Annotated in this window: 63 protein-coding genes (2 of these 63 only partly in view); 24 read left to right on the plus strand and 39 right to left on the minus strand. The window is 47.6% G+C overall.

The window, feature by feature from the left end; genetic code table 11:
• The 3 genes in view from gspN to gspL are tightly spaced (each overlapping or abutting the next) and all read right to left on the minus strand, a layout consistent with a single transcriptional unit that may run on beyond the window.
• Nucleotides 1-618 carry the 5' portion of a type II secretion system protein N gene (gene gspN / locus Q320_RS0113300; protein WP_027469408.1) on the minus strand. 123 nt of this gene lie to the left of the window's left edge, so the window shows 618 of its 741 coding nt (coding positions 1-618); its start codon is at nt 616-618; the stop codon falls past the left edge of the window.
• Nucleotides 615-1091 (minus strand): type II secretion system protein M, encoded by a 477-nt coding sequence (locus tag Q320_RS0113305; RefSeq protein WP_035853735.1) that lies wholly within the window; start codon nt 1089-1091, stop codon nt 615-617. Before Q320_RS0113305 ends, gspN begins: the two co-directional genes overlap by 4 nt.
• Nucleotides 1088-2161 carry a type II secretion system protein GspL gene (gspL, locus tag Q320_RS0113310; RefSeq protein ID WP_027469410.1) on the minus strand — a complete coding sequence of 358 codons (1074 nt, stop codon included), beginning with the start codon at nt 2159-2161 and terminating at the stop codon, nt 1088-1090. Before gspL ends, Q320_RS0113305 begins: the two co-directional genes overlap by 4 nt.
• Nucleotides 2162-2787: 626 nt before the next feature.
• On the opposite strand from gspL, the gene Q320_RS0113315 reads away from it, so the two are divergent.
• The gene (locus tag Q320_RS0113315) at nt 2788-3354 is read left to right on the plus strand and encodes a hypothetical protein (RefSeq protein ID WP_027469411.1); all 567 of its coding nucleotides are present in this window, start codon (nt 2788-2790) and stop codon (nt 3352-3354) included.
• Here the strand turns inward: Q320_RS0113315 and Q320_RS0113320 are convergent.
• The 3 genes from Q320_RS0113320 to Q320_RS19860 form a co-directional block, all read right to left on the minus strand.
• Nucleotides 3351-4550 carry an MFS transporter gene (locus Q320_RS0113320; protein WP_027469412.1) on the minus strand — a complete coding sequence of 400 codons (1200 nt, stop codon included), beginning with the start codon at nt 4548-4550 and terminating at the stop codon, nt 3351-3353. The genes Q320_RS0113315 and Q320_RS0113320 overlap by 4 nt on opposite strands.
• Before the next feature lie 161 nt (nt 4551-4711).
• A complete protein-coding gene (locus Q320_RS0113325; protein ID WP_027469413.1) occupies nt 4712-5689 on the minus strand; it encodes a sulfite exporter TauE/SafE family protein in 978 nt (325 codons plus the stop codon).
• A gap of 143 nt (nt 5690-5832) precedes the next feature.
• Nucleotides 5833-6450: a hypothetical protein gene (locus tag Q320_RS19860; protein WP_051534740.1), complete on the minus strand. Its 618-nt coding sequence runs from the start codon at nt 6448-6450 to the stop codon at nt 5833-5835.
• A 245-nt stretch (nt 6451-6695) separates the two neighbouring features.
• Between Q320_RS19860 and Q320_RS0113340 the strand changes: the two genes are divergently transcribed.
• From Q320_RS0113340 to Q320_RS0113365, 6 genes are all read left to right on the plus strand, one after another.
• Nucleotides 6696-7238, plus strand: a complete 543-nt coding sequence (locus tag Q320_RS0113340; RefSeq protein ID WP_027469414.1) for a GbsR/MarR family transcriptional regulator — start codon at nt 6696-6698, stop codon at nt 7236-7238.
• Between the two features lie 118 nt (nt 7239-7356).
• Nucleotides 7357-7752, plus strand: coding sequence for a thiol-disulfide oxidoreductase DCC family protein (locus Q320_RS19865; protein WP_035853737.1), 396 nt, complete (start codon nt 7357-7359; stop codon nt 7750-7752).
• Between the two features lie 164 nt (nt 7753-7916).
• Nucleotides 7917-8180, plus strand: a complete 264-nt coding sequence (locus Q320_RS0113350; RefSeq protein WP_027469415.1) for a hypothetical protein — start codon at nt 7917-7919, stop codon at nt 8178-8180.
• A gap of 8 nt (nt 8181-8188) precedes the next feature.
• Nucleotides 8189-9424: an SDR family oxidoreductase gene (locus tag Q320_RS0113355; RefSeq protein WP_027469416.1), complete on the plus strand. Its 1236-nt coding sequence runs from the start codon at nt 8189-8191 to the stop codon at nt 9422-9424.
• Nucleotides 9425-9480: 56 nt separating this feature from the next.
• Nucleotides 9481-9948 carry a DUF2269 family protein gene (locus Q320_RS0113360; RefSeq protein WP_027469417.1) on the plus strand — a complete coding sequence of 156 codons (468 nt, stop codon included), beginning with the start codon at nt 9481-9483 and terminating at the stop codon, nt 9946-9948.
• A gap of 66 nt (nt 9949-10014) precedes the next feature.
• A complete protein-coding gene (locus tag Q320_RS0113365; protein WP_051534741.1) occupies nt 10015-10938 on the plus strand; it encodes a TIGR01777 family oxidoreductase in 924 nt (307 codons plus the stop codon).
• Nucleotides 10939-10983: 45 nt separating this feature from the next.
• Here the strand turns inward: Q320_RS0113365 and Q320_RS0113370 are convergent, their stop codons facing one another.
• On the minus strand, nt 10984-11583 hold the full coding sequence (locus Q320_RS0113370; protein WP_027469419.1) for a short chain dehydrogenase: 600 nt from the start codon (nt 11581-11583) through the stop codon (nt 10984-10986).
• A 98-nt stretch (nt 11584-11681) separates the two neighbouring features.
• Here Q320_RS0113370 and Q320_RS0113375 point away from each other — a divergent pair, with 98 nt between their 5' ends.
• Nucleotides 11682-12587 carry a LysR family transcriptional regulator gene (locus Q320_RS0113375; protein ID WP_035853741.1) on the plus strand — a complete coding sequence of 302 codons (906 nt, stop codon included), beginning with the start codon at nt 11682-11684 and terminating at the stop codon, nt 12585-12587.
• On the opposite strand, the gene Q320_RS19870 is transcribed toward Q320_RS0113375, so the two are convergent.
• From Q320_RS19870 to Q320_RS0113405, 6 genes are all read right to left on the minus strand, one after another.
• Complete coding sequence (locus Q320_RS19870) at nt 12584-13201, minus strand: 3'-5' exonuclease (protein WP_051534742.1); 618 nt, start codon at nt 13199-13201, stop codon at nt 12584-12586. The genes Q320_RS0113375 and Q320_RS19870 overlap by 4 nt on opposite strands.
• Nucleotides 13202-13512: 311 nt before the next feature.
• Entirely contained in the window at nt 13513-15003 is a 1491-nt protein-coding gene (locus Q320_RS0113385; RefSeq protein ID WP_027469421.1) for a carboxypeptidase M32, read from the minus strand.
• 219 nt (nt 15004-15222) lie between these two features.
• Complete coding sequence (locus Q320_RS0113390; RefSeq protein WP_027469422.1) at nt 15223-15879, minus strand: DsbA family protein; 657 nt, start codon at nt 15877-15879, stop codon at nt 15223-15225.
• Nucleotides 15876-16310 carry a disulfide bond formation protein B gene (locus tag Q320_RS0113395; protein ID WP_027469423.1) on the minus strand — a complete coding sequence of 145 codons (435 nt, stop codon included), beginning with the start codon at nt 16308-16310 and terminating at the stop codon, nt 15876-15878. Before Q320_RS0113395 ends, Q320_RS0113390 begins: the two co-directional genes overlap by 4 nt.
• 148 nt (nt 16311-16458) lie before the next feature.
• Nucleotides 16459-16764: a hypothetical protein gene (locus Q320_RS0113400; protein WP_156939069.1), complete on the minus strand. Its 306-nt coding sequence runs from the start codon at nt 16762-16764 to the stop codon at nt 16459-16461.
• A 225-nt stretch (nt 16765-16989) separates the two neighbouring features.
• Nucleotides 16990-17442 carry a multidrug/biocide efflux PACE transporter gene (locus Q320_RS0113405; protein WP_035853743.1) on the minus strand — a complete coding sequence of 151 codons (453 nt, stop codon included), beginning with the start codon at nt 17440-17442 and terminating at the stop codon, nt 16990-16992.
• 89 nt (nt 17443-17531) lie between these two features.
• Here Q320_RS0113405 and Q320_RS0113410 point away from each other — a divergent pair, with 89 nt between their 5' ends.
• The gene (locus tag Q320_RS0113410; protein WP_027469426.1) at nt 17532-18404 is read left to right on the plus strand and encodes a LysR family transcriptional regulator; all 873 of its coding nucleotides are present in this window, start codon (nt 17532-17534) and stop codon (nt 18402-18404) included.
• Nucleotides 18405-18488: 84 nt separating this feature from the next.
• On the opposite strand, the gene Q320_RS0113415 is transcribed toward Q320_RS0113410, so the two are convergent.
• Nucleotides 18489-19670 (minus strand): glycoside hydrolase family 18 protein, encoded by a 1182-nt coding sequence (locus Q320_RS0113415; protein ID WP_245591019.1) that lies wholly within the window; start codon nt 19668-19670, stop codon nt 18489-18491.
• 271 nt (nt 19671-19941) lie between these two features.
• On the opposite strand from Q320_RS0113415, the gene hpf reads away from it, so the two are divergent.
• Together hpf and Q320_RS0113425 are read left to right on the plus strand one after the other, a co-directional pair.
• The gene (hpf, locus tag Q320_RS0113420; protein WP_027469428.1) at nt 19942-20229 is read left to right on the plus strand and encodes a ribosome hibernation-promoting factor, HPF/YfiA family; all 288 of its coding nucleotides are present in this window, start codon (nt 19942-19944) and stop codon (nt 20227-20229) included.
• Nucleotides 20230-20544: 315 nt separating this feature from the next.
• Nucleotides 20545-22071 carry a Fic family protein gene (locus Q320_RS0113425; RefSeq protein WP_027469429.1) on the plus strand — a complete coding sequence of 509 codons (1527 nt, stop codon included), beginning with the start codon at nt 20545-20547 and terminating at the stop codon, nt 22069-22071.
• 22 nt (nt 22072-22093) lie between these two features.
• On the opposite strand, the gene Q320_RS0113430 is transcribed toward Q320_RS0113425, so the two are convergent.
• From Q320_RS0113430 to Q320_RS20975, 4 genes are all read right to left on the minus strand, one after another.
• Entirely contained in the window at nt 22094-22750 is a 657-nt protein-coding gene (locus Q320_RS0113430; RefSeq protein WP_027469430.1) for a DUF3226 domain-containing protein, read from the minus strand.
• Nucleotides 22750-23907: an AAA family ATPase gene (locus Q320_RS0113435; RefSeq protein WP_027469431.1), complete on the minus strand. Its 1158-nt coding sequence runs from the start codon at nt 23905-23907 to the stop codon at nt 22750-22752. Before Q320_RS0113435 ends, Q320_RS0113430 begins: the two co-directional genes overlap by 1 nt.
• A gap of 196 nt (nt 23908-24103) precedes the next feature.
• Nucleotides 24104-25678 (minus strand): glutamine-hydrolyzing GMP synthase, encoded by a 1575-nt coding sequence (gene guaA / locus Q320_RS0113440; RefSeq protein ID WP_027469432.1) that lies wholly within the window; start codon nt 25676-25678, stop codon nt 24104-24106.
• A gap of 361 nt (nt 25679-26039) precedes the next feature.
• On the minus strand, nt 26040-26897 hold the full coding sequence (locus Q320_RS20975; RefSeq protein WP_051534743.1) for an alpha/beta hydrolase family protein: 858 nt from the start codon (nt 26895-26897) through the stop codon (nt 26040-26042).
• Between the two features lie 185 nt (nt 26898-27082).
• Between Q320_RS20975 and Q320_RS0113450 the strand changes: the two genes are divergently transcribed.
• The 5 genes from Q320_RS0113450 to Q320_RS0113470 are packed head-to-tail and all read left to right on the plus strand — an operon-like array spanning nt 27083 to nt 30467.
• Entirely contained in the window at nt 27083-27628 is a 546-nt protein-coding gene (locus tag Q320_RS0113450) for a chorismate--pyruvate lyase family protein (protein WP_051534744.1), read from the plus strand.
• The gene (locus Q320_RS0113455; RefSeq protein WP_051534745.1) at nt 27629-28078 is read left to right on the plus strand and encodes a GNAT family N-acetyltransferase; all 450 of its coding nucleotides are present in this window, start codon (nt 27629-27631) and stop codon (nt 28076-28078) included.
• A gap of 6 nt (nt 28079-28084) precedes the next feature.
• A complete protein-coding gene (ubiA, locus tag Q320_RS0113460) occupies nt 28085-28951 on the plus strand; it encodes a 4-hydroxybenzoate octaprenyltransferase (RefSeq protein WP_027469435.1) in 867 nt (288 codons plus the stop codon).
• Nucleotides 28948-29790 (plus strand): hypothetical protein, encoded by an 843-nt coding sequence (locus Q320_RS0113465; RefSeq protein ID WP_027469436.1) that lies wholly within the window; start codon nt 28948-28950, stop codon nt 29788-29790. The genes ubiA and Q320_RS0113465 overlap by 4 nt, the downstream gene beginning before the upstream one ends.
• 20 nt (nt 29791-29810) lie before the next feature.
• On the plus strand, nt 29811-30467 hold the full coding sequence (locus tag Q320_RS0113470) for a glutathione S-transferase N-terminal domain-containing protein (protein WP_051534746.1): 657 nt from the start codon (nt 29811-29813) through the stop codon (nt 30465-30467).
• A gap of 198 nt (nt 30468-30665) precedes the next feature.
• Here Q320_RS0113470 and Q320_RS19880 read toward each other — a convergent pair whose 3' ends face one another.
• On the minus strand, nt 30666-32174 hold the full coding sequence (locus tag Q320_RS19880) for a S41 family peptidase (RefSeq protein WP_051534747.1): 1509 nt from the start codon (nt 32172-32174) through the stop codon (nt 30666-30668).
• 187 nt (nt 32175-32361) lie between these two features.
• Between Q320_RS19880 and Q320_RS19885 the strand changes: the two genes are divergently transcribed.
• Both Q320_RS19885 and ppk2 read left to right on the plus strand, forming a co-directional pair.
• Nucleotides 32362-32796, plus strand: coding sequence for a glutathione binding-like protein (locus Q320_RS19885; protein WP_051534748.1), 435 nt, complete (start codon nt 32362-32364; stop codon nt 32794-32796).
• 100 nt (nt 32797-32896) lie between these two features.
• The gene (gene ppk2 / locus Q320_RS0113485; protein WP_051534749.1) at nt 32897-33715 is read left to right on the plus strand and encodes a polyphosphate kinase 2; all 819 of its coding nucleotides are present in this window, start codon (nt 32897-32899) and stop codon (nt 33713-33715) included.
• Here the strand turns inward: ppk2 and Q320_RS19890 are convergent.
• The 7 genes from Q320_RS19890 to Q320_RS0113515 all read right to left on the minus strand — a co-directional run bounded on the left by Q320_RS19890 (nt 33712) and on the right by Q320_RS0113515 (nt 41835).
• Nucleotides 33712-35496 (minus strand): SulP family inorganic anion transporter, encoded by a 1785-nt coding sequence (locus Q320_RS19890; protein WP_245591030.1) that lies wholly within the window; start codon nt 35494-35496, stop codon nt 33712-33714. The genes ppk2 and Q320_RS19890 overlap by 4 nt on opposite strands.
• A 17-nt stretch (nt 35497-35513) precedes the next feature.
• On the minus strand, nt 35514-35933 hold the full coding sequence (locus Q320_RS19895) for a hypothetical protein (protein ID WP_035853748.1): 420 nt from the start codon (nt 35931-35933) through the stop codon (nt 35514-35516).
• Between the two features lie 652 nt (nt 35934-36585).
• Complete coding sequence (locus Q320_RS0113500) at nt 36586-37386, minus strand: PIN domain-containing protein (RefSeq protein ID WP_027469439.1); 801 nt, start codon at nt 37384-37386, stop codon at nt 36586-36588.
• A gap of 119 nt (nt 37387-37505) precedes the next feature.
• Entirely contained in the window at nt 37506-38015 is a 510-nt protein-coding gene (locus Q320_RS19900; RefSeq protein WP_035853751.1) for a helix-turn-helix domain-containing protein, read from the minus strand.
• A 587-nt stretch (nt 38016-38602) separates the two neighbouring features.
• On the minus strand, nt 38603-39931 hold the full coding sequence (locus tag Q320_RS21865; protein WP_211251233.1) for a hypothetical protein: 1329 nt from the start codon (nt 39929-39931) through the stop codon (nt 38603-38605).
• Nucleotides 39837-41075 (minus strand): DEAD/DEAH box helicase family protein, encoded by a 1239-nt coding sequence (locus Q320_RS21870; RefSeq protein ID WP_211251234.1) that lies wholly within the window; start codon nt 41073-41075, stop codon nt 39837-39839. Before Q320_RS21870 ends, Q320_RS21865 begins: the two co-directional genes overlap by 95 nt.
• Nucleotide 41076: 1 nt before the next feature.
• Nucleotides 41077-41835 (minus strand): hypothetical protein, encoded by a 759-nt coding sequence (locus Q320_RS0113515; protein WP_027469440.1) that lies wholly within the window; start codon nt 41833-41835, stop codon nt 41077-41079.
• Between the two features lie 827 nt (nt 41836-42662).
• Between Q320_RS0113515 and Q320_RS0113520 the strand changes: the two genes are divergently transcribed.
• Nucleotides 42663-43391 carry a YebC/PmpR family DNA-binding transcriptional regulator gene (locus tag Q320_RS0113520; RefSeq protein WP_027469441.1) on the plus strand — a complete coding sequence of 243 codons (729 nt, stop codon included), beginning with the start codon at nt 42663-42665 and terminating at the stop codon, nt 43389-43391.
• A 294-nt stretch (nt 43392-43685) separates the two neighbouring features.
• On the opposite strand, the gene Q320_RS0113530 is transcribed toward Q320_RS0113520, so the two are convergent.
• Together Q320_RS0113530 and Q320_RS21635 are read right to left on the minus strand one after the other, a co-directional pair.
• Nucleotides 43686-44195, minus strand: coding sequence for a hypothetical protein (locus Q320_RS0113530; protein ID WP_027469442.1), 510 nt, complete (start codon nt 44193-44195; stop codon nt 43686-43688).
• Between the two features lie 151 nt (nt 44196-44346).
• Entirely contained in the window at nt 44347-44505 is a 159-nt protein-coding gene (locus Q320_RS21635) for a hypothetical protein (RefSeq protein ID WP_156939070.1), read from the minus strand.
• Between the two features lie 136 nt (nt 44506-44641).
• Here Q320_RS21635 and rph point away from each other — a divergent pair, with 136 nt between their 5' ends.
• On the plus strand, nt 44642-45358 hold the full coding sequence (gene rph / locus Q320_RS0113540; protein WP_027469443.1) for a ribonuclease PH: 717 nt from the start codon (nt 44642-44644) through the stop codon (nt 45356-45358).
• Nucleotides 45359-45798: 440 nt separating this feature from the next.
• Nucleotides 45799-46221, plus strand: coding sequence for a YkgJ family cysteine cluster protein (locus Q320_RS0113545; protein WP_156939071.1), 423 nt, complete (start codon nt 45799-45801; stop codon nt 46219-46221).
• Nucleotides 46222-46608: 387 nt separating this feature from the next.
• Here Q320_RS0113545 and Q320_RS0113555 read toward each other — a convergent pair whose 3' ends face one another.
• From Q320_RS0113555 to cyaY, 5 genes are all read right to left on the minus strand, one after another.
• A complete protein-coding gene (locus Q320_RS0113555) occupies nt 46609-47211 on the minus strand; it encodes a hypothetical protein (protein WP_027469446.1) in 603 nt (200 codons plus the stop codon).
• A gap of 139 nt (nt 47212-47350) precedes the next feature.
• Complete coding sequence (locus Q320_RS0113560; RefSeq protein WP_027469447.1) at nt 47351-47752, minus strand: FKBP-type peptidyl-prolyl cis-trans isomerase; 402 nt, start codon at nt 47750-47752, stop codon at nt 47351-47353.
• A gap of 92 nt (nt 47753-47844) precedes the next feature.
• Nucleotides 47845-49305 carry a beta-barrel assembly-enhancing protease gene (locus tag Q320_RS0113565; RefSeq protein ID WP_051534750.1) on the minus strand — a complete coding sequence of 487 codons (1461 nt, stop codon included), beginning with the start codon at nt 49303-49305 and terminating at the stop codon, nt 47845-47847.
• Between the two features lie 9 nt (nt 49306-49314).
• On the minus strand, nt 49315-49737 hold the full coding sequence (locus Q320_RS0113570) for a YqaA family protein (protein ID WP_211251235.1): 423 nt from the start codon (nt 49735-49737) through the stop codon (nt 49315-49317).
• Nucleotides 49734-50045 (minus strand): iron donor protein CyaY, encoded by a 312-nt coding sequence (gene cyaY / locus Q320_RS0113575; RefSeq protein WP_027469450.1) that lies wholly within the window; start codon nt 50043-50045, stop codon nt 49734-49736. Before cyaY ends, Q320_RS0113570 begins: the two co-directional genes overlap by 4 nt.
• 92 nt (nt 50046-50137) lie before the next feature.
• On the opposite strand from cyaY, the gene lptM reads away from it, so the two are divergent.
• Nucleotides 50138-50278, plus strand: coding sequence for an LPS translocon maturation chaperone LptM (lptM, locus tag Q320_RS22275; RefSeq protein WP_084282654.1), 141 nt, complete (start codon nt 50138-50140; stop codon nt 50276-50278).
• Between the two features lie 258 nt (nt 50279-50536).
• Here the strand turns inward: lptM and Q320_RS0113585 are convergent, their stop codons facing one another.
• The 5 genes from Q320_RS0113585 to Q320_RS0113605 all read right to left on the minus strand — a co-directional run bounded on the left by Q320_RS0113585 (nt 50537) and on the right by Q320_RS0113605 (nt 54026).
• Nucleotides 50537-51190 (minus strand): Crp/Fnr family transcriptional regulator, encoded by a 654-nt coding sequence (locus Q320_RS0113585; RefSeq protein ID WP_051534751.1) that lies wholly within the window; start codon nt 51188-51190, stop codon nt 50537-50539.
• Between the two features lie 119 nt (nt 51191-51309).
• A complete protein-coding gene (locus Q320_RS19910) occupies nt 51310-51963 on the minus strand; it encodes a Crp/Fnr family transcriptional regulator (RefSeq protein ID WP_051534752.1) in 654 nt (217 codons plus the stop codon).
• Nucleotides 51964-51977: 14 nt separating this feature from the next.
• Nucleotides 51978-52346, minus strand: a complete 369-nt coding sequence (locus tag Q320_RS19915; RefSeq protein ID WP_035853755.1) for a hypothetical protein — start codon at nt 52344-52346, stop codon at nt 51978-51980.
• 103 nt (nt 52347-52449) lie between these two features.
• Entirely contained in the window at nt 52450-53382 is a 933-nt protein-coding gene (locus tag Q320_RS0113600; RefSeq protein ID WP_027469452.1) for a Tim44 domain-containing protein, read from the minus strand.
• Nucleotides 53383-53669: 287 nt separating this feature from the next.
• Entirely contained in the window at nt 53670-54026 is a 357-nt protein-coding gene (locus tag Q320_RS0113605; protein WP_027469453.1) for a dihydroneopterin aldolase, read from the minus strand.
• 93 nt (nt 54027-54119) lie between these two features.
• Between Q320_RS0113605 and plsY the strand changes: the two genes are divergently transcribed.
• Nucleotides 54120-54764 carry a glycerol-3-phosphate 1-O-acyltransferase PlsY gene (plsY, locus tag Q320_RS0113610; protein WP_245591020.1) on the plus strand — a complete coding sequence of 215 codons (645 nt, stop codon included), beginning with the start codon at nt 54120-54122 and terminating at the stop codon, nt 54762-54764.
• A gap of 80 nt (nt 54765-54844) precedes the next feature.
• Here plsY and smpB read toward each other — a convergent pair whose 3' ends face one another.
• Nucleotides 54845-55300 carry an SsrA-binding protein SmpB gene (gene smpB / locus Q320_RS0113615; RefSeq protein ID WP_027469455.1) on the minus strand — a complete coding sequence of 152 codons (456 nt, stop codon included), beginning with the start codon at nt 55298-55300 and terminating at the stop codon, nt 54845-54847.
• A gap of 32 nt (nt 55301-55332) precedes the next feature.
• On the opposite strand from smpB, the gene Q320_RS20980 reads away from it, so the two are divergent.
• A protein-coding gene (locus Q320_RS20980; protein WP_051534753.1) for an asparaginase crosses the window boundary here: on the plus strand, nt 55333-55587 show its start. Its footprint extends 720 nt past the window's final position; only the first 255 of its 975 coding nucleotides appear in the window; its start codon is at nt 55333-55335; the stop codon falls past the right edge of the window.

The following is a 55587-nucleotide window of genomic DNA, read 5'->3' on the forward strand; positions in this document are numbered from 1 at the left end:
CAGCTCACCCTGTCCCGTTACGGCAATTGCACTTGCTCCGGCTGGCGTGACTTGCCATTTCGTCCCGCCATCGATCACATAAAATTGGACGCGCAGTGCTGTTAAGGGCATCAGCGCCGGAACCAGCTGGCTAAAAATAGGATCCAGCACCAGCTCGGCACTGTCGCCCACTTGCTTGGACAGCCGTGTACTGCGTAACTGCGCGCGGCCACCCAAACCCCAGTTTGCGACTTGTGGTATCGCGCGAAACACGCCTTCTAATGGCACAGTGACATCGACATTTTCCAAAGCGATACCGCGCCAGCCCAAAACTGCACGCGCTTGGCTAGCCGCTCCCTGCGCCTCACCACGCAACTGCCAAGCAAGCGTGCCAGCCAACACCGCTTTAGCATCAAACTGCCAGTTTAAATTTTGCTGTAATACCACGCCCTGCCAGCCCACAGCGCTGGCTTTGCCATCCCAAATACTGCCGCTCGCCTGCACCAAACTCACGTCTTTGGGCAAAATCCAATTCAGCGCACTCACTGGCATCCTAATCAGCAAGATCAGTACACAAGCAAAGAGCACCGCTGCCCCGATCGCAATCCGGCGTAAAAATGGTTTTTTCATGCTACTCATGGCCGCTCCAAAACAAGTAACAAGGCCACCGCTGCTGAATCTTGTTTAATCTGAATACTCGTTACTTTGGCTGCAACTTCGCCGCGCAACGCACTCGCCAGCTGCAAAGCCTCGCCCACCGACGCATGTGTGCTGCGTAATTCCAGCTGCGTAGGCGAAATGGAGCGCACATCGGCGCTGATTTTCTTGATCGACAAAGCAGCAAAGACCGCGCTGCGTAAATCGACGTCCTTACCCCGCACGCTTAACACTTCCGGCTTACTGCCACGCATCGCCAGCAAATGCCCTTCCAAACGCGGCACATTCACTGAAAGTCGCGCAATTTGCGTCGTCAACGGCGCGTAAATCCCAAAATATAAAATCGCGCACAGCACCGCCAACAGCCAAATACTCAGCATCTTGCGCTCACGCGGATTGCGTTGCTGCCAGTACTCGCGGCCCTGCTGTATCCAAGCTTGCATCTTTACGTTCATGGCTGCACCTCGATACTCATCCGGCCATCCGCCAATTTATTACTTTGCACTTTAACGCCTTGCGCGGTGAGTTTAGCCAGCAGCGCTGCCGCTTTAGCCTCATCCAGCAAAATCTGAACTTTGCCTTCTTTCACGCTGATGCTGTCCACACCGGCTTCCAAATCAATTTGCGCGGCCGTTTTATACAATAAATCCAATGCGTCTCCGCCTGAACCGCTCTGTGCTGCACCGGCATTCTGGCGGCTTTGCCATTGCAAGATTGGATCAACAATCGGCACGCCAGGAAAAATACTGGCAAAGGTTTGGCGAATTTCTTGGCGCAATGCCGATTCTTGATTAGCCAAGCTACGCCACTGCAACACTAAACTCAGTAAAAATACCGCCAAACAGACAATCAATAGGTATATCGCTCTACGCCAATCTAACCAATTGGTAGCGAGCAATACCTTCTTAGCTTGGTAAAAAGAAACCGCCTCTTTACTAGGCGCCTGCAATTGCGTGGTCGCCACACTCTGCCAGCTAGACTCAGGATACAGTGCGAGTAATTCCGTTTCACTCTCCAAGCAACCCCATTCGCTAGCCGTACGAAATAAAATGCCTGAGCTACTAGATGCATAAGTAGATTCACCGGGCAACAGCGCAAACTCAGGCACCCAGCGCACAAACGCCAAGCCTGATGCAGCAACCCACGCCTGCAATGCCGCCAAGCGCGTTTTTTCCAGCACCCAAACGGTGGTTTTACCCTCAACGATAGGGCCAGCCAGCCAGTGTAATTCACTCAATTTGCCCAGCACGCGATCTTCCAGCGCCTGCATGAGCAATAACTGCCGCTGCTTGCTCGATACCACAGGCAAAGCGATGCTGTGCACCGTCAGCCATGCCGCAGGAATCGCCAATTCCAGCACGCGTGCGGCAGGTAAAGCCACATCATGACCATGCGAAACCAGCGCACCGCTGGCATCAAAACCCAGCCAATCATAAATCTGCGGTTCTGCGCCCGCATTAATCCGAATGACCAAACGATCTAAGTAATCTTGATCTAGCCAAATTGGGTCTAGCCTATCCGACATGAAAACCTCAAAAAAAGACGACACCCCCAGAGCGCCGCAAGATCTGCAATTGTACTTAACTTTAGTCAGGCAGCGGCTTTTACTGTACTCAACTCAAGCACAGCCTTCATCAGGCGAAACAATTTGCTGTATTGCCTTTAGCTTGGGCTGAAAATTACGATTTTTATTTCATTACACCCCCTCAAGGAGGGCAAAGGGTAGGTGATTAAAATGAAAGTTGATTGACAAATTAATGACAATTTAAAGACATAAAAATTAGTGCTATTAAAACAGTGATTTAAGTACAAGCAGTGATAAACATTGAACAGCTCTCTCAATTATTTTCATCATTTTTTTCAAAATAAATGGGTATAAGGCGATAAGCCTTTGCTATGAATAGCCCCAAACCAATACGTGCAATAGGTATTTTCAAGCAAGCCAATCGCACGATACTTAAAAAAATCATAGGTAGCACTTTGTTCAGCACATCTTGCTGACTCAGCCTCAGTATAAAAACCGATTTTCAGTCACATCAATGACATTATTTTATGTGTGGCCACAAATACAAAATTGTAAAACAGCCGATGCTTATCTACGTTGAGAGGAGAGCCTTATTTCGCTCTAAAAATAATCAATAAGGCCGACCTATGCCTAAAACTGATCCATTCAAGCTATTGCTCATTCTGCTGCTGTGCTGTGCCACGGAATTAACTCGTGCCGATGAGAATGTAGTTAGCCAAGCATTTGGCGAAAACACGCCCGATTTTTTATCCGGCATGAATACACACAACGATTGGCGAACGTGGATTACCACGCCGGTATGGACGCGTCATTACAATCGCGAAATGGCCAATCATGGTGAACTCTCTGAAAATAATCCAGGAATAGGCCTCGAGCGCAGCAATGGGCGCTGGCATTGGATGCTGGGCGGCTACCGCAATTCAATTCGGCAAACTTCGCTGTATGTGCAACTGGCTTGGACGCCGCTGCAATGGGAATTTTGTAAAGATGGAAATCTGTCGTTGGGCGCTACAGCGGGTTTACTCACGGGATACCAAACAGAAAAAAATAATTACCCCGTCATTCCCGCCGCTGGATTGTTGATTTCGCTAGAAACGCCCTATCACTTTGGGGTGAATTTGGTGATTGTGCCGACGATTAAATCCGTTGATTTAGAGGGATTTGTCGCGGCACAAATCAAAATCAGCTTTTAAGAAACAGTCTTAATATGCCGTGCAATCCAAATCGCCGCCAATCCAGCCATGCAGCTGAGCACACCAATCCAGCCGTAATGATGCAAATGCCCTTGCGCATCTTGCGTCAGCATCAAACCCGCCAATAAAGAAGCTGCACCCGATGCAAAGTTTTGCACCGCTGAATTAAACGCCATCAATCGGCCACGCAAATGCGGCTGCGTCGCCGCAGTCACTAACGTTGAAGCGGGAATAAAGCGGCCACTAACAAACACAAAAAACAAAGCCGAGATCGCCAAATGCCAAGGCAGGCTCAGCATAAAATTTTGCGTAATTAAGATAATCGGCACAAAGCTCGCAATCACCAACCATGCAACGACTTTTTTCGCCGAGTATTTATCCGTCAGGCTACCAATCAAAGGGCGGCTAAAAATAGTCGCCGCGCCGCCCACCAAATACACATACATTAAATCACTGACTGGCAAACCCACATTGGCGACCATCGTGGGCGCAATAAATGGAATCACCATAAAGCCCGACACCATCAGCATCGCCGTCGAACCGACCGCCCACCAATGATTGCGCACCTGCAACAGCTCGCGGTAGCTATCCACAAAGCTTGCATCGCGGTTCAACGTCGCCAAATGCGCGCGAACTGGCGGAATAAAGCGCACCATCGCCACCGCCACTAAAGCGCAAATTCCCGTCAATGCGAAAAACGGCATCCGCCAACCACTTTGCGCCGCCAACCATAAACCCAACGGCACACCCGCGACGGCTGAAATCGAGAAACCCAACATCACCCAGCTCATCGCCTGACCACGGCGCTCAACTGGAATCAAATCCCCAACAATTGCCAGCGCAATCGAACCAATCACACCACCAAAAATCCCTGCCAATACACGCGCGGCCAGTAGCGTATAAAAACTATTACTTAAACCACAAGCCAACGTTGCCAACATGAGTCCGGCGTAGCAAAACAGCAAAGCATGGCGACGATCAAAGCGATCCGCTTGTGATGAAGCCAACAGCGCCGAACAACCCGCAGCCAATGAATACGAAGAAACTAATAAACCAAAATGGGCGGTATTAATCTGAAATTCGGCCATTAAATATGATGCCAGCGGCATCATAATCATGAAATCGGCGATGGTGGTGAACATCACCAGCATCAAGGTAATGAGCATGGCGAATTCTTGGCGGGAGGAGGATGACATAGCAAAACCTTGCAAAAGGTAATTCAATAGTCTACCCGAATTGATTCTTATTACAATGTAGAATTATACAAAATGGGTATTGCTGCCTAGGCTTTAATTTATAAAGACTAGACAGCAATACCCATTGTATTTTCTAACACTCAAACCACGAAGGCACTAATTTAAATCAAAGCACGATACAAATTAAATAAGCTCAATACTGAAATCAAAGTGCCGACCAACCACAGCAAAGTGCGCGCATTGAGTTTGTGGCACAGCCATGCAGCGAATGGCGCGGCGAATAAGCCGCCGACGATCAAGCCCGCCACCAACAGCCAGTGATCCATTTTTGCCCACAGCAAAAACGCCCCGGCGGTCGAAAACGCAATGAAAAACTCAGCCGCATTGACAGTACCGATGGTTTTGCGCGGATCATTGCCACGCCCGACTAAGGTCGACGTCACCACGGGCCCCCAGCCGCCGCCGCCGACTGCATCGACAAAACCACCGAGTAATGCCAACGGCGCGACGTGTTTGATTTCATTTGAATGCGGCTTAGGATGTGTTGCCAGCCACGCTTTGCGCAGAATATATAAACCCATCAGCAATAAATAAGCCGCAATAAAAGGCTTGATCAACTTGCCATCAATACTGGTCAGCAAATAGGCACCGACCACGCCCCCCGCCACACCAGGAAACACCAAACGCTTAAACAGCGCTTTATCCACGTTGCCAAATTTCAAATGCGACAGGCCAGAAAAACCCGTCGTAAACACTTCGGCCACGTGCACCGCCGCCGACGCAGACGCTGGGCTCGCGCCAATGCCAATCAAAAACGTATTCGAGCTAATTCCGTAAGCCATACCTAGCGCGCCATCAATCGCCTGCGCCGTGAACCCTACCGCGACGGCCAACCAAAACATTGGCGAGGTCAGTACATAATGCGCACCAGTCAAAATACGCTGTGGCATTGGCTCAGGTAGATTTTGAAAGGCATACGCAATGATCGTCACCAAGACCAATAGCGCCAAGCCAAGATAGCGTTTGCGTTGCCAAAATTGCCGCTCGCTCCCCACCGCCTCATCGAGCGGAGGAATGCCTATGGCTTGATGCTCAATATTTTCTTGGGATGAGCTTAAATCGGGATGGCGAATTTTCATGGCAACAACCAAAAACAAAATTAAGCCCAAAGTGTAAGCGAAGTTTTAATACCTAAATAGACTAATTTATAAATAACAAATAACCATTAGTTCTATAAAAAAAACCGAGCTAAGCTCGGTTTTCTATTGATGCCACTCAAACCTTACGCCTTGGGCGTATCGTCCCCCGAAACCGCCTGCTTCACGCTGGCAATCCCCTGTTCAACACGCTCACCCGCCTTTTCAGCCAATTCACTGGCTTTCAATGAAGCTTGATCCGCTGCAATCAGCGCTTTATCACCCAGCTCGCTGGCTTTAAAAACTGCCTGATCAGCCGCTTGACCGGCTTTATCGGCCAACTCTGCCGCTTTTGCTGCCGCCTGATCCGCAACTTCAGCCGCAGTTTGCTTCGTTGCATCCCAAGCTTGATCCGCTGCAATCGTTGCTTTATCGCCCAACTCACCCGCTTTTAGCACTGCCTGATCAGCAGCTTGACCTGCTTTATCAGCGAGCTCGGCGGCTTTTAATGCAGCTTGATCAGCCACTGATTCGGCTTTTGCAGCCACTTCGGCGGCGGTTTGTTTCGTCGCATCCCAAGCCTGATCGGCAGCAATCGCAGCTTTATCACCTAACTCACCCGCCTTAAACGCCACCTGATCGGCGACTTGGCCCGCTTTATCTGCCAGCTCAGCCGCTTTGGCTGCAGCTTGCTCGGCTGCCGCCTCTACAGTTTGCTCTGCGGCGCCAAAAAGTTCTTTTACTTTGTCGAAAATACCGGTCATTGGACTGCTCCATGAAATCAAGAAAAAAAACTTACTTACAATCAAAGCTAAATAGCCATGACGAGCCTAACACACAAAAGCAGGCTACTCCGACATGGCCCGCTAAAGTTAAAACACGCTGAATATATAGAGATTCTGCTTGCCCTTAACATTGTGTTTTTATCCACACGCAAACAAAAAAATTACTTGCAGCGAAGTGCTTTTAGGTATTTAATTTCTGTAATAACAGAAACAAAGGAATAACAATGAAGCTCAGCCCAACCATGCAGAAATACATCGTTCATTGGGGCGAAATGGGGACGCGTTGGGGCGTGAATCGCACCGTGGCACAAATCCACGCGCTGCTATTTTTAGCCAACAATCCAATGACCGCTGACGAGATTATGGAAACACTGAACGTGGCTAGATCAAATGTTAGCAATAGCCTCAAAGAGCTGCAAAGCTGGGGTTTGGTCAAAGTACAGCATGAACTGGGCGACCGCCGTGATCACTTTGTAGCGCTGCAAGATGTGTGGGAAATTTTCCGCGTTATCACTGAAGAACGCAAAAAACGCGAGCTTGATCCAACGCTAACAGTCCTACGCGAATGCGCGATTGAAGCTGAAACGGATACCGAAATCGAAGCGGCAACGCGCGAGAAAATGGATCAAGTGTTGGAATTCTTAGAAGTATTGCTATCAGGCTACGACGATTTTAAAAAGCTACCGCCGAGCACAGTGATTAAATTACTCAAAATGGGCAGCAAACTGGGTCAATTGGCTTCTTTATTTGGTAAGGAAGATGTTTAGGTTTTAATGGTAATGCCAAACAAATAAAAAATTTCAAACCCTAAAAAAACGCTGAGCTTCAAGCGCTTACATCACAGCATCAAACATCGATTTTTCGCTTTAAACCAAGGAGATAATCATGCCACGCTACGAGATTTTTTTTGATAATGCCTGCCCTATGTGCCGCTTTGAAGTGATGCGCCTACTGCGCTTAGACAGGAAAAATTGCTTCACCGCCATAGATATTAGCGCGCCGAAATTTGATGCGAGTACCTATGGGTATGGGCTGGAAATGGCGCAGATGCAGCGCTTGCTGCATATACGTCGCGATGATGGCGTGATGCTAATCGGCGTTGATGCGATTGCGGCGCTGTACCGCAGCATAGGTAGCGGCTGGTGGACTGGGCCGCTCACTTGGAAAATCACTCGCCCAGCGGCTACACAGCTGTATGCGTGGATTGCACAACATCGTTATCGCATCAGCGCCCTACTCGGCTTTGCGCCGCGTTGCAAAGACGGTGTCTGCAAAATGTAAACATTTGCCCATTTGTTTCTGTTTTAACAGAAATAAAAGTAAACTATCAACAAGGAAGAAAATCATGTCTGCGCTCTCTTACTTTATTACTGTTCTGACTCTCAGCCTGATTAGTAGCGGCGTGTTTATTTGCTGGCAACAAGCGGCGATTGGCCAGTTACTTGATGAAAGCTGCCCCGGCAGCGGCGCTGCATTACTGGCGGCACACACTTGCGGCGTTGCAACTCTTAATCCCGATGCTCTTGGTGCTCGTTTTTGCCAGCCACTTTGACGGCAATATCGTCGATTCGCTGCGTACTGCAATGATTTGGCTGCTATTGGGGCATTTAGTCGCGGTGATGTCGATTGCCAATATTGTCTGGAAACGCTTGGTGCCACCGCCTGAAGTCGCAACAGACACTGTGCAGCCACATAACGTCATCGCTTAGGAATCATCATGCGTATCCTCATCCTTGGCGGCACCGGCCTGATAGGCTCGGCACTCGCCTCACAACTCAGCAGCCACGATGTGTGCACACTCAGCCGCAGCCGCGCGCCCAATACGATTTATGGCGATTTTGCGCAATTACGCAGCGCTGAGGTGTGGTTGCCTTTGCTCGATGGCGTTGATGTGGTCGTCAATGCGGTGGGGATTTTTAATGAGAGCCCTTCGCAAACGTTTAGCGATTTACACGTTAATGCACCAATCGCGCTGTTTGCTGCTTGTGAGCAAACTAGCGTTCGTGTGATTCAGGTTTCGGCCTTAGGCGCAGCGCCCGATGCAGTCACCGCGTATTGGCGCAGCAAAGGCCAAGCCGATGCCGTGCTGTGCGCCAGCTCGCTGAACTGGAGCATCATCCGGCCCTCGCTAATTTATGCTGCAAATGGCCGCAGCAGCCGCGCCCTATGCAGCATCGCCAGCCTGCTCTTGCTGGCTGATTTACAAGGCTGCGGTGACGTTCAACCGGTGCATTTAGATGATGTCATTGCGCTCTTAGTCCGCTTAATTGAAGCGCCAGTTGCGCAGCGACAAATCATCAATGTGGTCGGCCCCGCAGCGATGCCACTATCACAATGGTGGCAGCAACTCCGGCAGGCCATGGCAATGCGGCCAGCAGTCACTATTAAGGTATTGCCATGGATGCAACAGCTAGCAAGCGCCATGGCTAAATACCTACCATCATCATTATTGAGCCGCGATAGTTTAGCAATGCTGCGCGCAGGTAATTGCGCCGATGTGCAGCCTTTCGCTGAATTACTTGGCCGCGCGCCCAAAGCCGCATTGCCCGCAGCCGATGAAGCCGCCGCAATTCGCCGCACCGCACAGTTGGGATGGATGCTGCCGATGCTGCGCATTGCATTAGCGCTGGTGTGGTTTTTAACTGCAGCGGTGAGTTTATGGGGCTGGCCGCGTGATGAGAGCTATGCGCTGCTCGGTGAAGTGGGTATTCCAAGCAGCCTACAAGCGCTTATGTTTTATGGCTCGGTGGCGATGGATGCGGCGTTTGGCTTGGCCTGCTTATTGAATATCGCTTGGCGCTGGCAATTACTCTTGGTGCTGTTTTACAGCGTCGTCATTGCGATTGCGATGCCGCAATTTTTATTGCACCCGTTCGGGCCGCTGCTGAAAAACGTGCCGATTCTGGCTTTGTTATTGATGTTTGATCAGCTCAGTAACACGCGTCAAAAATAAAATTCAAACACGAATCACAAGCAAAAATATTCTAGTTAATCAACAAGGAGCGCATCATGGAACACTATCTCTTGATCAAATGGCTGCATATTTTGTCGGCAACGCTGATGTTTGGTACCGGCTTTGGCACGGCGTTTTATATGTTTGTGACCAATCGCAGCGGCAATGTGCAGGCGATTGCGGTGATTACGCGCTGGGTGGCGCGTGCGGATTGGTGGTTTACGACGCCGTCGGTGATTTTCCAGCCGATTTCAGGCTTGCTGATGGCGCATTGGCTGGGTTACCCGCTCACAGCGCAATGGCTGCTCTGGTCTATGGTGCTGTACGCAATTGCGGGCGCGTGCTGGCTGCCGGTGGTGTGGCTGCAATTGAAAATGCGCGATATGGCACAAATCGCCGCGAAAAATAACGAACCTTTACCAGAACGCTACTGGCGTTTTGAGAAAATCTGGACTGTGCTGGGATTCCCCGCTTTTATCAGCCTCATTATCGTCTATTGGCTAATGGTCAATAAACCATTCTAAACTGAGTGATACAGCTTTAATCTGCAATCTGACCATTCTATTTTTTGCTTTCAAAGGATGCACATCATGAGTAATCCAAACCTGCATATTCTCGTCACTGGCGGCACCGGTTTTATTGGTACTGAATTGGTCAAGCAACTGCTTGCCGCAGGCCATCAAGTGAGTTTATTTAGCCGCCAACCTACCGCCGCAATCGCTAAATTGAATGGGAAAGTGACTGCATTTTCTAATTGGGATGATTTAAAAAATGATCAAGTTTTTGATGCGGTCATTAATCTAGCGGGTAGCCCCGTCGTTGGTCCGCGCTGGTCGGCGGCACGCAAACAAGTTTTACTCGCCAGCCGCGTCGGCACAACAGAAGGTCTGATGTCATGGATTGCGCGGGCGGCGCAAAAGCCTGCCGTGCTCATTAATGGCTCAGCCATTGGCTATTACGGCTGCCGTGGCGACGAGGCACTGGATGAAACTGCGCCAGCGCAGGACGAATTTATGTCCGAACTCTGCCAGAAATGGGAAGCGGCAGCGCTCAAAGCGGAGGATTTTGGCGTACGCGTCGTGCGGCTGCGTTTAGGCTTGGTATTTTGCTCGCACGATGCCAAAGGTGGCGCGCTCCCCAAACTGATTACGCCGTATTATTTTGGACTTGGCGGCCGTATGGGCGATGGGCAACAAGTAATGAGCTGGATTCATAGAGACGACGTCATCGCGGTGATTTTGCGCGCAATTGACAATGACACAATGCACGGTGCTTATAACCTCACAGCACCCGAAGCGCCAACACAAGCCCAATTTGCTAAAGCCGTCGGCGATGCTCTGCATAGACCGACTTTTCTGGTCACACCCGCTTGCATCATCAATACGCTGGCCGGAGAAATGGGCGCGCTCTTCACCAAAGGCCAGCGCGTAGTGCCAAAAAAACTACTGAATGAGGGGTATAGCTTTAAATACCTAGATTTAAAAAGCGCTTTGAACGTATACATAGGTAAGTAATCGTCATAGAAAACCAGCCATACGGCTGGTTTCTTATATCAGCGCTTAAATCACGCTATAAACCTGCCCCGTTTGTGCGCCTTCGACGCTTTTGCTAAAGGCGCGCGCGACTTTAGCGGCGGGCACTGATTCAAAGCCACGGAAATACGGCCCGTAGCTGGGCAGGGATTCGGTGAGTACCGTTGGGCTCACCACATTGATACGCAGGCCACGCGGCAATTCAATGGCGGCGGCGCGAGCAAAACCTTCCAAGCCGGCGTTCACCATGCTGGCGCTGCTGCCGTACACAATCGGGTCTTGGCTGAGCACGCCGCTAATTAAAGTAAAGCTGCCGCCATCGTTCAGGTATTTTTGGCCAATCAGCACCAATTGCACCTGCCCCATCAATTTATCGTTAATTCCAATGGCAAATTCCGCTGCGCCCATTTCAGCGAGTGCGCCAAAGTGCACATTGCCCGCCGCTGACACCACCGCATCCACCGCGCCGACTTGTTGATACATCGCTTCAATACTCGCGATATCGCTTAGATCAACGCGAATATCGCCGCTATTGCGCCCCGCGCTAATCACTTCATGCCGCGCGGCCAATTCTTTGACAACAGCTTGACCGACTGCACCTGCTGCACCAATCACGATGATTTTCATCTTGTTCTCCTAAAAGTGCTTGAAATTAAACTTGATTACATCTTAACAAATCACCAATAATTTAAAATCCAGCTAAAAATAAACCTATTGTTTACTTTATGAAACCAATCGAAGATTTAAATCAGCAACTTTTGGCCGCAATCACCTTCGCTGCCGTCATCGAACATGGCAGCTTTACTGCCGCAGCAGAAAAACTCGGCTACACCAAGGGGCTGGCCAGTCGTCGTGTGGCGCAATTAGAAAAGCAGCTCGGCGTGCAGCTTTTATTTCGCACCACGCGCAAGCTCAGTCTGACCGAAGCAGGTCGCGTGTATCTGGCGCATTGCCAGCAATGGCCACAATGGATAGCCCAAGCCGAACAAGCGGTGCATGAGGCCAGCGGCCAAATTAGTGGGCAAATTAAAATCACCGTGCCGACCAGTTTTGGCGGCACCTTTATGGCGCAAGCCTTGATTGCATTTCAACAGCGCTATGCTGCGGTTGAAGTGCTGCTTGATTTGTCGCGGGATATTCGGGATTTAGAAAGTGAAGGCTTTGACTTGGCGATCCGCAGCAAACCGGCGGCGCATGAACGCGTCATTGCAACGCCCATTACGCAGGCGGAGGATTGGCTGGTCGCCGCGCCTGCGCTATTTAAAGATCAGCCTGCGCCGCAACACGTCAACGAGCTTAAAGATTGGCCGTGCATTGCCAATAGCCATTTTAAAAACCCATTGGCTTGGCAGTTTGATCACATCGAGCAGCCGGTGCAGATTCATAGCCCGCTGCAAGTCAACGATTATCAGCTGATTCGGAATCTGGCTTTGGCGGGAGCCGGCATTGCGCGCTTGCCCAGCTATTTGCTGATTGATGATTTAGCACAGCAAAGATTAATTCGCATCTTGCCCGAAGCCAAATCGACTCGGCACGAGCTGTATTTGGTCTATCCGCCGCGCACGCCGCAACCGGCCAAAGTGCGCGTGATGATAGAATTTTTGAAGGAATGGTTTGCGGCGCAGCCTTAAGGCGTATCGCTAAGCGGTAAATCAGCGGCAACTTCCGGCGCTGCGGCTTGGCGCGCCAGCCAAGCTCGATACACGCGCAGCGCGACTTGCGCGTCATCGGCGGCGTATTGTTTTTGCTTATCACTCAAGGGCGAGATCGCCCAATTAGACGTCGAGATTTTTTTCGATTTTTGCAGTTTCTGGCCAAAAAACTGCGCCACTGCCGTTTTCGCGCCAACGTCACAGCGTGGCTCGGTACGCAACAGACGAGCTAGGTCGAGAACGTTTTCGGTTGAAACGCCCAGTTTGGCGTGCAAGCGTTGCTTATCATCGCTCAAACCAAAGCCCACTTTCAAAATCGTCGGCGATTCTAAAATGGCTTTGATTTCATCGGTCTGCACACCACGGCCAATCGGAATCAGAAAAACTTGTTCATCCGTCGCCAGTTGAATCAAATGTGGGCCGTTCGATGCTTGGCCTTTATGAAACACAGGCTTGGATTCGGTATCAAAACCCAGCACATCAGCACGACTGAGCACTGCCAAAGCACGCGCAAAATCGTCCGGTGTTTGCACCAGCACCACATCCCCCATCGCCACGCCGCAATACGGCGGTAAAATTTCTTCACTTATCATCCAAAGATGATAACGCAAGCAGGATCTAGCGCGGCAATATTTTATATTTATATGGGTATTGCTATCTAATCCTTAATTAATAATGGCTAGATTGAAATACCCTATTGATTAAATCTAATTAGCGATTTATCTCAAAATCGTCATACCGGCGAAAGCCGGTATCCAGAGCAACGGCCAAACCAGCATTGCAGCTAGATTCCGGCTTTCGCCGGAATGACGAAATCAAGTTTAAAAAGGCTCATAATCAGGCAGATATACCATAAGCAAGCATCGTCCTACCCATCCACAACTCTGAATTCAATGACGGTACATCAAGCCAAATAACGCAGCTCTAAATGTTGGCGAAAATGCTGCGGATTGAGCGCTTCGCCAGTCGCGCGGCGAATAAGTTCGCTGGTTTCCCAACGGCTGGCTTGGCTCCAAATATTCTCATTAAGCCAGTCGAACACAGGCGCTAAATCGCCCGCCGCAATGCGCTGATCCAAATCAGGATGTGCGGCACGAATGGCGGCAAAATATTGCGCCGCGTACATCGCGCCCAGCGTGTAACTTGGGAAATAGCCAAATGCGCCATCGGTCCAATGGATGTCTTGCAAACAACCATTTTTAAAGTTGCCCGTGGTATCGACGCCCAAATAAGCCTGCATTTTTTCATCCCACAATGCCGGAATATCGTCGGCCTCGATTTCGCCATTAATAAGCGCGCGCTCAATTTCGTAGCGCAAAATCACATGTGCTGGATAGGTCAGTTCATCGGCGTCAACACGAATAAAATCGGGCTTAACGCGGGTATAGATTTTGGCGAGATTGCTGGCGGAAAACGCCTCTTGCTTGCCTAAATGCTGTTCCACCAAGGGCTGAATTAAAGCTAAAAAAGCGGGGCTGCGACCTAATTGCATTTCAAACGATAGACTTTGGCTTTCATGAATCGCCATCGAGCGCGCCTGCCCAACCGGCAAATGCACCGCCTCACGCGGCAAGCTTTGCTCGTAACGCGCATGGCCGGTTTCATGCACGATGCCCATCATGCTTTGCGTAAAATCAACGTCGGTATAGCGCGTTGTGATGCGTACATCTTCGGCCACGCCGCCGCAAAAAGGATGATGCGACACATCAAGGCGACCGGCAGCAAAATTAAATCCCAGCAGCTTCATCACATCCAGCCCCAACGTGCGCTGCGCCTCAATCGCAAACGGACCTTGCGCCGCAATCGTCGCCTCTTGAGCCTGTTTGGCTATCGCTTGTTGGATCAAGCTTGGTAGCCATTGCTTTACATCGCCAAAAATCCGATCCAGCTCAGCACACGTCATACCCGGCTCGTATTTATTCATCAACGCTTCGTACGGCGACATACCACTACGCTGACTGAGTAGCTGCGCTTCTTCGCGCGACAAGCGTACTACTTCGCGGAAATGGACTAAAAATCCGTCCCAATCGTTATTCGCGCGCTGCGTGCGCCATTCGTGCGAGCACAATGATCCCGCCAAGGTTTTTGCTTCGACCAAGCTGGCGGGCAAAAGGTTGGCGTGTTCCCAGCGGCGCTGCATTTCACGCAAGCTGGCTTGCTCGAAATCAGTCAACGCTTCATTGCTCGCAGCTGTTATTGCCATAGCCAGCGCCGGATCGGTCAGGCTGTTATGGATTAACACATCCAATTCGGCCATCGCCGCGCCGCGCGCCGCATTACCCTCAGTCGGCATCATCGCCGCCTGATCCCAACCCGCCAGCGCCGCTAAATGTTCATAACGGTAAATGCGGGTAAACAAAGTGACTAGCTGTGAGTAGGCCGTTGGCTGCATCATCAATACTCGGAAACAATAAAGGTGCTGCGATGATGCCAGCGCTGGCGGTAAATGCACAATCGGTTTTTAGGCGCAGTGCGCATTGAGTGATATTCAGAATCTGCAAATCAACTTTTAAAATCGAAAGCTCAGACCAAACTAGCTACTTCTGAGCTTTCGACCTTATCTTAAATACATCGTTGAATTATTCGCTTCAATTAGCGATTCAAGGAAGCCCAATTATTGCCCATAAGCCGCCTTCACTTCGGCCTGAACTAAAGCACTAAATTCATCGGCACCAAATTGAGTGAGTGGTTTGCTATTTACAAAGAAACTCGGCGTTTTTTTAACATTCAGTGCGGCCACATCCGCCGTGTCTTGAGCGAGCCGGGTGGCGATTTGCGGGCTATTCATATCCAATTTGGCTTTCTCAATGTCAACGCCGATGGCGGCCAAGGCATTCCAAATCAGTTCCGGCTGCGGCGCGCCGTGTGAAGCCCATTCTGGCTGCGCCTCCAGCACTGCCTCTACCGATTCCCAATATTTATTTTGCACGCGCGTCGCTTCCAACGCTTTGGCGACGTAATCTGAGCCTTGATGAAAAGTCGCATAGCGCAGCGTGAGTTTGACTTTGCCCCCATTAAAATTAACGATGTTTTTTACATAGGGATAAAAAGCGCGGCATGCTTCGCAAGCTGGATCGAAAAATTCAACAATATGCACTTTGGCATCGGCTGCGCCCATCGAGGGCGCGCCAAAACGATTCAGCGCTTGCCCACTGTTTTGCGCCAACTGCTGCTGCGCTTGATTTTGTTGATTGGTATAGACATAAGCCCCCACGGCAAAGGCGGCGAGTAATGCAATGCTGCTAAGAATAATCAGTGTCGTACGTTTCATTTTTGGGTTCCTTTTTGCACGGCGAAAAGCAGCGCAATAATGAGTGAAAAAGCCACTAAAGATAAAAGTGGAATTGTGATAAAGCCAAATAAATCTAGCTGCATTTGGGCACATGACAGCCCTTGCGAACAAGGCTGCATACTTTCTGGGATCGCGCCGTGATAAAGCAGAGTGTGATACAGCGCGACCAGCCAACCGCCAATGGCTAAGGGCAGCGCATAGCGAGTACAGCGAGCATCAAATGGAAATAAACCGACGCTAAAAATAAACAGCAATGGATACATAAAAATCCGCTGATACCAACACAGCAGACACGGCGGCATTGCCATCACTTCACTCAAAAACAGACTGCCTAGCGTGGAAATAGCGGCGATCACCCAGCAAAGGAAAATCATATTCCAGTGCGCAGGTTTAATTTGCGGTGGGCTCATTGTTTAGCTCATTGATTAAATACGGTGAATTAGGTCGAGATCCATTCCAAGACGAATGGGATAAGCAACAGCCAGCCATAAAACGGCAGGCGCTGTCTTTTAGAAGAATCCGATTTCATTGATGAGTGCCGCCTCGATGCGGCAAAACTCAAACAGGAAATTTGGGTGGTTTTTTCGCGGGGGAAATCGATGCTGAACTTGGCTCAATCGGCTCTGTATGAGTCCAAGCGGCTTGAGCAACCTCAGCCAAGCTGGCCTTGATTGCAAACCATTGCGGAAGATCGTGCGTGTGATCGAAGCTGGCGTGTCCATGGGCATGCGCCGCGATGGGCTGCTCGACGTCTAAAGAAACGTCGCTCACGTCCAATGGATTATGGATTTGCAGCGCAATAGGCAGTGGCTGATGCGCCATCGACAATACCGTGGAGACTGGCAGCCACGCGCAAAGCAGCATGATGCAAAAGATCACGAGCTGCGTTTTACACAAAGGGGTTGGGCTGAACAGGCTGGGCATAAGCCCGATTTTAGCGTTGTTTACGCTGCGCGCTCAAGGCTTTTTCAGTCAGAAGGCAAGGCGGCTTAGCCAATGGGGACGCGCAAGAATCAAAGCCTTTGACCCCCAGCCACTAGCCGCCTTGCTGCCAAGAGACTCTAAACTCGCTGAGCAAATAGCTCACGATTATCCAGCGACTAAGCGCCGGAAGTAATGGCTGCGAGCAGCATCATAAAGCCAGTTGTAAACGTAGGTGTACGGCAAAAAGAACAGGAAGAAGCCAAGATCAAGCAAGAGCGCTTCCCAGATCCCGATGCCCATCCACCACATCGTCAGCGGTAGTGAAAACCCGATAAATCCGGCTTCAAATAGCAGCGCATGCAAGGCACGAATTTTCGGGGTGCGCTGCCATTGGCGGCGGCGCTCGACAATTTCAAAACCATAATTAAACACCATATTCCACAACATTGCCGTCGTAGCGAGCATCGCCGCTAGCACGCCAACATGGCTGACCGAAGCGCCCATTACCCAAGCCGCCAATGGTGTGGCCAACGCAATCCCGCCAATTTCAAACAGCAGCGCATGCATAAAACGCTCTTTCACTGTTTTTTCAGGCATCACGCTCATTGCTTGATTCATTGCTTTCTCCTTATCTTTCCTTGACAACAGCCACGATTATCAGCGATTTTACCGTTACTTAAAAATTGATAACCATCGGGAATTCCGATATGTTTAATTCAATCGATGCGTTGAGCGCCTTTGTACAAGCGGCTGAACTCGGCTCGTTTTCTGCGGCGGCGCGGCATTTGGGCAAAAGCCAATCGACGATCAGCGAAGCAATTAGCAATTTAGAAATCGACGCGGGATTGGCGCTATTTGATCGCACGCAGCGCCAGATCAAGCTCACCGCAGCAGGTATGCAGTTGCTGATTCATGCCAAGCAAGTGCTCAATAGTCACGACGCGCTCAAGCGCCAAGCCAGCGCTTTGCATGCGGGTCTAGAAGCACAATTGAGCATTGTGCTATCCGATACCTTCCAATCACGCGAATTTGAACTGCTGCTCAGCGAATTTGCCGAGCGATTTCCGCTGCTGCGCCTGGAATGTCTGGCCGATGAAGATCAGGACGTACTGCATCTACTGAGGAGTGGCCGCGCGCAATTAGGCTTGATCCGTGCACAAACCGCGTATGGCGCGGATTTTTCGGCGCTGCCGATTCCTGGTCAACGCGAAATGGCGATTTATGTCAGCCAGCAGCATCCCCTAGCTCACATCGAACACCTCAGCGTTGCCATGCTGGCCGAACACCGCGAATTGGCGCTCAGCAGCTATACGCAGCACAGCAATGCGCAATACAGCCCACGCTGCTGGCTAGCGCCAAGCTATTTAATGCTACTAGAAATGACTTTACGCGGCTTTGGCTGGGCGGCGCTGCCCACATGGCAAGTTGAGAATTTCGGCCGCGGGCAACTCGTGCAACTCAAACTCCCCAGCTGGCCGCGCAGCGTGCAAGTCGACGTCATCTGGTCCCGCAATGCAAAATTAGGGCCTGCGTGTAGTTGGTTGATCGATCACATTAGTCAAACTAGACCGCCAACTTAAATCCCATTACAAAACAAAAAAGCCCCGAAGGGCTTTTTATGTCAAAACACACTCGATGGCCACATCGCTTCATCACGCCAGTAATTATGGCGTTGGCTGTGCGAGGCTTTTATCGATTTGATTCAGTAAAGTTTGCTTGCGGTCACCCGACATTTCCCAAATCATTGCACCGCCCAGTTTTTTGCTTTTCAGAAAATCGAGCTTATGCGCCAGAGATTGCGAATCTTCATAAGTAATAAACTCGCCCTTCTTTGGATTGAACAAAAACGGCACCTTGCTCACATCATTCCAATAGCGGGTATAGCCATCTTGGTTGACCAGTTTTTTCTCGATTTCAGAATAATCCAAATTGCCATCTTCCCAGCTACCGCGGCCTTTACCCGCACAATCTTGATATTCCCCCTGCTTTTCTGGTGCGCAACCTTTCCAGCTATAGCCATAAAAGCCCACACCGAGCACGATTTTATTTGCAGGAACACCTTCTTTTAGAAATAACTGAATCACCGAATCGATATTATTTTTCGGCGATGCACCTTCGCGCTGATACGCGGGATCGTTATACAGTGGCGCAAAATGCCCCGAAAATTTATTCCACGCGCCGTTGTAGTCATAAGCCATTAAATTGACCCAATCGACCACTTTGGCGACCTTACCCATTTCGGTATTATTAATCCAGCGCTCGCCAGGGCCAACCGCTGTAGTCAGCAGATAAGTCCGATTATCCTTCTTGCCCGCCGCATCGAGTTTTTCGCGCAAAGTCGTCATCAAAAGCGTGTAGTTTTCTTTATCTTCTGGGCGCTCAACGTTACCCGCATTGCCGCCGACGACTGGGAATTCCCAATCAATATCCACACCGTCAAAGCCATGCTCACGAATAAATGCCACTGCGCTATCCGCAAAAATGGCTCGGCTTTGTTCGGTTAAAGCGACATCGGAGAAATACTTCGACCAAGTCCAACCGCCGACTGAAATCAACGTTTTCAAGTTAGGATGTTTCTTTTTCAAGCTACGCAATTGGCGAAAATTATTCGCCTTGGATGTATCTACGTTTGGATCACCCACGACGAGTTTGCCGTTTTCGATATTGGCAAACGCAAAATTAATATGGGTGAGCTTGCTGGCATCAATATCACTAGGCGTGAAATTGCGACCATACGCGCCCCAAGAAATCGAGTAGCCCACCACTTTATAAGGCTCCTCAGCCTGCGCCGCAAAGCCACTCAACAGCAAACTCATCGCCAAACTCAGCATCGTTTTACGCAACATAAAGTCAACTCCATCGTTTTTTTATAAAAAATAATCATAAAGAACCAGAGCAAGATTGAAACAATTTGCTAATTCCTACTCTATCATTAACAAAATCCTGCTGACATAAAAAAGCTGGCAGGGGCTAACAATGTCGTTCACTGAAGCCAAATCAACAGCGTTTAAACCAGTAAGTCGTCTCTTTCTTCAATCTTTTATTTTCTAATCCAAAATTCAAATCATTTAGTAAAAATGCTCGACTTTTAGTTCACACAACTCAGGAAGCTATCTTATGCGTATGAAATTAACAGGGCAGCATGTTGCGATTACCGACTCGATACGCGACTATGTCGCAGAACGGTTTACCCGACTGGATCGTCACCTTGCGATGACTAAATCCGCTCATATCGTTTTGACAACTAAAAAAAGTAATATCATCGCTAGAGCTAAATTACACACAAAAAATGGGAAAGTAGTCGCGACCTGTGAAAATGAAAATATGCAGACCGCCATTGAATCCATGGTCACCAAGCTTTGCCGACAGCTGTCCAAAAAGCGAGACAAGAGCCGCTTAGCATAAAACTACGTTTTGAATGCCCAATAAAAAAGCCCTGTATATAAACAGGGCTTTTTCAGTTCAACGATGATCTAGCAGATCATTCCCACTCAATCATTAACAAGCAGCATAAGCTAATGATTTATTGAACAAATCTACCAAGTAAAAAATATAAGACGATGAAAAATACTATGGTCAGTTCATAGCGTTTTCGCCCCTCTAGCACACCTCAGTGCAAGCCAAGCAACTTAGCCTGTCAACCCCCAACCCGTCTGCTATAATCGTTTTTATTGAAAATCTTCAATTTATAACTGTTTTTATGGCGGAGTAATCGATTTTATGGCTGAGATCGGGTATCAATGGCTATCACTCACCTACAATGTTCATGCAGTACACCCGCTGGCCGTACAGAGTGAAATCGGCCGTAACCGCTCAACATCGAGTGACGGTGACATACGTTTTGAAGTTTACCCAGAATCATACCGCCCTGTTGACAGTTTTAGTGAGCAACTGGCTTTTGCGTTCAAGTATGAAGGCATCCATTTGGAATTTCTGGCTAGGCTTTTTTCTCAAGATTTGGTCAAGCAAGAACTAGAACAATGGATTGCGCGAGAGCCAACGGGAAGTTATGCCCGCCGAGCCTGCTTCTTATATGAATGGCTGACAGACGCCACGCTGGATGCGCCGAATCTGACGCGAGGCAACTACATTGATGCACTTGACCCCGAACTGTATCTAGTCGGAACGCCGATCAATTGCCCGCGCTGGCGGGTTCGAGACAATCTGCCGGGTAATCGTGATTACTGCCCGATTGTACGACGAACAACAGCTATTCAAGCCGCCGAAACTTATGACTTGCCAGCCAAGCTGGCCGAGTTAGAAACGGATTTCGGCGTTGATCTGATTTTGCGCAGCACGGTCTGGTTAACTGTCAAAGAAAGCCGCGCCAGTTTTCTAATTGAGCGTGAGCAGGATAAAGAAGATCGCATCCGCCGCTTTGCCGCCGTAATGGAAAACGAATGCGGACAACACGACAATCCATTCACGCCCGAAACGCTGAGCCTATTACAACGCGGCATTTTGGGCGATATGGCGCTACGCTACGGGCTGCGCCGCTCCCCTGTATATGTTGGACACTCAGCTCACTATCAAGCAGTCGTTGATTACATCGCGCCACATTGGGAACAAACAAAAGCCCTTCTCTCAGGACTTGCGCATTTTCTCGAACGCAGCCAAGGCGCGTCATCCATCGTGCGCGCAGCAGTCGCGTCTTTCGGCTTTGTGTATATTCATCCAATGGCGGATGGCAATGGCCGAATTTCGCGCTTTTTAATCAACGACATCTTACGCCGCGATGGGCTCGTACCCTCGCCGATTATCCTGCCTGTGTCTGCAACCATCGCCGACAGCACACAGGCACGTGCCGCTTACGACAAAGTGCTTGAACGTTTTTCGCGCCGCCTGATGCGCAAATATGCCGATCAGTATTATTTTGGCGAGCCAGTCATCGCCGAGGACGGTGTTGAATACAACCTTTACTTCAGCGCTTACAACGATGCACTGCCCGCATGGCGCTACCCCGACCTCACGGCGCATGCCGAATATCTCGCAAAAATCATCGACACAACACTGACACAAGAAATGCGCAAAGAAGCCCGTTTCTTAAAAGCCAACGACCAAGCCCGAAGCGCCATCAAGCAATTTTTAGAAGCACCGGACAATGAGCTAGACAGCATCATTCGCAGCATTCGGCAGAATGGCAACGCGCTGTCTAATCAGCTTTGCAAGCGGTATCCAATACTCACCGAAAAATCAGTTATTGGTGAACGGATTGTTGATGCGGTGCAACAGGCATTTGCTGATTAAATATTGATGCTGAAATTAAAGCTTACGGGAAAACGATTTTGAGCCACTTAAGCAATCCAACATACTGCGGTGATGCGGAATCGAGCAAATGATCCTTGACCGCGCAATAAAGCCCCTCACCAGGTTGCTTTTGCCAAGCCAGCCAAGTCGCAACTTCCGCTTTACTCAATTTAGTAACTTTGAATTTTGGCGCGGCGAGGCCTGCAATTGTGTTTTGGGCTTGCGCCAACAGACTTGCCTCAGCAGGCGAGATGCATTGCTTGATCCAGTCCTCCAGCATGCCATCGGAAGCGTTATCGGGCATGATCCAAACTCCGAGATCAGGCAAACCATCGTTGTGTTTGTAGAGAAGACCACCCGAACCAAGCGACACAGGCGGGCTATCATAGCCATGCTGAGTCACCTTGGCCGTAATTTGCTGGATTGTCTTTGCAAAACCACCATCAGGGGCTCGGTCAGCATCAACAACAATAGCCAGCGCCTGCAGCCGGCCATCATTCAAATCCGCGATCTGCGTTTCCAGTAAATTCAAAACACCTTGCTTGGAATTCCAATCACCACCAAGCCCTTTTGGAGGAGACACTTTAATAGCTTCGGCAGCTACGGCGTAATTTCGACAAAGCAGTTCAAAAAAGGCTCGATCCGCCTCCCCCTCAACCAGCAACAAGCGATCCGCCATCAGCGCACCTCAACATCAGATTGCGTGATATTGAACAGCTTCTGCTCGTCAAACACAGTGGCAATCACCCTACCCTGATCGCTGGTTCTAACACTGCGACCAACGCGGAATAGCACGCCTTCTGTTTCGGTTTTTTCAACCGCCACTTTGGCAAAGCTCTCGATGCAATCCCAGCTGTGGGTGGTGGCAAAAACCTGAATATCAAGCTTCTCTGCCAAATCAAAAACAAGTCGCCAGACTTCCTCTTGAACTGAGTAATGCAGGCCATTTTCGAATTCATCAACTAGCAGAAAGCCTCCTTTGGCTGCAAATAACTTCAGAAACAGTTGAAGAATCCGAAAAATACCATCACCCATACTATTCAATGGTACTGGAGTATCAACATTTTTCAGCTTGACGATTGCGCTTCTCGAGAATGAACCGGAATCACGCTCATCAATCTCATCATCTCGAACAAATAAAATTTCTTCGAAATCAGGATTGACGATGCGAAGTGCACTCTTAACAAATTCCTGTGCTTCAGTGAGGCCAACTCTATCCCACATATCAGCTAGCTCATCTTCGGCAGTAAACTGAGTCGAAATATATGAACATGAATTTCTTTTAATCATCCTCAGAAGAGGCCTAAGTCTGCCGCTAGGAACACCGAACCGCAGAATAATGAGGTTACTATCGTTGATTTGAATAGCAATTGATTCATTGACATCTTCACCTTCAAAGTCAACCAGCTCACTTTTTAAGATATGTGTTCTACGGACACGCGGTCTGCCCTCACCCTCTGCCTCAGATTCAACGTACTCTTTCTCATAATAAAAAACATGTTCAATCTTCACTAATTTGTCAGCTGTACCATCACCTATCTCAATCCCTATCCCATCAATTTCAGGAAACTGCCGGCCTGAAAAAAAGGACTTAAAAGGCAAATCATTCTGAAATTCAAACTCACCTTTTTTAATTTTCCATTGTTCATCGTGGCTTATTGCCAAATCCTCTAACAAGTCCGGATGCGCATTCCCCGCATAAATCCGCAGAGCTTCTAACACCGAGCTTTTACCTGAATTATTCTTGCCGACAATCAGATTGACACGGCCAAGTTTGCTGACTTGGAAGTCTTCAAGTGCGCGAAAATTCTTGATATGCAGGGATTTTAAATGCATGTTTTTTCCTTTTTTGGCAGTGCGTAATCATCTGATCGAGCCGAAATCGCTTTCACATCGGCTAGCAGACCAGTAAATTTACCATAACTGACTATGAAGCTACTTTTTCAGGCTTAAAATTGCAAAAAAGCCCGCATTTCTGCGGGCTTGAGGGGTGTTTACTGCTATTTATTGCCAAACATTGCCAGACGCGGGATCACTCCCACTCAATGGTCGCTGGTGGTTTACCTGATACGTCATAAACCACACGATTAATACCACGTACTTCATTAATAATGCGATTCGACACTTTGCCGAGCAAATCGTACGGCAATTCTGCCCATTTGGCGGTCATAAAGTCGCTGGTCACGACGGCGCGCAGTGCGACGACGTAATCGTAAGTGCGGCCATCGCCCATTACGCCGACTGATTTCACTGGCAAGAACACGACAAACGCTTGGCTGGTGAGTTCGTACCAGTTTTTGCCGCTTTTTTCATCGACCGCAGCGCGCAATTCTTCGATAAAGATCGCATCGGCGCGTTGCAGCAATTCGCAAAACTCTTGTTTTACTTCGCCAAGAATCCGCACGCCTAGGCCAGGGCCTGGGAACGGATGGCGATAAACCAGTGTTGGTGCGAGGCCGAGCGCAACACCGAGTTCACGCACTTCGTCTTTAAACAATTCGCGTAGCGGTTCGAGCAGGCTCAATTTCATTGTTTCTGGCAAGCCGCCGACATTGTGGTGGCTCTTGATCGCATGCGCTTTGCCGGTTTTTGCGCCAGCAGATTCAATCACGTCAGGATAAATCGTGCCTTGTGCCAACCATTTTGCGCTTGGCAATTTGGCTGATTCAGCTTGGAATACTTCAACGAATTCGCGGCCGATAATTTTGCGTTTGGCTTCAGGGTCAGACACACCGGCCAAATGACCCATAAACTGTGCAGTCGCATCAACGTGGATGACTTTTACGCCCAAATGCTCGGCGAAAGTTTCCATGACTTGCTTGCCTTCGTTCAGACGCAGCAAACCGTTATCGACAAACACGCAAGTGAGTTGATCGCCAATCGCGCGGTGAATCAGCGCTGCGGCCACTGATGAATCGACGCCGCCTGACAGACCGAGAATCACTTCGTCCGTACCGACTTGTTCGCGGATTTTCGCGACAGCTTGGTCGATGTAGTTTGGCATCGTCCAGCTTGGTGCTGAGCCGCAAATATCGAGCACGAAATGATTAATCATTTCACGCCCTTTGATCGTGTGTGTTACTTCTGGGTGGTATTGCACCGCGTAAAAACCGCGTTTCACATCGGCCATCGCCGCAATCGGGCAAGACGCGTTGCTGGCGATGACTTCAAAGCCCGCTGGCATCGCAGTTACTTTGTCGCCGTGGCTCATCCACACTTCAAGGCATGTTGTATCACCGTGAACGCGGTCAGACAGGCCTTTAAATAATGGGTTGGCTGCATTGACTTCAATTTCAGCAAAACCGAATTCGCGCACTGTGCCCGCTTCCACTTTGCCGCCCAAGCTTTGCGCCATCCATTGCATGCCGTAGCAAATACCCATTACAGGGATGCCCAGCTCAAACAAGGCTGGATCGGCTTGGTAATCGGATTCGTACACCGAGTTCGGGCCGCCCGACAAGATAATGCCTTTAGGATTAAATTCTTTGATGAAGTCGATACTCACATCAAACGAATGCAATTCACAGTAAACATGCGCTTCGCGCACACGACGGGCAATCAGCTGCGTAACTTGTGAGCCGAAATCAAGAATCAGAATCTTATCCATACCGAATGTCCCATTGGGTGTGCGTGAAAACGCGGCATTTTACCGTGCATCAGCGTTCTACGCGAGTCCATATATCAAGCAGCCGCTGGCAAGTTTTATTTCATCTCACCAATGCAATCTTGATACCTCAATGCGATTGCTGACAAAAAACAAGCTCAAACTACATAGGTATATGGCTGTATGCGATAAAAATAAAAGACTCTATGGAAATACCCATCATTTAATCTCTGATTTCTAATGCCATTAGAATTAACAGAAGTCTTGGATTGCTAAGAATGAGCCTGCCCGCGCGGACGTTATGGATTTGAACTTTCGTTTTCTCAAATCGGCTTTCGCGGGCAAGCTAGCTAAATAAGTACCATCACGGAGCAGCCGGTATGGCATTCATTTGTTTGAGCACCGCATTAAATACCTCGCCAGAAGACTGGATTAAGGTGAAATGATTGCCGCTCATCGTCGTCAAACTGACGGTATGCCCTAGGCTCGCTTCGTGCTTTTGATAAGCATCGGCATATTGCGTCGACACAATATCATCCGCAGTTGTTGAAAACAGGTAAATTGGCACTCCGGCGGACGACATCGCCTGCGGGCTGACTTCTGCATCGCTCAAACTCCCGCGCAAGCCAGGGATATAGCTGCCGCAGCTACTTGCCTGATAAGTGACCAAATCGGGGATGGCCGCCAAACCAATCACCGCTTGTGGCAAATTAGGCTTAGCCGTATACAACACACTGCTCGACGGAATACTCGGCCTAGCCGCTGCCCACAGAGCCAAATGCCCGCCCGCCGAATGCCCAATCAACACCGTGCGTTTCAAATTCACCGGCAAATTAGCCAGCATTACTGGCAGCGCATCCATTGCACTAGCGACATCTTGAAAAGTCATCGGGGCGGCGTAAAGTGGATCACTAGTAACACGGTATTCTAAATTGAGCGTTGCCCAACCTGCTCGCGTTAGCGCATCGGCCATCGGCTGCATGATGTTGGCCGAAGCAATAGAGCGATTCCAGCAGCCGCCATGCAAAATGACCGCGAGCGGAAACGGGCCGTTGCCTTCCGGTGTTTTAAATTGACCATATTGCTCAGTTTGCGGGCCATAGCGAACCATCATCGAGCTTGCCGGCGCTAAAGGGGCGGTAGTCGTAGCAGGAGGCGCATCACCGCCGCCTCCGCCACATGCACTCAGTAAAAACACCATCACTAAGTAAAAATAAGGCATCGAAGCTACTCCATAGAAAATAAAGTTACCAACCAGTAAAATAATACACCGCAAGGTAACTTAAGCAAATTAATACCGATGAATGCATCTATAAACGAGAAGAGCACGCCGATGGCTTGCGTAACGCCGCAAGCCATACAGCGGCTATGGCATAATTAGCCGCAATCCAAACTCACAGCCCGACTATGCCGCATACCGCCTTTTGGCACTCGCCCTTGATTTCTTCGCCACGCGCTTTGCGCCCTTGGCTGAGTGAGCGTGGCTCGCTGACAGAGCGATTGATCGCAAATTACCCTGCGTTTAGCGTGCGTGTTTTGGCACAAGGCTGGGCGCGCGCGCATCAAGATGAAATGGCGATTTTGCAATTAAACGGCAAAACCGCGGTGGCAACGCGTGAAGTGCTGCTGTGCTCCAACGGCACGCCGCTCGTTTTTGCGCACAGCATTACTGCGCGCAGCAGCCTGCGCGGCGGATTTCATTTATTTGGCCGCAGCGGCAGCCGCCCGCTTGGCGCGCTACTCTTTGCCGATCCAACGATACGTCGCTCACATTTAGCGTGGCGCAAACTCAACCACCGCCATCCTCTATGGCAAAAAGCCGTCGCCGCCGCAGGACCGCAATCTGCCACACTCTGGGCACGGCGCTCGGTGTTTTATTCGGGTAGCGATCAATTACTGGTGACTGAGGTGTTTTTAACTGCGCTTTTAAGCTCGCCCTGCCGCACGATTTAAATGACGATGCAAATCCAACTCACTCAAGCGACTACTGACGATTTAGAGGCACTGATTGCCCTGAGAATTGAAGCGATGCGCGACAGCTTAGAACGCATCGGCCGCTTTGATCCGATACGCGCCAGAGAACGCTTTCAATCGAGTTTTGCGCCTGAATGTACCCAATGGATTTATAGCAATCAGCAACAGCGCATTGGCTTCTTCGTACTCAAACCGCACAGCACGTATCTGCGATTAGATCATCTTTATATTCGGCCATTCGAGCAAGGGAAAGGTCTTGGTACGGCTATTTTGAAAATTATTTTTGCTAAAGCCAAACAAGCCTCGCTACCGATTCGAGTCGGCGCACTACGTGGCAGTGACTCAAATCGCTTTTATATTCGTCATGGCTTTCAACTCATCGAAAGTAGCGAATTCGACCATGAATACGTACGACATCACTCTTTATAAGAAACCATGCGACTCAACTCACGCCTTTCGCCCTATTTCCGCCTCGCCCGCATGGACAAACCCATCGGGACTTTATTGCTGCTGTGGCCAACGCTGTGGGGGCTGTGGATTGCGGGGCAAGGTCGGCCAGATTGGCATTTGGTGGTGATTTTTTGTCTTGGCACTTGGCTGATGCGCTCCGCCGGTTGCGTGATCAATGATTGGGCGGATCGCGATTTTGACGGCCATGTCGAGCGTACCAAAATGCGCCCGCTCGCGTCGGGCGAAATCAAATCGCGGCATGCGCTGTATTTTGCTGCGGGTTTAGCGCTACTGGCCTTGCTGGTGGCGCTGCCACTCAACACTTTGGCTTTGTCATTGACTATTCCAGCGCTGTTTTTAGCGGCAACTTATCCATTTACCAAACGCGTTTTACCCGTGCCGCAAGCGTATCTGGGCATTGCGTTTAGCTTTGGGATTCCGATGGCGTTCGCTGCGCAAACAGGCACTGTGCCGCTGATTGCATGGCTGCTGATGCTGGCTAATTTGCTGTGGACGGTGGCGTACGACACCGAATACGCAATCGTCGATAAACCGGATGATTTAAAAATCGGCATTAAAACGTCAGCGATTACTTTTGGCCGATTTGATATTGCCGCCGTCATGGCCTGCTTTTTTGGATTTTTAGCGCTGATGATCTGGGTTGGCGTGTTGGCCGAGCGAGGCCTGATTTATTTCGCGGGTTTGGGCTTAGTGGCGGTGCTGATTTTCGATCAATACCGCCGCATTCGTACGCGCGATCGCGCCGCCTGCTTTGCGGCATTTTTAGCCAATAACCGCATCGGCGCGATCATCTTTACCGCCTTAGTTTTGGATTTCTGCTTTCCGCTATGAAAATCACGCCATTGAGCTTAACCGAGCAAGGCACGATCATGCGCCTGCTTTCCGATTTGGAATCGGGATCGAGCAGGCAATGGTATTGGCTGGAAATCGCGCAAAAATATCCGGCCTCAGAACACACTAAAAAAACAAAAATACTAGGTATTGCCATGCAGTTATTTGGCATCAATGCCTGCATGGCAATACTGGCAAGACTCAATTTAAAAGGCCTGAATATTTACCATACCGCCAGCCAGCAATTTTGGTCGCTGGCGCAGCATAAAGCCAATGATGCGCTGCTGTTTTCTGGCTGCGTATTGGCGCTCTTATTGGGTTTTAATCGCCTCCCCGCCAGCCAGCAACTTGCAGCTTGGTGCTTGGCGCTTGGCGGTGCGGCCTGGCAGGTTTGGCGCACGGCGCGCCAATTTACGCCACCAGCCCAACCCGAAACCGATGAAGAAACCACGCCCGGTGCAGAGGCGAGTTTGGGCTTGCAGGGCATGTTGCTCGCCGCTGGCGCAACGCCTGCCGTATCGATTGCGCTGGTTAAAGGCATTGCACAAGATCCAGCCGGATTTCTCGCACCGCTACTGGCCAATCTGCCCAGCCTTGCGCCTGATCCGCAACCCAGCCGCACGCAGCGCTATGTATTAAGCGCCACGCCGTGGCTGATTGTTGGATTGATAAGTAGTTGGCTGATCGGCCATTTGCCCGCGTATTGGGGTGGCGCAATTGCACTAATGCTGATGCTGGCGGCAGGCTGGGGCATTCATCGCACACCAAAACCTGTTGGACTCTTGGCCATTAGCTGGTTGGCTTGCGGACTACTCGCTCGCCTCACTCATTACATTTAATCGCTAAAAATCGGTGCAATATGCCCCACGACCTGCCTATTTTGTACTCATTCCGCCGCTGCCCTTACGCGATGCGCGCCCGTTTGGCGCTGTGGCAAAGCGGCGTTATCGTTGAGTTGCGCGAAGTCGTGTTGCGCGATAAACCCGCTGAACTCATCGCCGCCTCGCCCAAAGCCACTGTTCCCGTATTGGTTTTACCGAGCGGCGAAGTCATAGCCCAAAGTCTGGACATCATGCACTGGGCGTTGGCGCAATCTGATCCGGCCGCTTGGCATCCGCCCGAGCTCGCCGCCCAGCAAATTGAACTGATTACGCGGCACGATATTGAATTTAAACCGCTGCTGGACGCGTATAAATATCCCGAACGCCATTCTCAATTGTCACTAGAACAGCATCGAGATAACGCGATGTATTGGCTTGCAGAAAATATTAATCAACGCCTAGAGGGCTATACCTACCTAATCGATAATCAGATGCGAATCAGCGACGTCGCCATCGCCCCGTTTATTCGCCAATTTTCTGCTGTGGATTTTCCGTGGTTTGAGCAACACGCACCAGCGCCATTGCAAAACTGGCTGGCGACATTCACTGAATCGGAATTACTGGCTGCGGTAATGAATAAATACCCGCAATGGCAAGCCGGCGACGCGCCGATTTACTTTGGCCGTAAAGCTTAAAGATCAAAAACTGGGATCACGAAAGGCACGAAAGTAGGGCAAAATAAAAATCAGAAATGATGATTCTATTTTGCCTTTTTTTGCCGTTCTTTTCGTGTCTTTCGTGATCCACGTTGTTGACCTTTAAATCCCCCCAACTGTTACGCGCATAAAAAAGGCAGGGATTGCATCCCTGCCTTTTTTACATCACAACTTAAATCAACGCGTAGTCCAATACTGGTTTTGCATGATTTCTGGCTTAATCAAATAGCCATTCGCCTCTTGCACCACCATGCCTGCGGCATTTTTGCCCGCAGATCCCAGTGCGGCGGCTTTACACGCATTTGGATTGGCGCGGCGATACAGTGCTGCCGCTAACATGCCTTCGGTAGCGCTGCCCAATGGCTGGCTGAAATCATCACTGGCGCTGCAATTGGGCGCAAAGCCATCGCTATAATCGTCAAATCCTTTGGCATTCGCTCCTTTTGATTCGATTGGCAAATAAGTCACGCCACAATTCGATTTGCCGACGAAGGCATACGGTTTACCGCAGGTGGTTTTACCAATGATTTGTACGTCAATATCTACACCACGCAAACCATTGATAATCGCCTCGCTGGCCGAGCAAGTGCTACCTGTGGCCAAGATAAACACTTGCTTCAAATTCAAGCTTGGCAATGCTTTTCCATCAGTAGATTTTTCGTAAAATGGAATCACACCTAGAGCAGTCTGAACTGGGCGCTTATCGCTGTATTGCAATTTATCGAATGGCTTACCTGATGTTGCCGTTTTACCCGCCACCATATAGGCCAATACACTCGCCACATCAACAAGACCGCCGCCGTTATAACGCAAATCCAAGACCAATGATTTCACTTGATCGGCTTTGAATTTCTCCATGGCATCTATCAATGGTTTTTCAGCCGATGAAATGTGCGTGTTAAACACCAGATAGCCTACTTTATCTCCGGCCACATCCAAGGTTTGCGCCACGGGTACTGGAGAAATCGTAATATTTGCCGCCGCAATGGTGACATTTTTGACTGTGCCAGCGCGATCAAATATCAAATTATGCGCCGCTGAATTCGTTGGATACAGCAAAGCGCCCAAGCCAGACACAGAGCCATCGGCCACTAAACCATCCACCGTTTTAAGTTGATCGCCACGTGCAACGCCAGCCAGCGCAGCCGGTGAATTGGGCTGCACATAAGCCACGCGCACCGTATAAGGAACCGCATCGCCCGTCACATGCCATTGAATACCATATTCCAACGAAGCCCCAGCCTGCCAGCCATTCCATTCACGAGTAGAAATCACAAAACTATGCTTATCTTTTTTCGCGCCAGACGCCGTCAATAGCGGAGATTTCAAGGCGTTGAAATAAGCCTCAACCGAAGCCAAAGTCGCAGATTCTTTGCTATATGCAGGCAATGCAGCATCCACCGCAGGCATGTCTTGATACCAAAGATAATTTTTTTCCATATTATCTTTGAGCCAGGCTTTCTCATCTGCCAAAGTACCGGTCGTGCTAAAAGGGCTATCGTCATAACGATAAGGATTATTCGGCGAACACTTTTGCCCAGTCACTGGACTGGGTGTCACAACCGCTGCAGTGCCCGCAATCGGTGAAGCGTCAGATCCACCACCGCCGCCACACGCAGCCAAGACCACGCTCAAACTAGCCGTCGTTAAACGTAAGCCCAATTTTTTACCATCGCATAATTTCATTTATCTTTCTCTTAGCTGTTAGAATTCGCGCAGATAATAAGCGTGGCGTAAACAAAAAACAAGCTGTTGATATCAGTAACTAAGGCGATGGCCATCGAAGAAATATAAGTTCAACTGCGCACCAGCCCAGCCTAACGATCAAACGTCTGCATCATTCTGAGGCGCTCACGCAATCTGATCCTGCCGCTTGGCTCCCCCCGAACTCGCGGCGCAGCAGAAGGGACTGATTACGCAGCACGATATTGAATTTAAACCACTGCTCGACGCGTATAAATCTCCCGAACGCTATACTGAATTTTCGCTAGAGCAACATCGCGATCATGCGATGTATTGGCTTGAAGCGCATATCATTGAAAGCCTAGAGCGACATACATATTTGATCGACCAACAGATTAGATTGGCAGACGTCGCTATTTTTCCGTTTATCCGGCAATTTGCAGCCGTCGATAGCGACTGGTTTCGCCAAGATGCCAATCCAGTACTACAACACTGGTTAGAGCAAATGATTCAGACCAGTCCCTTTAAATCGGTGATGGAAAAATATTCGCCATGGCGCAGCGATAAAGCCATTTTAATCTGGGGTGCCAAGGAGATTCAGCAAGCAATCAGCACTAAAAATTGAATCAGAACGCAGGAAAAACCAGCATTTCAACTTGTTTCATGTAAGATATTCGTCATATTGAAAAGTAGAAACAACTCATTTACAACGAGGGAATGCCACAATGTCTAAAGCCAAAAAACACACCGCAATCAGTACCGAAGTAGCCGCCACGCCATTCACTAACAAACAATACGATAAAGAGCTCAAAAAACTGCATGGCGAGCTGGTCAAGCTACAGCAGTGGGTCGTCCACAAAGGGCTGAAAGTCATTATTGTTTTTGAAGGCCGTGATGGCGCTGGCAAAGGCGGTACGATCAAAGCACTTACCGAGCGCGTGAGCCCACGGGTGTTTCGCGTGGTCGCCCTACCCGCGCCAACCGAACGCGAAAAAAGCCAAATGTATTTGCAGCGCTATATTGGCCATTTTCCAGCCGCTGGCGAAGTGGTGATTTTTGATCGCAGCTGGTACAACCGCGCGGGTGTTGAACGCGTGATGAATTTTTGCACGCCTGCACAAGCGAAAAAATTCCTTTCATCAGCGCCGATGATGGAACGCGCCATGACCGAATCTGGGATTATTTTGCTGAAATACTGGCTCGAAGTGAGCCCAGAAGAACAAGAACGCCGCCTGCTCGACCGCGTGAAAGATGCTCGAAAAACGTGGAAATTGTCGCCGATGGACATTAAATCCTTCACGCAATGGGATGCCTACACGCAGATGCGCGATGAAATGTTTGCCGCCACCGACAGCGAATGGGCACCGTGGTTTTCCGCCGTATCAGAAGACAAGAAAAAAGTTCGCCTCAATATCATTCGCCACATCCTGACGCAGATTCCATACGAAAGCTTGCCACACGAAGAAGTCGTTTTCCCAAAACGAAAAATTAGCCACTCGAAAGTGGCTAAATACCCTGCAAAATTTATCCCAGAAGCGTATTAATCACTCGCCACGGCAGGGGCAGCAGCCCTTGCCTGCATCGCTTGGTAGCGAATAATCGCTTGCCGCGCGTTAAACAACATACTTTCTCGGCCTAACACATCGGCAAATCCAGAGCGTCGCACCACATCCAGCGCGGCTGGATTGAGCCCCACCAGCCACAAAGCAATGCCTTGCGCCTGAATTTTTTCCCGACTTTCTATCAATTGCTGCAAAGCCGAATACTCAATATCCGGCACTCGGCTCATATCAATGGCCAGCACTTGCGGCTGATATTGCTGCGCCAACTCGGCGATTTGCTCGGCAATATGCTGCACATTGGCAAAAAAGATCTGCCCTTCAGGCCGCACAATCAATAAGCCTGCAAACTCTTCGTCATCTGGATGCAAAGCAGATTTCGCGCGCAATACATCAGTACCGCGTTTACGCACCACCACCGACACTTTGGTTTGCGAATTCTGCCCCACCAGCGCAATCAGCGACACGATAATGGCAATCACAATGCCTTGCAGCGTGCCAAACAGCAACACGCCCAAAAATGCCACCACTGCCCAGCGAAACTCCATCGAACGAATTTTTCGAATCGCCATAAAATCGCGAAAACTAATCAATCCCACTGAATACACAATCACTACCGCCGCCAAAGTAGCAAACGGCAGTTTGGCCAATAAAGGTGCCAAAAACAGCATCGTCGCCAATGCCATCGCTGCGGTCACGAGTGAGGCCTTTTGCGATACCGCACCAGCCGCGCGCGCAACAGCCGTTTGCGAAGTACCGCCCCCCGCTGGCATCGCGCCAAACAAAGCACCTAGCCCATTCGCCAAACCTGTTGCGACCAATTCACGATTAGGCTTAATCGTTGGATCACTGGACGCCGCAAATGCACGCCCAGCAGCAATTGACTCGGTAAAACTCATCAGCGCAATCCCGAGTGCACCGGGCAATAACTGCTGCACCAAACTCAAACTAGGCAGCGTGAATGAGGGTAAACCCTGAGGAATATGCCCAACAATCGCCACACCTTTGGCTTCAAGACCAAAATAAAACACCGCCGCAATCCCACCACCAATCGCCACCAAGGGTGCAGGAGAATGCGGCCACACTTTATCCATGCCCAGCAACACCACAAAAGTCGCTCCCGCTACGCCCATCGTGATCAACGAAGCTTCTGGCATATGCTGCACGACTGAAATCACATCCTGAAAAAACCCTTGCTTCGTAATGTGGGTGCCAAATAATTTGGGCATTTGATCCAGCACAATCACAAAGCCAATCCCAGCTTTAAAGCCCGTCAACACCGGTGCAGAAATAAAATTAGCCACAAAACCCAGCCGCAACACGGCAGCCAGAATCAAAATCAGCCCCACCATCACCGTCAGCGTGGCCGTTGCAGTGAGTAAAAGCGCCGGATCACCATTAGGCACCACCAAACCCAATTGTGTTGCCGTCAAAATCCCCAGCGTCGTTGTCGAGCTGACGCTCAATACTTTGGAAGAGCCCAATAAGGCATAAACCAGCATCGGAATAAAGGCGGTATATAAGCCAATCTCAACTGGCAAGCCAGCTACCGTCGCATACGCCATCGCCTTGGGCAGCACCACCGCCGCCGCAATAAGCCCTGCAACGATATCAAAACGTAATCCGCCTAGCGCAGTCGTGCGCGCTACCTCATTCACCGTGCTACTCATTCCATCTTTCTCCACTGATTTGCCCCAGACAGGGTAAAAAATGCACAGTACGCCCAAAATCATTGCCCAAGGCCATTTCAAACCCAAAAGCAACATTGCCACAACAGATTCAATTAACGCGCCGCAGGATCATCTCCATACGCCTCGCGCTCGAAATGGTTGTCGCGATAAAAACGCCGCCCGCGCAAAACTTGCCAGCAACTTGAGCCGAGATACAGTGGAAAAAACAAAATGCCCCAGCGCGCGTATTGGCGCACATGCACGCGTTCGTGTTCGCGTAGCGCCGCCATTTGCGCCGCATCACGCGCAATCACCACATGGCCGAAAGTGATCGCGCCAAAGCGGTGGCTTAGGCGAGCGATGCTGCGCGGTGCGCAAACTTCCCACACGCCGTCAAACCACGCCACGTTGCCACCCAGCACTAATAAAGGCAGTGCCAGTATTGCCCCGCAAGTACTCGCTGGTAATACCCACAGGTAAATACCCCAGAGGCGAATTCGGCCAAGTGATTCATTTTTCAAGAAAATACCCATTGATTAATCCAGATCGTGTTTCGCACTCACTGCGGGATACAATCGCCCCGCAGCGGCGTGCTAGAATATCGCCCTACTGACGACACGACAACACAGGTGCAGCATGGCAGGTCATAGCAAGTGGGGCAAGCAGAAGAAAACGCACCATTAAACCATTGATTTTATTGATTATTTTTAATTTAAAATGCTGATTTCTCTGTGCATTTGACAATATCAGTGTGTATTTTTTGTGTATTTTTTTTCAAGGCTACTGCAAACTGGCCTGTGTATAACTTTTCCTATCCTGCTGTTTGAATCCCTTTCACAGCCTTAACCGCAATAGCAACTTACTGCGGAAAAACGCTTTAAAAATACCGCTTTTAAACGCCAACTTAAACTTGGGCTTCAATCCAAACGTTCAAAAAAACCAACCCCACACACTATCTGTTGTCAGTTATTTTCAATCGCATGTGTCTGTACTCTATGAGCAAGAGATGGCAAAGAGATTTTGTTGCCCGAAAATACTTGGTCACGGCTCCCTGCTGGTTTCGCCTGAATGGTTTTGCACTTGTGGTTCTGCAAATATCCATCAGATGTGAAAAACAGGCCTGATTCGACCTGTTTTTGTTGGTTTCAATAATGTATACATAAATTAATTTTATTTTTCCGTACTTTATTTTCCTAAATCAAGAACAAACTCACTATGGAAACGTTTTTTCAGTGCATTATATTCATTGATAATTTCTTTTGATTTTCTGTATTCTATAGTTTTTATTAGTACATCTTGTACATCTAAAAAGTGTATGTTTTCTAGTGAAACATCTTCTGCCTTTATTCTTAAAATAACTTCTTTATCTTTTGTAAACAAGAAAACTTGCGTGCCATTCTTGGCCTTTTCAATTGCCTGCTTAATTATTGTTACATCTAGATATGCATTAATATTAGCTACATGGTTTGGTAACTTCATAGATAACAACTTAGAATCTAAGTACGTCTCTATTCTTGCCATGGCCAATCTAGCTAGTTTGCTTTTTTCATCTTTATACGATTTGTTTTTTAAATTCACGATTTCATCAAATTGCTCGTGCGGTACCGTTATTTTTAAATTATTTCCCTTTATGAATTCAGAAAAATTTACAAAGAACTCATCAATTGACGCATCCATCCACACATTAGAGTCTATTAGTATATATACTTCACCTTTTGATTTCCATTCCGCATGTAACATCTCTATAAAGTCATGTGCTTTTTTTGCCTCCTCGAATTTTTTATGTGAGAAAGTTCCTGGATATTTTTCAATGTCGTTGTCATTGTTTTTTATTCGCTCAATTTCTATAGTTTGCGCAAGAGTCCTTTTTTTTTGTACCGCACGAATTTTTTGGCGTTCTCTATTCCGCTCTTCTATTTTAGATTCTTCGTAAAACCTGAGTGCCTTATCAGTTAATACTGCAGCAACTTTAAACCAATCGCTCATTTTTACTTCTCCGTAAATTTCATGCTAATAATAAATATTAGTTTCTATAAATAGATACATTGCAATAATAGTGTTCTACATATTTTATTGCGATTATTTATTCAAATATGAAAATCGCATCACAACGTAATGGACGTCGTCAATGGTTGAGCACCATTGTTAATCCATTCTCTAAAATCAGATTCACAGCAATAACGAACTATAGTTGGAGTGATACTTGGTAGATAAAGATTACCAATACTTGTTACGCTAACTCGATCGTATGGTCTGGATTTTAGTGCTTCATAACCACTGCTATTGAAGTATGTCAGCATAAGTTTGAGTAAATCATCATGACCTTCTTCTAGTGAATAATTTTGAAAAAACCATCCTGAACTGTTGAAAATTGGCACAAGTCGTTCAACAAGACTGAGCATGTATGAAGGTTGAATCTGCAAGGCATTACAGACGCCAAATAAAGCATCTGCAGTGAGTGTTGACTGTCCATTTTCAATTTTTGTCCAAGCGTTTGGCGTTTTACCAATGTATTGAGCTATAAGTCCTTGATGTATTCCGCGCTCAAGGCGGATCTCTTTAATCACCAGAAGTAATCCGGTAGAAAAGCTGGCATTCATTGACTTTTCTGACATGTTCATTCTCCGTATGATTTTTTGGCTCAAATGAAGCCTGTACGGAACTTATTGTTCCTATTTTTAGTATATCTAAAAAAAAATTACTGGCAAGTGTTTTTGATTGGAACGTTGGGAGGTAAAGTTATTAGGGGGTACGTGGGAATACGTTAGTGCCAGAGAAACCGTTTACTGATGCGGGCTGTAGTCACGATGGTTTCTTAAAACGCATGAAAACGGACATGCAAAATAGAGAGTAAACTTCGAGTGCTTTTTCAGAGTTGAATTAGGTAGTTGTAGCTACTTTCTCAGCACTATGATCGAAATCAGTCGTTTTCAAGAGTAGGGATTTCTTAACTTACAATATTTCCCATCTTCTCAAGTACCCCGAAATTGGCAATTTTTTGCATGTTTGCAATTCAACCGCTAATGCTGACAAGCTGTTTTTTTAGCAATAGTCTGACCTCAAGTTGCTGACACGCACTGCATGATTGGTAGAAAAGTAACTACAATCAGCATTGCCTATTTTATAGAGCGATAAAATACTAACTAAAATATTAATTTGGTGTAAACAATTCCCCTGAAAAACACCCACAATATATAAATTATTATAACTCTATAAATTTCTCTACTTCAAATTTCATCAATGCATCTTTATTTCTCATATACTCTCTAAACTCATCCTTGCATATAACGTCCCCAAATTCACCTAGAGTTAAATTTTTTATTTGACCATCCCTATCTAATCTGTTTACCAATGACCCACTAAATCCAACTTTCACAAAATCAGAATTTTTCCTATTTTCAGTCCCGTAAATATGTTTATTATAATCGCCTTCACTAATTAGTTCTAACTCATACAGAATAGTCACATACTGATTTAGAATATAAGATACAAAATCGCTTTCAATTTTAATCTTCACTAGCGCTATGTTTACCAATTCTTTATGTGTTTTGCTTGCCAAATCAATGAATACATTTTGTCCATACGAGTTTCTATCTTCATTGAATTTTGATTTTTCACCGTAAGATTGCCCAATATAAAAATCTCGTCCACTTTGTTGATTTCGTATCGAATAAAAATATTCCACCATGTCTGAAATGTGCTCTTTCAAGCTAAAACGATGAAGCTTATCTATAAACATCCTATAAAAATCCCTCGCTTTAGCTTGCTTAAGCCTAGCAAATTCATAATTGCAAATATTTTCCTCAAGTCCATGAATAAATAAAAGATAAATTTTATTAATAACATCCTCGCCCAACCATTCTGGACTAGCCATTACTTCATGAACTCTTGACTCAATTAGCCTAAATACATCGCGATAGTTTTGATAGTTAGTACTCAACTCGGATTCAGAGAGTATCCTCATTATTCTATAAGATGGAGTATCTTCCCCAAAAATTATAAATCGCTCTCTATCCTGTAAATCTTGCACTTCACTTAAAGCTTTAATTTTACTGCTTTCACTCCCACCACTTTCAACCTTGTCGTTCAATTTCTGTTCAAACTCTTCAAAATTAAAATTTAAAAGAAGTGGGTTCTTTACTTCATCCTTAAAAAAACCATTCCTTAATAGTTTAATTTTATTTTCCATCTTCCCACGAATACCATTGTACTTTTCAGAATTAATGAAGTGTATTTTTGGGGATAGCTTTTTCAAATACTTATCTTCTTCAGAAAAAACCTCATTCAATCGGTTTACACGACCAATCAAGTTGGTCAAACCTTTAATATTCAGTGAGTATGTATTTAATATAAAAAGGCTATCAACAGGTAGGTTAACCCCTTCTAATATCACAGAATTTGCAACAATAAATTTGACACCATCAATCTTAGCAAAACTATATTCTAAATATTCTTTTATTAAATCTGGCAACTTCCCATGAACATATACCAAGCCTTTTTCTAATGTAATCAACACAATAAAAATCAGCATGGATATTATTTGACAATGAATTAGCTATTTCATCTAACTTGACATTTTCCTGTACAACTAAAGCCTGCGCAAAGTCTGATGCAAGCTCCTCAACTTTTCTAGGAGCCATTAAATACAAAAAATTCTTTCTTGCGCAATTATTGGTAATATAATCAATAAAAGTACTATTATCCTTCTTGCCTTGTAAATAGAATGAATTCATGAACCTATTGTACTTGTAAACATCACCATTCTTTCTATATTCATGTATATCTGGTTCTTTAATGTTGCTAGCAATTCTTCTCTCAAAAAAATTATCACTTGAATTTATCTTCAAATTATTTGCATCAGAAATTAATGGTGACAAGTAATAATTTCTAGACTTAGGATTACGATGTCTATTTCTACGTATCAACCTAGTAAGTAATATGCTCCTACTATCTTTCTCAAATAAATTATGCGCCTCATCAATAATTAACAAATCAAAAGATAACCCTTGATTTTTAAGCAACCGTAAAGCACGCTCCTGAGTAAGAATCGACAAGAATTCATCAGCGCCATCGTACATTTCGTCGTGAAATATTATCCTCTTCTGTGGAAAATTTTTTTTAATACTTTTATAAGTTTGTGCCAAAAGTGACTTTGTTGGTACAATTATCGCAACTTTTTTTAATTCAGTATTACCTTTAATCACATCCACCATCAATGAGCTTTTACCAAATGACGTTGGTGCAACATAACAATTTTCATTATTCTCACTAGCAACAATTTCTTGCCGATATCTACTTTGCTCATAAGTCTCAATGATATTATTGTTTCTAAATCTATCTAACTTATAATCTAAGGCAAAATCTAAGCTACTAGCGTTTTCAATTAATTTTTTATCAAGAATATGCTTAGATATCGGGTACAATCCAAAATTCGAACTAATATCTAACAATGGATCATAATACCTATTACTAATAGCCACCTTCATTATAATAAAATATGCAATTTCGTAACAAGTAACTCTTCTTTTATCTTTTGCAAACTCATTCAAGAACAATATTGCACAGCTCAAAACAAAAACAAGTTCATCCTCCGACAACTCCTTATTCAAAGTTACTTTTTCTATAGCGGATGAAAATTTAATATCTTTCTTCAAGTCTGATAATTGCTCTGTCATTTTAATTGCTCAAGTATTTATTTAGTAAATGGATACTTTGCTTCGTAATACAAACAGCCTTAATACTTTTACCCTTGAAATTTAGCAAACTCTTATAGTCACCCAAAATTTCATCTGAGAAATTACCAGACCATTCACCATCCAAAAAAATAGTTGAGCATGGAATAATATTAAATTCCTCAACTTTTTTGAAGTTATTTTTATCATACAAATCAGACAATTCTTTTATTTGAGTTCTTATGGCTTTTGAAGATCCAACATCAATATGTGAAGCATGATTATATGCATTTCTCCAAGGATTATTACTTCCTTTATCGCTTTTCCCTGAGACATATTTTTCAATATCACTAAAAGCCTCTTTCAACTTAGCCTCATGCTTTATATTTTTTGTAGTCATTAAGCCCGATTTGCTTTCAACAATATACGTCTCATCCTCTTTAGAGAAATATCCATCGAAACCTTTTTTAATAGATCCCTCCTCAAGATTAAAAAATAAGAATTCTTGTTTATAACCATTAATTCGCATGTATAGATGAATAAAAAATTCAGCGATAGCTCCCATTCTGGTGCTTTCAGTTTTAGTGCTAAGAAAATCCTTTAACCTTTTCTTCACATTAATTATCTCGCTAAATGACTCGCCTTCGCAGATCGACACTAAAAAATCATCAATTTTTTTCTCAAATTCATAGTCTACTTCTTGAATATCTATTACATGAAGTTCAAGATGAGGAGCTAGTTTTTTTATCTTAACTAAATGCATTTCAATCCTTCTAGATAATGAAGTAGGTCAACACTGTCACAGCTTACAACAAACAATCAAGTCAATATCACACAAGCAACAAAATATTGACAAATAAGTTACAAAATATTGTTATTTATTAAATATTAGGGGTCAACAAGTAAATTTAGTTGCGAAAAATCATTCATGCACAGCATGATGAGCATCAAAATAGGCCTAATCTATAACTGCCTATTTTTTCATCAAACAGTTAAATAGACGTCATAAACACTAAGCTCGGGTGTAAAAATTGTGTATTTAATCCAAAAAATACACAATTAAATCTCCATATCGATAATTAACCATATAAATCAATAACTTGTGATATGCATATCAGGTCACATAGCTAAACATCACATGCATTACGCCATGAAGAGCACAAGCCAATAGATCATTGATTTTATTGGATATTTTTTAAATAAAATGCTAATTCGGCTGTGCATTTGACAATATTCGGTGTGTATTTTTTTTGAATATTTTTTTCAAGAAAACTGTAATTGTTCCGTGCATAACTCTACCTATCCTGCTGCTTGAATCCCTTTCAATGCCTTAGTGCCCCTCCTGAATGCCTTGTAATTCGTAGACTTGAGCAATAAATTACTTACAAACAGCATGATTAGCATCAAAATAGCGACTATCTAAAATTGCCTATTTTTTGATCGAACGGTAAAATGTGATCAATAGATTTTGAAGATGGTGTGTAAAAATTGTGTACTTTTTGAGTATTTCCAAAAAAATACACAATTTTATTTGATATTTAAAAAAATATCCTTATAAATCAATAACTTATATTAGATGGTAGGTCATAAATGGCAGGTCATAGCAAGTGGGCAAATATTCAACACCGTAAAGGCCGCCAAGATGCCAAGCGCGGCCAAGTTTTCACTAAACTGATCAAAGAAATCACCGTTGCGGCCAAAATGGGCGGCGGCGATGTGGCAATGAATCCACGTCTGCGTTTAGCAATTGATAAAGCCAAAGCGCAATCGATGCCCAAAGACAATATCGAAAGCGCAGTAAAACGCGGCTCGGGCGCGCTCGACGGCGTGGATTACCTTGAAACCCGTTACGAAGGCTACGGTCTGAACGGCGCTGCGGTGATGGTCGACTGCCTGACCGACAATAAAGTACGCACCGTCGCCGACGTGCGTCACGCTTTTGCCAAATACGGCGGCAATATGGGTTCGGACGGCTGCGTGTCGTTCCAATTTAAGCACTGCGGCTATCTGATTTTCGCACCAGGCACCGATGAAGATGCCTTGATGGAAGCGGCGCTCGAAGCGGGTGCGGATGATGTGACCGTGAATGACGACGGCTCAATCGAAGTCATCACACCACCTTACGATTTCATCACTGTCAAAGAAACGCTAGAAGCGGCTGGCTTTAAAGCCGAAATGGGCGAATCAACGATGAAGCCACAGACTGAGACCGAACTCGAAGGCGACGATGCGATCAAAATGCAAAAACTGATCGACGCGCTAGAAAGCTTGGACGATGTGCAAGAGGTATATACGACTGCGGTGTTTGACGAGGAGTAAAATTCCAGCTCTGAATTCAAACCTGACTTTGTCGGCATCGCCTTGCCGTGCTACAGCACTGTCTGCGGCTCACCTTCGCGTCAGCTTTAATTCATAACTGGAATACGCAGCATTAAAGCGACGTGAAATTGCAACATATGAAAAACCACCAAATTTTTGGTGGTTTTTTGTATCGAGCGAAAAACGTAGGATGGGTGGAGCGAAGCGATACCCATCAAATATCGGCGATGGCTATCGCCGAAAAGGATGGTTCAACCCATCCTTGTATCTACGGTGCTTACGAGTTTTATACTTTCATTTAGCGTTAACGCTAATACTCTTCAGAAAATCACGTGCAACATCTTCATTACCCTCATCAAAAATAGCCAAAGCTTCAATAAGATTTCTTTTCATTAGGAAAAATTTATAAATAAACTTTTTCCCACCCCCAGGGACTTCAGCTACCAGATCAAAAGTAGTGCTCTTATCAAGCATATCAAATGGAGTTGACCGATCGTGATTTATTAATACCTGCATTGCTTGTATCTTTCTATAAATATTACGGATGTAGTCTCGCTGATTTTTTTTATCGACCGGTCCCAACGAAGATAAACCAAGAATGATTTCTTCCGTCTTGTACGAATATCGGACACTATTCCCTAGCGGAGATTGTGTATGCCATCGCTCCATTTCTGGAGTTTCAGGAAATGCTGCTTTTAATCTGCCATAGTCAAAATCATTTTCTACAATTTCTGATGCAAAGACGCTTTGAGCAATCATTAACAACGCAGCACCAACAATAGAACGAATAATTAAAAAAAACATTTTTTTCCTATACAAATCAAAAAGCCCTGTAATGGGTTAGCCATGTAGGGTGGGTTAGTTTTATCAACCCGCACTGATTAATATTTAATCTATCAAACGTATATTGGCGGGTTACGCCTTTGGCTAAGCCACCCTACAAATTCATCCCCGCTCAGCGAAACAGGAAATAATAAATCACATAAAACCAGCTCAAAAAGCCGTGAATAATCGCCCAAAGAATCGAATGATTGGCACTCCATGACAGCGCGACGGCGACGAGGGTACCGAGACTGAATCCACCGATGTATTTATTCATTTTCTGCAGTTCCATTCATTGATCGTAAGTCATCATAACTTAAAGCTGTGCGCCGTCATACTCGTGCCGAAATGCACGCGATGCGTCTGCGATAAGGCAACGCGCTGCGGTATACTTCGCGCATTCAATCTTGCCCATATTAGGAACCACAATGCGCCCTTCACAACGCCAGCCAAACGAACTTCGCACCGTTACATTAACGCGCAACTACACTTGCCACGCCGAAGGCAGCGTATTGGTTGAATTTGGCGCGACTAAAGTGCTGTGTACCGCCAGCGTCGAAGAAAAAGTGCCGCCGTTTTTGAAAGGCAAAGGTGAAGGCTGGGTGACGGCAGAATACGGCATGTTGCCGCGCTCGACCGGCAGCCGCATGAAGCGCGAAGCCGCTGCGGGCAAACAATCTGGCCGCACACAAGAAATCCAACGCCTCATCGGCCGCTCTTTACGCGCCGTCGTGGATTTGAAAGCATTGGGTGAGCGCCAAATCACGATTGATTGCGATGTGATCCAAGCCGACGGTGGCACGCGTACGGCGAGTATCACCGGCGCGTTTGTCGCGCTGACCGATGCAATCAACGGCCTGATCGCTGCGGGTAAACTCACAGCCAGCCCGATTCGCGAAGCGGTCGCGGCAGTTTCAGTCGGCGTAGTCGGCGAAACGGCGGTACTGGATCTGGATTACATCGAAGATTCGGGCTGCGAAACAGATATGAATGTAGTGATGACCGCCGCCGGTAAATTCATCGAAATCCAAGGCACAGCGGAAGGCGAAGCGTTTAGCCGTGACGAAATGAATGCGCTGCTGGATTTGGCGGAAAAAGGGATTGGCGAGTTGATTGTGAAACAGAATGCAGTGCTGGCGGTTTAAAATATATCTAGGTATTGCCATGTAGGCATTATTTAATAAGTATTACATGGCAATACCCACAAATTAAATACGTATTAATGATTTTGGTGTTGATAACAAAAAACACCTTAACTTGGAAGCGTCTATTGTCTTCTAACCATGGTCGCGCTCATGCCGCGTGGCACTAACTTTTCTTGAACGGCCAAGAAAAGTCAGCAAAAGAAGGCCGCCCTAGTATCTGCGTCCGACTACGTCGGATACCCTCGCTGCGGACAAGCGAGGCGGTTGCGCTCAAAACTCGTTCGGCCTCAAAGACAAAAGCATCGGCCTCGCTCAAACATTGATCGCAAAAACCCCGCCCCGCTTATCCTTCGCTCGGCTTGATACAAGGGACTTTAAGCCCCAGCCCAACCATATCGGCACAGCATCAACATTAAATCTAAACATTATTAAAAGTAAAAATGAATTCACCAGACCAACAAATCAAACTCACCCAAGACGATGGCCGCGTGTTTGTCGATATGCCCGATGGCGACGATCATGTTTGCGCCAGCTGTGGCGCTTGCTGTAATCACTTTCGCGTGTCGTTTTATGTCGGTGAAATTGCCGGAGGCTTGGCGGACAGCGCGATTGGCGTGCCTGCCGATAAAGTAATTCCGATTACGCCGTTTTACGCGGCGATGGCCGGCACCAATCAGGAAAAACCGCGTTGCGTATGCTTTGAAGGCGAAGTGGGCAAAAGCAGCCGTTGCAGCATTTACCACCATCGCTCCAGCACCTGTCGCGAATTTTATGTGCATGACGAGCAAGGCCAGCCCAACCCCGCCTGTCAAACCGCCCGCGCCGCTAATGGGCTAGCGCCACTGACGGCGATTCAAACGTAGATGCACTGCTTAATTTGAGGTATCAGCTTTCTTGTCAGCATGGTCGCGCTCATGCCGCGCGGCACTGACCTTTCTTGAACGGCCAAGAAAGGTCAGCCAAAGAAGGCCGCCCTAGTATCTGCGTCCGGCTACGCCGGATGCCCTCGCTGCGGACAATCGGGTCGGTTGCGCTCAAAACTCGTTCGGCCTCAAAAACAAAAGCATCGGCCTCTCTCAAACATTGATCGCAAAAACCCCGCCCCGCTTGTTCCTCGCTCGGCTTGACACAAGGGACTTTAAGCCCCAGCTCAGCCATCACGGCACAGCAATAACGCCAACCCTATATCCACTAGGTATCTACGTCTGAAGCTTAATTAGCAATGCCTAGCAGCAAATACCCAATACGAACTACTTCACCAACTTCCCAATCACCGCACTAATATCACTCGGGCGGTGCAGGGCTTCGCCTTGGCTGGCGAAGGTTTTGAGTTTGCCGTTAATAATTTGGCCAGCTTCTAATTTACGATTTTCACTATCGATTAAGAGCCAAGTCGTTTTACCTTGCTGCTCGTTCAATACATACAGCACGCGCTCTTGTTTCAAAATCGCATTGGCGAGCTGGGCTTTAAAGGCGGCGGCATCCGCGCCTAATAGCGTATTGAGTTCAGCTTCAATCGGGCTAACGGCAGTAAATAGGCCGATTTCGGTGGCCGTTTTGCCGGTGAACGCGTTCAAGGCTTGCCAATCCGTGGTGGATTTCAGCGCTTGGCCGAGTAAAGTGCTGGCTTGATTTTTCAGCGCACTGCTTACTTTGCTGGCATCAATACCCAGCGGCGAAAGCGCTTCGTTGGCTTCACCCATGGTTTGCTCAATGACTGCATTAGCTTGATTTTTAACTTCTTGACCAACGACAGCGGCGACCGATGAAGCGGCTTGTTGCGCCAATTGCGCGCCTTGATCGCAAGCACTCAGGCTCAATAAAAATACGGCGGGAAGGACCAACTTCAACATAAAAAACTCCATTGATGTGTCGGAATATAAAAGTACAAAAATGGGCCAGCAAGGCGCAACGTCGAAGACAGTACAAATCGTACGTCGAGACGGTGCAACGATGCTGGCAGTTTTTTGTCTTATAACCCGCCGACACTGATTATTTAATTGCTAAAACTTCAACTTCAAACGTCAACGTCGCATTGGCAGGAATCACGCCCGGTACGCCACGGCTGCCGTAGGCTAATTGTGGTGGGCAGACCAATTTGGCTTTGCCGCCGACTTTAATTTTTTGCACGCCTTCAGTCCAGCATGGCACCACGCCGCTCAATGGAAACGTCGCTGGCTGGCCACGTTTGTACGAGCTATCAAATTCTTTGCCATCTTCCAGCGTGCCACGGTAATGCACTGTCACCGTGTCAGTGGCTTTTGGTGCTGCGCCCGTACCGGCTTTCAAGGTGGTGATTTGAATGCCGGTATCCGTCGTTTCAACGGCTGGCGCGGCGGCAATGGCGGCAACTGCACTGCTCATTAGGACTACGGCGGCGAGTAAATGTTTCATGGTTTTTCCTTTTGACATAAATAAAAGCAAATCGACTGAATGCCGATGCGCTCATCATAACAGTGGATTCTTACGTACCGAAACGTGTCGCTTTATTTTTTGCTATCTTGTTCTTCGCGCAATTGACGAATCCGCGCTTCGATACTGGATAAGAGATAAAAATCACTACCCGTTTGCTTCAGCGCCAAATCAAATTGCTCGAATGCAGGGGTATATTCTTGCAAGCGAACATAGTATTCGCCTTGAGCTTGATACTGCCGCATTAAATCGCCCTTCTTGGCATACATTTTCGCTCTGCGCTGATAAAACCACGCATCAGACGGATATAACTCCAGCGCATCATCAATCGCGGCTTGCGCGGCGGCGAGATGACCAGCAGCAATTTGTGCGTCAATCAAACCGTAGATCAAGGCGCGGCTAGATGGAAAGCGCAGCGTGGCGGCGCTTAAAATTTGCTCGGCTTGCTCAAATTGACCGAGTCCAATTTTGATACTACCTGCCAAAAATTCGAGCATCGCATGGCTTTTGCCGCCCTTATCCTTATCCACGCCCAAACTGGCTTTGGCCTCTTGCAAAGCAGTCCATGCTTGGTCATATTGCTGCAGCAGAAAATGCGAATACGCCAAGCCATAGCGCTGCGCAGTTTCATTAGCGTAGCGTTTTTCGGCGATGATATTGGTGTAATACGGCACGCCCTCACGCCCGCCCAGCTCTAAAGTCCGGCTTTTTTCCCGAATCAGCAAAAATTCAAGGCTATCGGGAACGGGCTTGTATTTAATTTCACCAAGGCGCGCTTGTGCATCAGAAATGCGTTTGAAAGTCACCGGATGCGTGCGTAGAAAGTCGGGAGCATTGTTTTCATACAGCCGATTGTGTTTTTGGAGTCGCTCAAAAAACACCACCATCGCGCTGGGGTCATAGCCAGATTTTTTCAGCGTTTGCATGCCGATCCGGTCGGCTTCTTGCTCGAATGAATAGGTAAAATCGAGCTGTTTTTGCACCGCCATGCCCGTACCAGCGGCAAGCGCCGCCATCGCCGCATCGCCCCGCCCCGCTTGGGCTGCCAATAGCGCGACGGCAATCGACGCCACAGACATCCAAAGCCCTGATTTCGTACCGTCGATCAAGCGCGCAATATGCCGCTGCGTGACGTGGGCGATTTCATGCGCCAACACGCTGGCGACTTCTGATTCGTGCTGCGCCTGCACAATCAAACCGGTGTGCACACCGACAAAACCACCCGGCATCGCAAATGCATTCACGCTCGGGTCGAGCAAGGGGAAAAAGGTAAATTGCGGCTCGCTCACTTCGGCCGCATCAGTCAAGCGATAACCGACTTGATTCAGATAGGCGACGATTTCTGGATCGTCCATCATCGCGCCGCTGCGACGAATTTGCCGCATCGCGTTTTCGCCAATTTCACGCTCTTGCTGCGTGCTTAAGCCTTGCTGTGAAATATCGCCAAAATCAGGAATATCAGCAGCCTGCAGCGGCACTGGCACCGACATCGCCGTGCTCACCATCAACATCAATGCGATTAGCTTTTGTTTCACATGGCCCTCTTAAACATTGAATAGCGCATAAATTGCCAAATAACGCAGGATTTTACCGATCGCCAAATACACCATCACCGCCAGCCAAGGCCAGCGCAACCAGCCCGCAACACCGCACAGCGCATCCCCAACAATCGGCACCCACGACAGCAACAAACTAACTGGGCCGAGTTGTTGTAAGCGTTGTAGCCAAGGTTTGGGTGGGGCCTCTAACACTGATGGGATTGACGGTAAACGCCGCCCCAGCCAAACCGTCAATAAGCCACCTAAAATATTCCCTAGCGAAGCCACTGCGACAGCGAGTAATCCCAGTTGTGGCTTAAAGTGCAGTGCGGCCAATAATGCCGCCTCAGAATTGCCCGGCAACACAGTGGCTGAGACAAAGGCCGAGACAAACAAACCACCCAGCCACAGCGCCGTTTCAAAAATCAAAAATGAAACGCCGCGCCCGCATGCGCGCTAATTGCGGTTGCCACATCAGCATACAATTCGCCATCGCCACGCGTATTGATCCATTGCGTGTCTTTTAAGCGGTAGTGATAACCGCCAGAGCGCGCCGCCAGCCAAATTTCTTGATTCGCCGCATGGCGATTCACAATCACTTTGCTACCGTCTTCAAATTCGATTTCCAACACATTGCCAGCGCGCAAAGTATCAACATCAAACTCAACCTCGTCGAGTGCCATTTCGATTTGCGCAAATACTGCGTCGCTCACATCCAAAAATTCTGATTCGGTCATTTCTATCCTTTAAGCCCAAGCAATTATGGCGGCACAATGCGGCTGCCCGCCATGCTAAAATACCAATTCTACCACCTACAGCCACTACTCCTATGCGCGCCCTGATTGCCTTTGTACTAACTGCTTTTTTCCTCAGTGCTTGCGGATTTAAAGGCCCTTTGTATTTATCAAAGCCAGCAGAAGCAAGTAAACCGCTTGCAGCCAGCCCTGTCGCCAGCGCCGTTGAACAATAATATTCACGCGAGCTGCGCCTGTGGCACGGTGAGCTTACAATCCAAAATACCGAGTAGCATGATTCATTGCCACTAGCCAGCTCTGCCGTCGCTGAAGCGGTGCGGCATTTACAACATGGGCTTCCATAGAAAAAGCATCGCAACAACGACAAGGTGCAGGCTATGCGCCACACGGAAAATAGGCGACAAAAAAGGCGATATAAATCGCCTTTTTTATTAAGCTCAATACGAGACAAGCAGCTAGAAAGCTTTAGCTGATTAGAAACGTTCCGGCAATTTTTGCACGATGATAATCCGCTTGTTTTCCAAACGAATATAACCGCCAAACACCAATTCTTTCAAAATCCGCGCAATCATTTCGCGTGAAGAGCCAACACGGTCGGCAATCGCTTGCTGAGTGAGTGGCTGCGAAATCATTTCTTGGCCGTCAACGGTCTCAAGCATCGATTCAAACAAAGCCCGCACGCGACCGTAAACATCGAGCAAAGCAAGGTTTTTCATTGTCGTAGACAGTGAACGTACCATGCGCGCCAAATTAGCGATCACGACATCTTTGACTTGCGGTTCACGATTGAGCGCTTCGCGAAATTCGTGCTTAGTGAACATCAAAAATATGCAGTTTTCTTCACACTGAACTGACCAGCCACGTGGCTCGTCGTCCAGCAAAGAAATTTCACCCATCGCGTCACCCGGCTCGGCAATTCGAAATACAAATTCTTTACCTTGATTGTCGCTGCTGAAAAAGCGCGCTTGACCCTCTAGCAAGACATACATGCCTTCTGCCGGATCGCCTTCACGAAATACAAAAGCACCTTTAGGCATGCTGCGTTTCACACCCACTTGCACCATGTATTCGAGCTGCGCGTCACTAAACCCTTGCAATAGGGGTACTTTTTGTAAAATAGGTAGCATACAAAACCCTGTAATTGACGCTCAATGCGTGTTATTCAAATAATAGTAAATTAAATGCTGATGCAAAAATTTTATGGCCATAAAATTAAAATTCGGCCAAAAACATTTGCTACTTTACTTTAAAACTGTTCAGGTAATTTTTTCAAAATTACCAATCGTTTGCGTCCCGTTTCCACATAACCACCGGCCACTAATTCACGCATAATTTTTGCAATCATTTCTCGTGATGCCCCAACGCGATCGGCAATATCTTGCTGGCTCATTTGCTCGTCGATCAGCAATCCTTCTTCAGTGGGCTGTGCTAATCGCTCGAACAATACACGAATTCGGCCGTACACATCTTTCAATGCAAAATCGCGCACCATCACGGTTAACGATCTGATAATGCTCATCGCACTGGTCAGCATTTGGTCTTTAAGCTGCGGATTAGTTAGCAATAAATTCATAAAGTCCGCTTTATAAATACTCATCACAACGCAATCGGTTTCTGCCTCAGCACAGATCGAGCGACGTTGATCGCAAAAAAGCGCTAACTCACCAAACGACACTCCGGACTCCGCAACGTAGTAAACAAACTCGCGCCCGCTGTCATTGCTAGAATACAATTTAAATCGCCCCTCAAGTAGCACATACATGCACTCAACAGGGTCATCTTCATAAAATAAAATGGTGCCTTTACCGATTTGCCGTTGTGTCCCCAGAGATTCAACTTGGAGTAGCTCTTCATCTGTGAGCGAAGAGAATAATTCGGTTTGAGCCAATAATGGACGCATTCTTTACCTATTAATTAATGTTTGGCCGCTTTTTCTGCTTCAGGCGCAGAGGCCTCCGCAGTTTCTGATGCCTTACTATGCAGATCAATCTCAGCAATCGGCGACAAAGAGCCCGTTTTTACATCGGGTGGTGGCGCAACTTCATTGATTTTTTTCGTCTGCATGTATTCATTCATTTCTTTCCAGCCTGCAAAAATATCGGCTTTAGCGACTTTCGTATTGCGGCGAAAGCAATCTTCTAGCGAGCGGCCACTATGACGGCACGATGCACCAATGGCTTTGCCATTGGCTTTTTGCTTATTCACTAATTCTAAAACTTGATCGCAACCTGCCAGCAAAAAAAAGAGTGGGCATAGCAGAACGAAGGTTTTGACTGACTTCACTGGCAGAATCCCTAGGTCAAGTTGATGTATTCAGTGTATGTGAAAAAGCCCATCACGTCGCAAAGACATAAGGGGCTTTTGTGTTTAATTCAACAATTTAGAATTAAGCTTGCTGAATCCCCGCCAACATCCAACGTGGGTCACCATCAATCGGGCGAACAAAGTGCCAGATTTCGCGGAACGGTACGGGTGCGGCGTGTAGGCTTTCGCTCACTCGACCGGTAAATTCCACGCTGGCAATCATCCGTCCGCCTTCATTCACCGCTTCAAGAATTTGCAGATTCAGCTCAGGGAATTCAGCCACATCCGTATTACTGCCAATTTCATGTTTCAAATCTTCAAACAATTCTGGTGTCATGTAGCGGCGCATTTCTTCGGCTTGCGACGGCGAATTGAGCGATTGCATGTGCATAAAGCTGGCACGAGCTTGACGCAAAAATGCTGCAGCTTCAGTCCCATCTGGCAAACGCGTGATCGGCGCAGTATTCATTGGTGCTGCTGCACCACCAAATAATCCGCCTGCTGCTGGAGCTGCACTGCCAGCACCTTCACCAATACGGAACATGCGATCTTGTTGCGCTGGTGCAGAAGACATTGCTTGAGCAGGAGCACCTGCGTAGGCCATGCCGTTGCTAGGGTGAGCCGTTTGCGCCTGTTTACGACGACGCATCCACATCACACCACCCGCAGTCAGTGCACCCAAGAGAAGCAATGTCCCCCATGGAATACCGCCATCGCCTTGTGCCGCGCCCGATGCATTATTGCTCGAACCAAACATATAACCGAGCAACGAGCCCGCTGCCAAACCACCCAACATACCGCCCATCATGCCCATGCCACCTGATTTTTGTGCTGGCGCCATTGGCTGCTGTTGAGGTTGCTGCTGAACATTATTATTGCGTTGCGGCGCAGGTGCAGCTTGACGCTGCATACCACCCGAACGACCACCACCGACCCGTTTTGCTTCTGCAATATTGGCAGCAAACAAAGTCGTACTCATCATCACAACCATCAAAGTCTTAGCAAAACGTGCCATTATTAAATCCTTAAGTAGTAAAGCAGAAGTTTTCTTGCGTCGCAGCGTCCAAAACCTTACTCGTTGACTGTTTTCGGCCTCTACGTTTTGCCATCCGGGATGGCCATGGGCTCAAACTTTTACACGAGTATTTGCATACGAATTTTAGCTTTCCATTCTTAGTGGGGCTGAAAGCATAAAAGTTCAATAGCATCGCAAAAATGTTTAAATCAACGATTACAGAAAAAACTAAAGGTATTGATATATAGCCATTGATAAACAATGTTCATATAGCAATACCCCAGTGATTAGCCGCGATGACCGCGTTCAATCGTAACGCCAACTTTCGCCACGTCCTGCAAAATCCCCAATTTGGTCACCGAAACTTTAATCCACGGCGCACCAAAATCATTGAGCACAATTTTTGCAATATGCTCAGCCAGCGCCTCGAGCAGCAGGAAATGCTTTTCCGCTAAATCTTGCCGGATTTGCGTCACGACTTTGTCGTAATCAATCGTGTCGTTCAAATGATCCGACAAACAGGCTCGGCTTGAAGCCAGGCCAATTTCTAAATCCAGCTCAACCACTTGCGCCTTGACGCGCTCCCAGTCGTACCAACCCAACACCGTGCTCGCGCGCACTTGCTGCAAATAAATAATATCCATGAACTTATGTGTACCGTTAGTTTGCGTAACCGGTTTGAGGATGAGGCCGGTTTAGCTTAGAATCAAAACCCCTCGATTGTAGTGGAAATTTGAATGTCGCTGCTGATGTACTTACCCATTTCATTGCTAATTCTCGCCGCCTATTTACTAGGTTCTCTGTCTTTTGCCGTGATTGTGACCAAAGCCATGGGCTTGGCCGACCCGCGCACCTATGGCTCAAACAATCCGGGCGCGACCAATGTACTGCGCTCAGGCAATAAAAAAGCCGCCGCGCTGACTTTGCTCGGCGATGCACTGAAAGGCTGGATTGCCGTATTTGCCGCACAACAGATCGCGCCGCACATTGGCCTCGGGGCTGCCGGCTCAGAAACCTACACCCAAGCGATTGCAGCGGTGGCGATTGCCGTCACCATTGGCCATATGTGGCCGATTTTCTTCAAGTTTAAAGGCGGCAAAGGCGTTGCGACAGCGGCGGGGATTTTGCTGGCACTCAATCTATGGCTGGGTTTGGCGACTTTAGCAATTTGGGTGTTTGTCGCAAAAGGATTGAAAATTTCTTCGCTGTCGGCGCTAATCGCGGCTGCAGCAACACCGCTACTCACCGCATGGCTCATGCCCAATCAGCCGATTTATCTGGGCGCAGTCACGGTGATTGCCGTATTACTGATTCATCGTCACAAGCAAAACATTATTGGATTAATGAAGGGTAAAGAAGGCAAGATTGGCGACCAGTCATGATGTTTGCGTCGCCGCGACATCAATTTTAGACGTTAAAAAAGCCGAACACAGTTCGGCTTTTTTGCAGCTCGGAATAAGGTTTAACCTTGCTTGGTCGCATCGCGCACAATCCGCGCTTTTTCACGTACCCATTCGCGATCTTTTTCATTTTGGCGTTTATCGTGCTGTTTCTTACCTTTAGCAAGACCAATCTCAAGTTTGATAAAGCCATTCTTAAGATGCATATTAATCGGTACGACGGTGTAACCCGAACGATCAACTTTAATCGCCAAGCGATCAATTTCGCGCTGCTTCAATAATAATTTACGCGTACGTACCACATCGGGGACCACATGTGACGAAGCATTCAGCAAGGGCGAAATATGGCAGCCAAACAAATAAAAATCGCCATTCTTGTGGATTACATAAGCCTCTTTGATTTGCACACGGCCAGCGCGGATGGATTTGACTTCCCACCCTTCCAACATAATGCCTGCTTCTAATCGCTCTTCAATAAAGAAGTCGTGAAACGCTTTACGATTATCAACGATAACCATGATGTACCTCCTGAACAGAAAAGGATTCTAGCATGCCCGCGCAAAACATCGCACCCCAACGCATTCTTTGCCTTTATACCGGCGGCACCATCGGCTGCGTGCCCACCGCGCAAGGGCTTGCGCCGATGGCGGGCGTGCTGCAAGAACCCATTGTGGAACTGCTCGCCAGCCTGCCGAATCAAGTGCAACTGACGCTGCGCGAATATCCACAACTGCTCGACTCCTCCAGCATGCAGCCCAAAGATTGGCTGCGCATCGCCAAGGATATCGACGCCGAATACGACCAT

The organism is Deefgea rivuli DSM 18356, from assembly GCF_000620145.1.
Taxonomy (GTDB): Bacteria; Pseudomonadota; Gammaproteobacteria; order Burkholderiales; family Chitinibacteraceae; genus Deefgea; species Deefgea rivuli.

What these genes read in the sequence shown, in the direction of transcription:
- Q320_RS0113305 (WP_035853735.1), bottom strand. Translation starts at nt 1,091, where the DNA reads ATGAACGTAAAGATGCAAGCTTGGATACAGCAGGGCCGCGAGTACTGG.
- gspL (WP_027469410.1), bottom strand. Translation starts at nt 2,161, where the DNA reads ATGTCGGATAGGCTAGACCCAATTTGGCTAGATCAAGATTACTTAGAT.
- Q320_RS0113315 (WP_027469411.1), top strand. Translation starts at nt 2,788, where the DNA reads ATGCCTAAAACTGATCCATTCAAGCTATTGCTCATTCTGCTGCTGTGC.
- Q320_RS0113320 (WP_027469412.1), bottom strand. Translation starts at nt 4,550, where the DNA reads ATGTCATCCTCCTCCCGCCAAGAATTCGCCATGCTCATTACCTTGATG.
- Q320_RS0113325 (WP_027469413.1), bottom strand. Translation starts at nt 5,689, where the DNA reads ATGAAAATTCGCCATCCCGATTTAAGCTCATCCCAAGAAAATATTGAG.
- Q320_RS19860 (WP_051534740.1), bottom strand. Translation starts at nt 6,450, where the DNA reads ATGACCGGTATTTTCGACAAAGTAAAAGAACTTTTTGGCGCCGCAGAG.
- Q320_RS0113340 (WP_027469414.1), top strand. Translation starts at nt 6,696, where the DNA reads ATGAAGCTCAGCCCAACCATGCAGAAATACATCGTTCATTGGGGCGAA.
- Q320_RS19865 (WP_035853737.1), top strand. Translation starts at nt 7,357, where the DNA reads ATGCCACGCTACGAGATTTTTTTTGATAATGCCTGCCCTATGTGCCGC.
- Q320_RS0113350 (WP_027469415.1), top strand. Translation starts at nt 7,917, where the DNA reads ATGAAAGCTGCCCCGGCAGCGGCGCTGCATTACTGGCGGCACACACTT.
- Q320_RS0113355 (WP_027469416.1), top strand. Translation starts at nt 8,189, where the DNA reads ATGCGTATCCTCATCCTTGGCGGCACCGGCCTGATAGGCTCGGCACTC.
- Q320_RS0113360 (WP_027469417.1), top strand. Translation starts at nt 9,481, where the DNA reads ATGGAACACTATCTCTTGATCAAATGGCTGCATATTTTGTCGGCAACG.
- Q320_RS0113365 (WP_051534741.1), top strand. Translation starts at nt 10,015, where the DNA reads ATGAGTAATCCAAACCTGCATATTCTCGTCACTGGCGGCACCGGTTTT.
- Q320_RS0113370 (WP_027469419.1), bottom strand. Translation starts at nt 11,583, where the DNA reads ATGAAAATCATCGTGATTGGTGCAGCAGGTGCAGTCGGTCAAGCTGTT.
- Q320_RS0113375 (WP_035853741.1), top strand. Translation starts at nt 11,682, where the DNA reads ATGAAACCAATCGAAGATTTAAATCAGCAACTTTTGGCCGCAATCACC.
- Q320_RS19870 (WP_051534742.1), bottom strand. Translation starts at nt 13,201, where the DNA reads ATGATAAGTGAAGAAATTTTACCGCCGTATTGCGGCGTGGCGATGGGG.
- Q320_RS0113385 (WP_027469421.1), bottom strand. Translation starts at nt 15,003, where the DNA reads ATGATGCAGCCAACGGCCTACTCACAGCTAGTCACTTTGTTTACCCGC.
- Q320_RS0113390 (WP_027469422.1), bottom strand. Translation starts at nt 15,879, where the DNA reads ATGAAACGTACGACACTGATTATTCTTAGCAGCATTGCATTACTCGCC.
- Q320_RS0113395 (WP_027469423.1), bottom strand. Translation starts at nt 16,310, where the DNA reads ATGAGCCCACCGCAAATTAAACCTGCGCACTGGAATATGATTTTCCTT.
- Q320_RS0113400 (WP_156939069.1), bottom strand. Translation starts at nt 16,764, where the DNA reads ATGCTGCTTTGCGCGTGGCTGCCAGTCTCCACGGTATTGTCGATGGCG.
- Q320_RS0113405 (WP_035853743.1), bottom strand. Translation starts at nt 17,442, where the DNA reads ATGAATCAAGCAATGAGCGTGATGCCTGAAAAAACAGTGAAAGAGCGT.
- Q320_RS0113410 (WP_027469426.1), top strand. Translation starts at nt 17,532, where the DNA reads ATGTTTAATTCAATCGATGCGTTGAGCGCCTTTGTACAAGCGGCTGAA.
- Q320_RS0113415 (WP_245591019.1), bottom strand. Translation starts at nt 19,670, where the DNA reads ATGTTGCGTAAAACGATGCTGAGTTTGGCGATGAGTTTGCTGTTGAGT.
- hpf (WP_027469428.1), top strand. Translation starts at nt 19,942, where the DNA reads ATGCGTATGAAATTAACAGGGCAGCATGTTGCGATTACCGACTCGATA.
- Q320_RS0113425 (WP_027469429.1), top strand. Translation starts at nt 20,545, where the DNA reads ATGGCTGAGATCGGGTATCAATGGCTATCACTCACCTACAATGTTCAT.
- Q320_RS0113430 (WP_027469430.1), bottom strand. Translation starts at nt 22,750, where the DNA reads ATGGCGGATCGCTTGTTGCTGGTTGAGGGGGAGGCGGATCGAGCCTTT.
- Q320_RS0113435 (WP_027469431.1), bottom strand. Translation starts at nt 23,907, where the DNA reads ATGCATTTAAAATCCCTGCATATCAAGAATTTTCGCGCACTTGAAGAC.
- guaA (WP_027469432.1), bottom strand. Translation starts at nt 25,678, where the DNA reads ATGGATAAGATTCTGATTCTTGATTTCGGCTCACAAGTTACGCAGCTG.
- Q320_RS20975 (WP_051534743.1), bottom strand. Translation starts at nt 26,897, where the DNA reads ATGCCTTATTTTTACTTAGTGATGGTGTTTTTACTGAGTGCATGTGGC.
- Q320_RS0113450 (WP_051534744.1), top strand. Translation starts at nt 27,083, where the DNA reads ATGCCGCATACCGCCTTTTGGCACTCGCCCTTGATTTCTTCGCCACGC.
- Q320_RS0113455 (WP_051534745.1), top strand. Translation starts at nt 27,629, where the DNA reads ATGACGATGCAAATCCAACTCACTCAAGCGACTACTGACGATTTAGAG.
- ubiA (WP_027469435.1), top strand. Translation starts at nt 28,085, where the DNA reads ATGCGACTCAACTCACGCCTTTCGCCCTATTTCCGCCTCGCCCGCATG.
- Q320_RS0113465 (WP_027469436.1), top strand. Translation starts at nt 28,948, where the DNA reads ATGAAAATCACGCCATTGAGCTTAACCGAGCAAGGCACGATCATGCGC.
- Q320_RS0113470 (WP_051534746.1), top strand. Translation starts at nt 29,811, where the DNA reads ATGCCCCACGACCTGCCTATTTTGTACTCATTCCGCCGCTGCCCTTAC.
- Q320_RS19880 (WP_051534747.1), bottom strand. Translation starts at nt 32,174, where the DNA reads ATGAAATTATGCGATGGTAAAAAATTGGGCTTACGTTTAACGACGGCT.
- ppk2 (WP_051534749.1), top strand. Translation starts at nt 32,897, where the DNA reads ATGTCTAAAGCCAAAAAACACACCGCAATCAGTACCGAAGTAGCCGCC.
- Q320_RS19890 (WP_245591030.1), bottom strand. Translation starts at nt 35,496, where the DNA reads ATGTTGCTTTTGGGTTTGAAATGGCCTTGGGCAATGATTTTGGGCGTA.
- Q320_RS19895 (WP_035853748.1), bottom strand. Translation starts at nt 35,933, where the DNA reads ATGGGTATTTTCTTGAAAAATGAATCACTTGGCCGAATTCGCCTCTGG.
- Q320_RS0113500 (WP_027469439.1), bottom strand. Translation starts at nt 37,386, where the DNA reads ATGAGCGATTGGTTTAAAGTTGCTGCAGTATTAACTGATAAGGCACTC.
- Q320_RS19900 (WP_035853751.1), bottom strand. Translation starts at nt 38,015, where the DNA reads ATGTCAGAAAAGTCAATGAATGCCAGCTTTTCTACCGGATTACTTCTG.
- Q320_RS21865 (WP_211251233.1), bottom strand. Translation starts at nt 39,931, where the DNA reads ATGCTGATTTTTATTGTGTTGATTACATTAGAAAAAGGCTTGGTATAT.
- Q320_RS21870 (WP_211251234.1), bottom strand. Translation starts at nt 41,075, where the DNA reads ATGACAGAGCAATTATCAGACTTGAAGAAAGATATTAAATTTTCATCC.
- Q320_RS0113515 (WP_027469440.1), bottom strand. Translation starts at nt 41,835, where the DNA reads ATGCATTTAGTTAAGATAAAAAAACTAGCTCCTCATCTTGAACTTCAT.
- Q320_RS0113520 (WP_027469441.1), top strand. Translation starts at nt 42,663, where the DNA reads ATGGCAGGTCATAGCAAGTGGGCAAATATTCAACACCGTAAAGGCCGC.
- Q320_RS0113530 (WP_027469442.1), bottom strand. Translation starts at nt 44,195, where the DNA reads ATGTTTTTTTTAATTATTCGTTCTATTGTTGGTGCTGCGTTGTTAATG.
- Q320_RS21635 (WP_156939070.1), bottom strand. Translation starts at nt 44,505, where the DNA reads ATGGAACTGCAGAAAATGAATAAATACATCGGTGGATTCAGTCTCGGT.
- rph (WP_027469443.1), top strand. Translation starts at nt 44,642, where the DNA reads ATGCGCCCTTCACAACGCCAGCCAAACGAACTTCGCACCGTTACATTA.
- Q320_RS0113545 (WP_156939071.1), top strand. Translation starts at nt 45,799, where the DNA reads ATGAATTCACCAGACCAACAAATCAAACTCACCCAAGACGATGGCCGC.
- Q320_RS0113555 (WP_027469446.1), bottom strand. Translation starts at nt 47,211, where the DNA reads ATGTTGAAGTTGGTCCTTCCCGCCGTATTTTTATTGAGCCTGAGTGCT.
- Q320_RS0113560 (WP_027469447.1), bottom strand. Translation starts at nt 47,752, where the DNA reads ATGAAACATTTACTCGCCGCCGTAGTCCTAATGAGCAGTGCAGTTGCC.
- cyaY (WP_027469450.1), bottom strand. Translation starts at nt 50,045, where the DNA reads ATGACCGAATCAGAATTTTTGGATGTGAGCGACGCAGTATTTGCGCAA.
- lptM (WP_084282654.1), top strand. Translation starts at nt 50,138, where the DNA reads ATGCGCGCCCTGATTGCCTTTGTACTAACTGCTTTTTTCCTCAGTGCT.
- Q320_RS0113585 (WP_051534751.1), bottom strand. Translation starts at nt 51,190, where the DNA reads ATGCTACCTATTTTACAAAAAGTACCCCTATTGCAAGGGTTTAGTGAC.
- Q320_RS19910 (WP_051534752.1), bottom strand. Translation starts at nt 51,963, where the DNA reads ATGCGTCCATTATTGGCTCAAACCGAATTATTCTCTTCGCTCACAGAT.
- Q320_RS0113600 (WP_027469452.1), bottom strand. Translation starts at nt 53,382, where the DNA reads ATGGCACGTTTTGCTAAGACTTTGATGGTTGTGATGATGAGTACGACT.
- Q320_RS0113605 (WP_027469453.1), bottom strand. Translation starts at nt 54,026, where the DNA reads ATGGATATTATTTATTTGCAGCAAGTGCGCGCGAGCACGGTGTTGGGT.
- plsY (WP_245591020.1), top strand. Translation starts at nt 54,120, where the DNA reads ATGTCGCTGCTGATGTACTTACCCATTTCATTGCTAATTCTCGCCGCC.
- smpB (WP_027469455.1), bottom strand. Translation starts at nt 55,300, where the DNA reads ATGGTTATCGTTGATAATCGTAAAGCGTTTCACGACTTCTTTATTGAA.